The 55,223-nt window shown below is 69.9% G+C and carries 59 protein-coding genes and 1 pseudogene (2 of these 60 running past the window's edge); 23 read left to right on the top strand and 37 right to left on the bottom strand.

The window, feature by feature from the left end; genetic code table 11:
• The 8 genes and pseudogenes from FHR82_RS17170 to FHR82_RS17140 all read left to right on the top strand — a co-directional run.
• On the top strand, positions 1-295 hold the 3' portion of the coding sequence (locus FHR82_RS17170) for a helix-turn-helix domain-containing protein (protein WP_184811363.1). It extends 218 nt beyond the left edge of the window; only the last 295 of its 513 coding nucleotides appear in the window; the start codon falls outside the window, past its left edge; the stop codon is at positions 293-295.
• Positions 296-683: 388 nt separating this feature from the next.
• Positions 684-1,535, top strand: a complete 852-nt coding sequence (locus tag FHR82_RS47460) for a P-loop NTPase family protein (protein WP_311771122.1) — start codon at positions 684-686, stop codon at positions 1,533-1,535.
• Positions 1,536-1,540: 5 nt separating this feature from the next.
• Entirely contained in the window at positions 1,541-2,104 is a 564-nt protein-coding gene (locus FHR82_RS47455) for a hypothetical protein (RefSeq protein WP_311771121.1), read from the top strand.
• Between the two features lie 124 nt (positions 2,105-2,228).
• Positions 2,229-2,510 (top strand): hypothetical protein, encoded by a 282-nt coding sequence (locus FHR82_RS17160; RefSeq protein ID WP_184811362.1) that lies wholly within the window; start codon positions 2,229-2,231, stop codon positions 2,508-2,510.
• Between the two features lie 29 nt (positions 2,511-2,539).
• Positions 2,540-4,096, top strand: a complete 1,557-nt coding sequence (locus FHR82_RS17155) for a replication initiator (protein WP_225944039.1) — start codon at positions 2,540-2,542, stop codon at positions 4,094-4,096.
• Between the two features lie 13 nt (positions 4,097-4,109).
• Positions 4,110-4,296, top strand: a pseudogene (locus FHR82_RS17150) (helix-turn-helix transcriptional regulator).
• A 48-nt stretch (positions 4,297-4,344) separates the two neighbouring features.
• Positions 4,345-5,517, top strand: a complete 1,173-nt coding sequence (locus FHR82_RS17145; RefSeq protein ID WP_311771120.1) for a tyrosine-type recombinase/integrase — start codon at positions 4,345-4,347, stop codon at positions 5,515-5,517.
• A 182-nt stretch (positions 5,518-5,699) separates the two neighbouring features.
• On the top strand, positions 5,700-6,476 hold the full coding sequence (locus FHR82_RS17140) for a hypothetical protein (RefSeq protein WP_184811358.1): 777 nt from the start codon (positions 5,700-5,702) through the stop codon (positions 6,474-6,476).
• 107 nt (positions 6,477-6,583) lie between these two features.
• On the opposite strand, the gene FHR82_RS17135 is transcribed toward FHR82_RS17140, so the two are convergent.
• Positions 6,584-6,754 carry a hypothetical protein gene (locus FHR82_RS17135; protein WP_184811357.1) on the bottom strand — a complete coding sequence of 57 codons (171 nt, stop codon included), beginning with the start codon at positions 6,752-6,754 and terminating at the stop codon, positions 6,584-6,586.
• 126 nt (positions 6,755-6,880) lie between these two features.
• On the opposite strand from FHR82_RS17135, the gene FHR82_RS17130 reads away from it, so the two are divergent.
• Positions 6,881-7,456 (top strand): dihydrofolate reductase family protein, encoded by a 576-nt coding sequence (locus FHR82_RS17130; RefSeq protein WP_184811356.1) that lies wholly within the window; start codon positions 6,881-6,883, stop codon positions 7,454-7,456.
• Here the strand turns inward: FHR82_RS17130 and FHR82_RS17125 are convergent, their stop codons facing one another.
• Entirely contained in the window at positions 7,457-8,266 is an 810-nt protein-coding gene (locus FHR82_RS17125) for an NAD(P)H-binding protein (RefSeq protein ID WP_184811355.1), read from the bottom strand.
• A gap of 59 nt (positions 8,267-8,325) precedes the next feature.
• Between FHR82_RS17125 and FHR82_RS17120 the strand changes: the two genes are divergently transcribed.
• Entirely contained in the window at positions 8,326-8,715 is a 390-nt protein-coding gene (locus tag FHR82_RS17120; protein ID WP_184811579.1) for a winged helix-turn-helix transcriptional regulator, read from the top strand.
• Here FHR82_RS17120 and FHR82_RS17115 read toward each other — a convergent pair.
• Together FHR82_RS17115 and FHR82_RS17110 are read right to left on the bottom strand one after the other, a co-directional pair.
• Positions 8,678-9,877 carry a DUF445 domain-containing protein gene (locus FHR82_RS17115; RefSeq protein ID WP_184811354.1) on the bottom strand — a complete coding sequence of 400 codons (1,200 nt, stop codon included), beginning with the start codon at positions 9,875-9,877 and terminating at the stop codon, positions 8,678-8,680. The genes FHR82_RS17120 and FHR82_RS17115 overlap by 38 nt on opposite strands.
• On the bottom strand, positions 9,878-10,318 hold the full coding sequence (locus FHR82_RS17110; RefSeq protein ID WP_184811353.1) for an MmyB family transcriptional regulator: 441 nt from the start codon (positions 10,316-10,318) through the stop codon (positions 9,878-9,880).
• Between the two features lie 79 nt (positions 10,319-10,397).
• Here FHR82_RS17110 and FHR82_RS17105 point away from each other — a divergent pair, with 79 nt between their 5' ends.
• Together FHR82_RS17105 and FHR82_RS17100 are read left to right on the top strand one after the other, a co-directional pair.
• Positions 10,398-11,219 (top strand): oxidoreductase, encoded by an 822-nt coding sequence (locus FHR82_RS17105; protein ID WP_225944038.1) that lies wholly within the window; start codon positions 10,398-10,400, stop codon positions 11,217-11,219.
• Between the two features lie 166 nt (positions 11,220-11,385).
• A complete protein-coding gene (locus FHR82_RS17100) occupies positions 11,386-12,459 on the top strand; it encodes a DUF6236 family protein (RefSeq protein ID WP_184811351.1) in 1,074 nt (357 codons plus the stop codon).
• Positions 12,460-12,547: 88 nt separating this feature from the next.
• Here the strand turns inward: FHR82_RS17100 and FHR82_RS17095 are convergent, their stop codons facing one another.
• From FHR82_RS17095 to FHR82_RS17085, 3 genes are read right to left on the bottom strand one after another with little or no spacing between them, the layout of a single operon-like run.
• Positions 12,548-13,423 (bottom strand): metal ABC transporter permease, encoded by an 876-nt coding sequence (locus tag FHR82_RS17095; RefSeq protein ID WP_184811350.1) that lies wholly within the window; start codon positions 13,421-13,423, stop codon positions 12,548-12,550.
• Positions 13,423-14,238: a metal ABC transporter ATP-binding protein gene (locus tag FHR82_RS17090; RefSeq protein WP_184811349.1), complete on the bottom strand. Its 816-nt coding sequence runs from the start codon at positions 14,236-14,238 to the stop codon at positions 13,423-13,425. The genes FHR82_RS17095 and FHR82_RS17090 overlap by 1 nt, the downstream gene beginning before the upstream one ends.
• A complete protein-coding gene (locus tag FHR82_RS17085) occupies positions 14,238-15,113 on the bottom strand; it encodes a metal ABC transporter solute-binding protein, Zn/Mn family (RefSeq protein ID WP_184811348.1) in 876 nt (291 codons plus the stop codon). Before FHR82_RS17085 ends, FHR82_RS17090 begins: the two co-directional genes overlap by 1 nt.
• A gap of 192 nt (positions 15,114-15,305) precedes the next feature.
• On the opposite strand from FHR82_RS17085, the gene FHR82_RS17080 reads away from it, so the two are divergent.
• Complete coding sequence (locus FHR82_RS17080) at positions 15,306-16,406, top strand: LacI family DNA-binding transcriptional regulator (protein WP_184811347.1); 1,101 nt, start codon at positions 15,306-15,308, stop codon at positions 16,404-16,406.
• A 94-nt stretch (positions 16,407-16,500) separates the two neighbouring features.
• Here the strand turns inward: FHR82_RS17080 and FHR82_RS17075 are convergent, their stop codons facing one another.
• The gene (locus tag FHR82_RS17075; protein ID WP_184811346.1) at positions 16,501-17,265 is read right to left on the bottom strand and encodes a hypothetical protein; all 765 of its coding nucleotides are present in this window, start codon (positions 17,263-17,265) and stop codon (positions 16,501-16,503) included.
• 203 nt (positions 17,266-17,468) lie between these two features.
• On the opposite strand from FHR82_RS17075, the gene FHR82_RS17070 reads away from it, so the two are divergent.
• The 4 genes from FHR82_RS17070 to FHR82_RS17055 all read left to right on the top strand — a co-directional run bounded on the left by FHR82_RS17070 (position 17,469) and on the right by FHR82_RS17055 (position 20,635).
• Complete coding sequence (locus tag FHR82_RS17070) at positions 17,469-17,960, top strand: beta-class carbonic anhydrase (protein WP_184811345.1); 492 nt, start codon at positions 17,469-17,471, stop codon at positions 17,958-17,960.
• Between the two features lie 64 nt (positions 17,961-18,024).
• On the top strand, positions 18,025-18,900 hold the full coding sequence (locus FHR82_RS17065; RefSeq protein WP_184811344.1) for an iron-sulfur binding domain-containing protein: 876 nt from the start codon (positions 18,025-18,027) through the stop codon (positions 18,898-18,900).
• A gap of 114 nt (positions 18,901-19,014) precedes the next feature.
• Positions 19,015-20,076 (top strand): peptidoglycan recognition protein family protein, encoded by a 1,062-nt coding sequence (locus FHR82_RS17060; protein WP_225944037.1) that lies wholly within the window; start codon positions 19,015-19,017, stop codon positions 20,074-20,076.
• Positions 20,077-20,095: 19 nt separating this feature from the next.
• On the top strand, positions 20,096-20,635 hold the full coding sequence (locus FHR82_RS17055) for a 2'-5' RNA ligase family protein (RefSeq protein ID WP_184811343.1): 540 nt from the start codon (positions 20,096-20,098) through the stop codon (positions 20,633-20,635).
• 174 nt (positions 20,636-20,809) lie between these two features.
• Here the strand turns inward: FHR82_RS17055 and FHR82_RS17050 are convergent, their stop codons facing one another.
• A complete protein-coding gene (locus tag FHR82_RS17050) occupies positions 20,810-21,562 on the bottom strand; it encodes an alpha/beta fold hydrolase (RefSeq protein ID WP_311771119.1) in 753 nt (250 codons plus the stop codon).
• A gap of 85 nt (positions 21,563-21,647) precedes the next feature.
• Here FHR82_RS17050 and FHR82_RS17045 point away from each other — a divergent pair, with 85 nt between their 5' ends.
• A complete protein-coding gene (locus FHR82_RS17045; protein WP_184811342.1) occupies positions 21,648-23,096 on the top strand; it encodes a M1 family metallopeptidase in 1,449 nt (482 codons plus the stop codon).
• Between the two features lie 260 nt (positions 23,097-23,356).
• Here FHR82_RS17045 and FHR82_RS47450 read toward each other — a convergent pair whose 3' ends face one another.
• The 3 genes from FHR82_RS47450 to FHR82_RS17030 all read right to left on the bottom strand — a co-directional run bounded on the left by FHR82_RS47450 (position 23,357) and on the right by FHR82_RS17030 (position 27,611).
• On the bottom strand, positions 23,357-24,373 hold the full coding sequence (locus tag FHR82_RS47450) for an endonuclease/exonuclease/phosphatase family protein (protein WP_184811341.1): 1,017 nt from the start codon (positions 24,371-24,373) through the stop codon (positions 23,357-23,359).
• Positions 24,366-24,575, bottom strand: a complete 210-nt coding sequence (locus tag FHR82_RS17035; RefSeq protein WP_184811340.1) for a hypothetical protein — start codon at positions 24,573-24,575, stop codon at positions 24,366-24,368. Before FHR82_RS17035 ends, FHR82_RS47450 begins: the two co-directional genes overlap by 8 nt.
• 480 nt (positions 24,576-25,055) lie before the next feature.
• A complete protein-coding gene (locus tag FHR82_RS17030) occupies positions 25,056-27,611 on the bottom strand; it encodes an ATP-dependent Clp protease ATP-binding subunit (protein WP_184811339.1) in 2,556 nt (851 codons plus the stop codon).
• Between the two features lie 539 nt (positions 27,612-28,150).
• Here FHR82_RS17030 and FHR82_RS17025 point away from each other — a divergent pair.
• The gene (locus FHR82_RS17025; protein ID WP_311771145.1) at positions 28,151-28,729 is read left to right on the top strand and encodes a (2Fe-2S)-binding protein; all 579 of its coding nucleotides are present in this window, start codon (positions 28,151-28,153) and stop codon (positions 28,727-28,729) included.
• 33 nt (positions 28,730-28,762) lie between these two features.
• On the top strand, positions 28,763-29,209 hold the full coding sequence (locus FHR82_RS17020; protein WP_184811337.1) for a hypothetical protein: 447 nt from the start codon (positions 28,763-28,765) through the stop codon (positions 29,207-29,209).
• Between the two features lie 165 nt (positions 29,210-29,374).
• On the opposite strand, the gene FHR82_RS17015 is transcribed toward FHR82_RS17020, so the two are convergent.
• Positions 29,375-30,355 carry an ArsR/SmtB family transcription factor gene (locus tag FHR82_RS17015; RefSeq protein WP_184811336.1) on the bottom strand — a complete coding sequence of 327 codons (981 nt, stop codon included), beginning with the start codon at positions 30,353-30,355 and terminating at the stop codon, positions 29,375-29,377.
• Between the two features lie 65 nt (positions 30,356-30,420).
• Here FHR82_RS17015 and FHR82_RS17010 point away from each other — a divergent pair, with 65 nt between their 5' ends.
• A complete protein-coding gene (locus FHR82_RS17010) occupies positions 30,421-31,635 on the top strand; it encodes an MFS transporter (RefSeq protein ID WP_184811335.1) in 1,215 nt (404 codons plus the stop codon).
• Positions 31,636-31,668: 33 nt separating this feature from the next.
• Here FHR82_RS17010 and FHR82_RS17005 read toward each other — a convergent pair whose 3' ends face one another.
• Together FHR82_RS17005 and lysS are read right to left on the bottom strand one after the other, a co-directional pair.
• Entirely contained in the window at positions 31,669-32,019 is a 351-nt protein-coding gene (locus tag FHR82_RS17005) for a histone-like nucleoid-structuring protein Lsr2 (protein WP_184811334.1), read from the bottom strand.
• A 127-nt stretch (positions 32,020-32,146) separates the two neighbouring features.
• Positions 32,147-33,649 carry a lysine--tRNA ligase gene (gene lysS, locus FHR82_RS17000; protein ID WP_184811333.1) on the bottom strand — a complete coding sequence of 501 codons (1,503 nt, stop codon included), beginning with the start codon at positions 33,647-33,649 and terminating at the stop codon, positions 32,147-32,149.
• 45 nt (positions 33,650-33,694) lie between these two features.
• Here lysS and FHR82_RS16995 point away from each other — a divergent pair, with 45 nt between their 5' ends.
• On the top strand, positions 33,695-34,420 hold the full coding sequence (locus FHR82_RS16995; protein ID WP_184811332.1) for a class I SAM-dependent methyltransferase: 726 nt from the start codon (positions 33,695-33,697) through the stop codon (positions 34,418-34,420).
• Positions 34,421-34,436: 16 nt separating this feature from the next.
• On the opposite strand, the gene FHR82_RS46135 is transcribed toward FHR82_RS16995, so the two are convergent.
• The 8 genes from FHR82_RS46135 to FHR82_RS16960 form a co-directional block, all read right to left on the bottom strand.
• Positions 34,437-34,925: a GNAT family N-acetyltransferase gene (locus tag FHR82_RS46135; RefSeq protein WP_311771118.1), complete on the bottom strand. Its 489-nt coding sequence runs from the start codon at positions 34,923-34,925 to the stop codon at positions 34,437-34,439.
• Positions 34,922-35,698 (bottom strand): type III pantothenate kinase, encoded by a 777-nt coding sequence (locus FHR82_RS46130; RefSeq protein WP_311771117.1) that lies wholly within the window; start codon positions 35,696-35,698, stop codon positions 34,922-34,924. The genes FHR82_RS46135 and FHR82_RS46130 overlap by 4 nt, the downstream gene beginning before the upstream one ends.
• A 4-nt stretch (positions 35,699-35,702) precedes the next feature.
• Positions 35,703-36,164: an aspartate 1-decarboxylase gene (gene panD, locus FHR82_RS16985; protein ID WP_184811330.1), complete on the bottom strand. Its 462-nt coding sequence runs from the start codon at positions 36,162-36,164 to the stop codon at positions 35,703-35,705.
• Between the two features lies 1 nt (position 36,165).
• Positions 36,166-37,041 carry a pantoate--beta-alanine ligase gene (panC, locus tag FHR82_RS16980; RefSeq protein WP_184811329.1) on the bottom strand — a complete coding sequence of 292 codons (876 nt, stop codon included), beginning with the start codon at positions 37,039-37,041 and terminating at the stop codon, positions 36,166-36,168.
• Positions 37,038-37,940, bottom strand: a complete 903-nt coding sequence (locus FHR82_RS16975; RefSeq protein ID WP_184811328.1) for a Rossmann-like and DUF2520 domain-containing protein — start codon at positions 37,938-37,940, stop codon at positions 37,038-37,040. The genes panC and FHR82_RS16975 overlap by 4 nt, the downstream gene beginning before the upstream one ends.
• Before the next feature lie 37 nt (positions 37,941-37,977).
• Complete coding sequence (locus FHR82_RS16970) at positions 37,978-39,132, bottom strand: PrsW family intramembrane metalloprotease (RefSeq protein ID WP_184811327.1); 1,155 nt, start codon at positions 39,130-39,132, stop codon at positions 37,978-37,980.
• Positions 39,133-39,506: 374 nt separating this feature from the next.
• Entirely contained in the window at positions 39,507-41,024 is a 1,518-nt protein-coding gene (locus FHR82_RS16965) for a DUF6779 domain-containing protein (protein ID WP_184811326.1), read from the bottom strand.
• Between the two features lie 57 nt (positions 41,025-41,081).
• Complete coding sequence (locus tag FHR82_RS16960) at positions 41,082-41,561, bottom strand: DUF3180 domain-containing protein (RefSeq protein WP_184811325.1); 480 nt, start codon at positions 41,559-41,561, stop codon at positions 41,082-41,084.
• Positions 41,562-41,612: 51 nt separating this feature from the next.
• Between FHR82_RS16960 and FHR82_RS16955 the strand changes: the two genes are divergently transcribed.
• On the top strand, positions 41,613-42,524 hold the full coding sequence (locus FHR82_RS16955) for a MerR family transcriptional regulator (RefSeq protein ID WP_184811324.1): 912 nt from the start codon (positions 41,613-41,615) through the stop codon (positions 42,522-42,524).
• Positions 42,525-42,616: 92 nt separating this feature from the next.
• Here FHR82_RS16955 and folK read toward each other — a convergent pair whose 3' ends face one another.
• The 14 genes from folK to dacB form a co-directional block, all read right to left on the bottom strand.
• Positions 42,617-43,114, bottom strand: a complete 498-nt coding sequence (folK, locus tag FHR82_RS16950; RefSeq protein ID WP_184811323.1) for a 2-amino-4-hydroxy-6-hydroxymethyldihydropteridine diphosphokinase — start codon at positions 43,112-43,114, stop codon at positions 42,617-42,619.
• Positions 43,111-43,485, bottom strand: coding sequence for a dihydroneopterin aldolase (gene folB, locus FHR82_RS16945; protein ID WP_184811322.1), 375 nt, complete (start codon positions 43,483-43,485; stop codon positions 43,111-43,113). Before folB ends, folK begins: the two co-directional genes overlap by 4 nt.
• Complete coding sequence (gene folP / locus FHR82_RS16940; RefSeq protein WP_184811576.1) at positions 43,478-44,302, bottom strand: dihydropteroate synthase; 825 nt, start codon at positions 44,300-44,302, stop codon at positions 43,478-43,480. Before folP ends, folB begins: the two co-directional genes overlap by 8 nt.
• On the bottom strand, positions 44,302-44,922 hold the full coding sequence (gene folE / locus FHR82_RS16935; RefSeq protein WP_184811321.1) for a GTP cyclohydrolase I FolE: 621 nt from the start codon (positions 44,920-44,922) through the stop codon (positions 44,302-44,304). Before folE ends, folP begins: the two co-directional genes overlap by 1 nt.
• Before the next feature lie 44 nt (positions 44,923-44,966).
• Positions 44,967-47,288: an ATP-dependent zinc metalloprotease FtsH gene (gene ftsH, locus FHR82_RS16930; protein WP_184811320.1), complete on the bottom strand. Its 2,322-nt coding sequence runs from the start codon at positions 47,286-47,288 to the stop codon at positions 44,967-44,969.
• Between the two features lie 184 nt (positions 47,289-47,472).
• The gene (locus FHR82_RS16925; protein ID WP_184811319.1) at positions 47,473-48,207 is read right to left on the bottom strand and encodes an ESX secretion-associated protein EspG; all 735 of its coding nucleotides are present in this window, start codon (positions 48,205-48,207) and stop codon (positions 47,473-47,475) included.
• Position 48,208: 1 nt separating this feature from the next.
• On the bottom strand, positions 48,209-49,570 hold the full coding sequence (locus tag FHR82_RS16920) for a hypothetical protein (protein ID WP_184811318.1): 1,362 nt from the start codon (positions 49,568-49,570) through the stop codon (positions 48,209-48,211).
• 13 nt (positions 49,571-49,583) lie between these two features.
• Positions 49,584-50,138: a DUF3558 domain-containing protein gene (locus FHR82_RS16915; RefSeq protein ID WP_184811317.1), complete on the bottom strand. Its 555-nt coding sequence runs from the start codon at positions 50,136-50,138 to the stop codon at positions 49,584-49,586.
• Between the two features lie 23 nt (positions 50,139-50,161).
• A complete protein-coding gene (locus FHR82_RS16910; protein WP_184811316.1) occupies positions 50,162-50,530 on the bottom strand; it encodes a hypothetical protein in 369 nt (122 codons plus the stop codon).
• A gap of 116 nt (positions 50,531-50,646) precedes the next feature.
• The gene (locus tag FHR82_RS16905; protein ID WP_184811315.1) at positions 50,647-51,393 is read right to left on the bottom strand and encodes an ESX secretion-associated protein EspG; all 747 of its coding nucleotides are present in this window, start codon (positions 51,391-51,393) and stop codon (positions 50,647-50,649) included.
• Positions 51,390-51,944, bottom strand: a complete 555-nt coding sequence (hpt, locus tag FHR82_RS16900) for a hypoxanthine phosphoribosyltransferase (protein ID WP_184811314.1) — start codon at positions 51,942-51,944, stop codon at positions 51,390-51,392. Before hpt ends, FHR82_RS16905 begins: the two co-directional genes overlap by 4 nt.
• Complete coding sequence (tilS, locus tag FHR82_RS16895) at positions 51,914-52,912, bottom strand: tRNA lysidine(34) synthetase TilS (protein ID WP_184811313.1); 999 nt, start codon at positions 52,910-52,912, stop codon at positions 51,914-51,916. Before tilS ends, hpt begins: the two co-directional genes overlap by 31 nt.
• Positions 52,909-53,985, bottom strand: coding sequence for an Rv3626c family coenzyme F420 biosynthesis-associated protein (locus tag FHR82_RS16890; RefSeq protein ID WP_184811312.1), 1,077 nt, complete (start codon positions 53,983-53,985; stop codon positions 52,909-52,911). Before FHR82_RS16890 ends, tilS begins: the two co-directional genes overlap by 4 nt.
• A 47-nt stretch (positions 53,986-54,032) precedes the next feature.
• Positions 54,033-55,223 carry the final stretch of a D-alanyl-D-alanine carboxypeptidase/D-alanyl-D-alanine endopeptidase gene (gene dacB, locus FHR82_RS47445; protein ID WP_184811311.1) on the bottom strand. It continues 1,305 nt past the right edge of the window, so the window shows 1,191 of its 2,496 coding nt (coding positions 1,306-2,496); its start codon lies off the right edge, out of view; the stop codon is at positions 54,033-54,035.

Here is a 55,223-nt window from a genome sequence, read left to right as displayed (position 1 = left end):
GTCGGTGATCGTGGCCCAGGCGTTGCAACGCGCCCGGCTGTATCTGCAGAACATCACCATGCGGGTGGACCTGCGGCAGGTGTTGCAGAACACCAATGTCCACTACCGGCCCTTGGTGCCGTGGGCGCGGAACCGGCTCCACGACAGTGCTGACGGCGTGATCGAGGTGTCGCCGGACGGAGTGCGGGAGCTGGCCGCGGTCATGGGCCGGACAAATCGGGAGATGTCGGCCTACCTCGCCAAGTTCACCCCGGACCACACGGTCACCGAGGAGGTGGACGCCGTACCCGTATAGACACTCTGCTGTCACTAATCGGAACGCACCGTGCACGCACGTTGTGCGGCGGTGAAGTGCGCTCTTGTTGCGCTGCAACGGATCCGTAAGACGCAGAAGCGGAACACCTGGCTACCAACCTGTTTCCGCTCCTGCGCTGCTCACCCGGAAGGTAAGCAATGACAAGGCTAGAACCAACCCATACCTCGGCACCAGTAGGGGTCACCCGAACGCGCTGCAGCAAGTGCCGCCGGTTCGCTCGGCTGCTACCCGGCGAGATCCTGTGCGGCCGGTGCGCCGGAACCTTGCCGCTGGACTTCGGGCGGGGTGGTCGGTGATGGTGCGCGAATCCCGCTGGGTTGACCCCGCACCGTTGGAAGTGTCGCGGCCTCGGTTGCCGTGGTGGACGATGCTGCCCGGCTGGGTCAAGCTCGTCCTCTCGCCCGTTGCGGCCCTGATCCTGTTGTGCTGGCTTGTGTTCCAGCTCGGCCGGATCGTCTACCGCTACCCGCTCTCGCTGGCCCTGTTGATCGCCGCGTGGTGGTCATACTCCGATCTGGGGCCGTGGTGGTTCGCCGCGTTCCTGGCTGTGCTGCTCGGGCTGCTGGCGTTGTGGTGGTGGCGTGCCCGGCCCTCGTTCGAGCGGTTCGTCGTACCACGTGTCCGGACCGAGTGCCGCCGCTTGTTCGTCTACGCCTGGGAGTGGCGGTCGGTCATGCGACTCTCGGAGCTGACCAAAGACAAGCGTGGCCGTGAGTACAGGCCAACGCTCGGCCGGGTTCGCGCTGAGGGCTGGCGGGACCTGGTGCGGGTTCGGATGGTCAAGGGGCAGGCTCCCGAGCAGTGGGAGCTGCACGCCTCGGGGCTGGCGCACGCGTTCAACGCCGAGTCCTGCCGCGTGCGGGTTCGCAAGCCTGGCCGTCTGGAGTTGGACTTCATCCACTCCGACCCGCTTGCTCGTTCCATTCCCGTTCCTGAGCTGGTCGACGAGTCCGCAGTGGACTTGCGGCGCGTGGTGATCGGCCGGACCGAGACCGGGAAGCCGTTGCGGCTTCAGCTCCTCGGCACCCACGTCCTGACCGTCGGCGTCTCCGGTGCAGGTAAGGGCTCGCTGCTGTGGTCCGTTGCCTGGGCGCTGGCTCCCGCGATCAAGGCCGGGCGGGTGAAGCTCTACGGGATCGATCCCAAGGGCGGGATGGACTGGGGCAGGCACCGGAGGTGTTCGAACGGGTCGTCTACGACAACGGGTCGCACGCCGTGACGTTGTTGGAGTGGCTGGCGCAGGAAGTGAAGCGCCGCGCGGAATCCTACCGGGGTCGTCGTCGCATGTGGACCGCTGAGTCTGGTGATCCGTTCATCCTGCTCGTGGTTGATGAGCTGGCGGACGTGATCGCCTACCAGACCGACAAGAACCTTCGCGATCGCGCCACCCGGGCGGTGCAGGCCATCACCTCGCAGGGGCGCGCGCCTGGTGTGTGCGTGCTGGGGCTGTTGCAGGACCCGCGTAAGGAGATCATCGCCTTCCGGCACCTGTTCTCCACCCGCATCGCCATGCGCCTCGACGAACCCGCCCAAGTCGACATGGTCCTCGGCGACGGCGTCCGCAAACGGGGCGCGGCCGCGCACGAGATCTCCGAGAGCACACCAGGCGTGGCCTGGGTGAAGGAGGACGGCAAGCGGGAACCGGTGCGAGCACGGACCTTCCACGTCACCGACGACCACCTCACCCAACTCGTCGGCTACCTCACCGGCCGTCCTGCTCTGCCCACGTCGGCGGAGGTAGTCGACTTCCCCGCCGGCCGCGACATGACGCGGGGAGGTGCGGCATGACTGACGCCAACACCATCGTGCGGCTGCTCGGGTCGGTCCGCGAGCACCTGACCGCGCACGACCTGAACACTCCGCTTGCGTCGGTGACGGTGCGCTGCGACCTGATCGAGGGCGAACACGTCATGTGCACCTGCACCCCTCACTGCTGTCTGAACTGGCATCCGGGTTGCTGGCGTGGGTCGACACGCTCACCAGGATCACCGTGTCCGCGTGGCGGCCACCGCACGGCGAGACCGTGCACCTGACGGTCACCGGCGAACGGCACGACACCACCCGCGTCGTCGTGTACGGCGGCGTCGACTTCACCGAGGATGTGTTCGCGGACCTCCAGCCCGGCGGACGGCAGAGCGTCGCGCTCTCGGTCCTGCGCTTCTGGGCTTCCGGGTCGGCGGGGGTGGCGGCATGACTCACCAGACCCGCGCTGAGCGAGTGGCTATGCCGCTTGCCATCGACGTTGTCACCGCGACCGCTGAGCAGCACGGCGTGTGCGTCCGGCCGTTCACGATGGAGGTCGGCGACCTCGACACCGGCGAACTCCGGCACGTCGCCGTGCCCTGCGGCTCGACGGTCGAGTCCGTCTGTGGGCCGTGTGCTCGGAAGGCTCGCGCGCTGCGGGTCGTCCAGTGCCGAGAGGGCTGGCACCTGACCGAAGAACCGGACTTCACCCCGGAGCCTCCGAGTGAGGATCACAAGGCGCTGTTGACGCTGCGGGCCGACCTCGTCGCCGCCTACCGAACCGCCGAGGGTGCCGACGCCGACGACTTGCGGGACGAGATCCGCTCTGTCGACGAGGAACTACGTGGCCTCGGCATGCGCGGACGTCTCCCCTCTCCGGAACTGGAGACCCAGAAGACCGCGCCGAAGCGGTCCACCAAGCGGCGGCAGGACGCGCCGAACCTGCCTCGGCGGCGCGTGGAGAAGCGAACCCTCGGGCGGGAGTTCGCTGGGCGGTTCCGGCCGTCCATGTTCGTCACCCTGACCTGCGACAGCTACGGCCGCGTGCGCGACGATGGAACACCGGTCGACGAGTCGACATATGACTACCGGCGCGCTGCCCGTGATGCTGTCCACTTCGCGTCGCTTGTGGACCGGTGGTGGCAGAACCTGCGCCGCTGCGTGGGCTGGGACGTGCAGTATTTCGCGACCGTGGAGCCGCAGAAGCGGGTGGCTCCGCACCTGCATGCCGCGATCCGCGGTTCCATCCCGCACGAGGTGGTGCGGCAGGTGACCGTGGCTACCTACCTCCAGGTCTGGTGGCCCCGGCACGACGAACTCGTCTACGACGGCGACCACCTGCCCGTGTGGGACGGGGAACGGTTCGTCGACCCCGACACGCGAAGGGCCTTGACTACCTGGGCTGATGCGCTTGAGGACGTCGACGAGCCTGCGCACGTCGCCACGTTCGGGCGGCAGGTGCACTCCAAGGGCATCCTCGGCGGCTCGGAGGAAGCCGGGCGGCACATCGGCTACCTGACCAAGTACCTGACGAAGTCGCTCGGGGAGGTCGTCGAGGCCAACTCCGACCGCCAGCGACGGCACCATGACCGGCTGCACGACGAGCTGGCCGTCACGCCCTGCTCGCCACGGTGCGCGGTGTGGCTGCTCTACGGCGTCGAGCCGCTCGGGGCGAACTCCCGGACCACGCCGGGGCACTGCAAGGGGCGCGCTCACCGGCGAACCACGCTCGGCCTACCGGGTCGGCGGGTGCTCGTGTCGCGAAAGTGGTCAGGCAAAAGCCTCGCTGACCACAGGGCGGACCGGCGAGCGTTCGTGCTCCAAGCCCTCGCAGACATCGGGATCGAGAAGCCAGAGGAAGAACCTCGGCGGCTCGTCTGGCACAAAGTCCAGCCCGGCGACCCCCACGTCCCGCCCCGCGCGCACCTGCTCATGCACGCCATCGCGGAGCGGATCAGATGGCGGGCCGAGTACGACAGAGCGCTCCTCGCCGCGTCACCGCCCGATCTTTCAGCAACTTCCACGCAGGCAGCCTGACCAGGGGGAACAGATGGACATGGGGATCCCGATCGACCGCCTGTGGACCGTGGAGGACGTCTCCACCTACCTCGGCGTGCCGGTCAAGACGCTCTACCAGTGGAAGTGGCGCGGAGAAGGGCCGCCGGTCCGCAAGATCGGCCGCCACCTGCGCTACGACCCGCGCGGTCCAGGCGTGGGCGACGTCAGAGGCGGCCTGAGCGATGGGACATGTTCAAGATCGCTGGTACAAGCGCGTCGTCGACCCAGTGTCTAAGAAGGTCACGCGAGAGAAGACGGGCGTCTACGGCGTCGGCGACCGGTACAAGGTGCGGTACGTCGACCACTCGGGACGTGAACGGTCGAAGACCTTCCCTGACCGGCAGAAGAAGCAGGCTGACGACTACCTGCGGGAGGTCGAGGGCGAGCTACGGCGCGGGACCTATATCGATCCCTCGGCCGGGAAGATCACCTTCGAGGAGTACGCCACGCGCTGGCTGCGGTCCCAATCGTTCGACGAGTCCACTCGGGAGAGCACCGGACTACGGCTGAGGCTGCATGTCTTCCCTGCCATCGGGCCGCGGAACCTCGACGCGATCCGGCCATCCGACGTTCGGGAGCTGCTCCGCGCGCTGCAGGAGAAGGGGCTCGCCGCGAGCTACCGGCAGGTGATCTTCATCCATATGCAGACGATCTTCAACGCGGCCATCGATGACGAGCGGATCAGGAAGAACCCGTGCAACGCCTCGTCGGTGCAGAAGCCGCAGATTCCGGCGAGGAAGGTCGTGCTGTGGCCTGCTGAGCGGGTGCACGCGGTTCGGGAGGCGATGAACCCTCGGTACCGGCTTACCGTCGTGCTCGGGGCTGGGCTTGGGCTTCGCCAGGGCGAGGCGTTCGGCCTGGCCGTGGACGACGTCGACTTCGACGACGAGACCGTGCACGTCGTCCGCCAAGTGAAGCTCGTGGGCGGGAAGCCGTGCTTCGGCCCGCCGAAGGGTGGCAAGACTCGCGACGTGCCGCTGCCCCAGTCGGTGGCCGCTGCGATCCGGGCGCATATAGAGACGTACCCGCCGGTGGCGATCACGCTGCCGTGGCAGAAGCCAGGCGGGGAGCCGACGACGGTCCGGCTGATCGTGACCAGTCGTGAGCACTCGGCGGCCTGGCGGCCGGTCTACAACCAGTGGACCTGGATTCCCGCGCTGAAGAAGGCAGGCGTCGAGCGGCAGGCCCGTGTGGACGGGTTCCACGCCCTGCGGCATTTCTACGCCTCCACGCTGCTCGATGCCGGGGAGACGATCACGGCGCTGTCGAGCTACCTCGGCCACTCCGATCCAGGCTTCACGCTCAAGGTCTACACACACCTCATGCCGTCGAGTAAGCAGCGCACGCGCACTGCGGTCGACGGGGTGTTCGGCGACGGCCCGGACTCGCTGACGGCCTGATCACGGCCTGGCGGCCGCGTTGGTCTACATCATCGCTGGTAGTGACGGTGCGCATGCGCTGTACTACCAGTTCTGACGTGGCCTAGCCAGGTCGCGACCGCGCCCTCGTTGTAGCGGTCGGGCCCACCTTGGCGATACGGAGGTGACGAGTTACGCATGACGGACCAGATAGGACTTCAGTCTTGGGTGAGATCAGAAGGCTGGAATCACCGCCCGCTGGGAAGTGGATCGGAGCCGGTGTTGCCCTTGCGCTGGCCACGGCCCTTGTCAGCGGGATGATCTATTTCGCGCAGAAGACCAACGAAGACCCCAGCCTAATCAATTGGTTCGGAATTGCCACAGCTCTGGGCGGCGCGATGGCTTTCGAGTTCATGAAATTCGCCGCAACAACAAGAAGTCGCCACCTGCACGACCTCACGACGCGCATCACGCTCACGCCAGCAAAGCTCGAAGAATTAACGCGGATCGTCACAGAGGTAGAGAAAAACCGACAGATGTACTCAGGCTTGAACTCGGCCATTGAACTACGGTCCCGCGAGCTGACCCTGGAGTACGAGAAGGACCAACTGAGGACAAGAGCGACAGAGACACTGGACGCACTTGACGACCTCGCAGATCGCCAACGTCGCCTCGCGCTTGACATGGAATCCGCCCAAACCCGTGAGTTTGCCAAGGAAATGAGCGCCGTCCTGGCAAAATTGGGAGGATCACGAGCAAACAGGACTCTTGATGAATTCTCAAGATCATCGGGCTACTTCGGCCTGGCCGGGTTCATCGGATACATCGCCGCCGAGGCCGCGAAACTAATTCATGCTGAAACAGAACGCATTGCCGCGAAGCGGCGTAAAACGCGCCTTGAGCGGCTGGGCATTGAACACTCAGCCAACGAAGAGTCGATGTCAACCCCGCATGATGACGCGGAACAACCGCGATCACCCAGCGACTCGAACCACAAGTAGAGACTCGGCCAACACGTCGAACATCCGGTCCCGATAGCCAGGACCGCGCCTTTCTCCTCGCGAGCCGTGGGGCTCCCTCGCACATCACGGCCGACGTGATCACCGCGCTACCGGTGGCGGACTGCCAGATCGACGACGCTGACCACGATGACCGCCACCCCCACGAAGACCAGGGCCACCGTCCCCGCCTCGACAGCCACGCCCGTGACCAGCGCGAACAAGAAGAAGGTCACCGCAGGACGGCAACCCCAGCGCATGCCGAGCGCGATCTTTCGCATGATGCGGACGCTGAGCCCAACCCACCGGACGGGTCCCTCAAAACTTCTGTCGACGGATGTCGATCCACCCGACCACCGTCCGACGTACAGGCGAAGATGGAGATCAACCACCACGAGGAGAACCCCATGCGCACCCTGATCACCACCGCCTTCGTCTCGCTCGACGGCGTTGTCGAGGCGCCCGGCGGCGAGGCGGGCCACCGCAGCTCCGGCTGGACGTTCAAGGACATCGACTTCGTGCCCGATGCCTACGAGCTCAAGGGCCGGGAGCAGGACGAGGCCGCCGCGATGATGATGGGACGGGTCAGCTACCAGGTGTTCAGCCCGGTCTGGCCGACGATGACCGAGGACTTCGCCGGGTACAACGCGATGCCCAAGTACGTCGTGTCCTCGACGCTCGCCGACGGCGACCTCGTCGACAACTGGGGTGACACCACCATCCTGCGGTCGCTGGCCGACGTCGCCGCCCTGAAGGAGACCGACGGCGGACCGATCATCGTCCACGGCAGTGCCACCCTGAACCGCAACCTGTCCGACGCCGGCCTCATCGACCGCTACCACCTGCTCGTCTTCCCGGTCCTGCTCGGCGCGGGCAAGCGGCTGTTCAGCGACTCCGACGTCGACAAGCGCATGCTGAAGGTCGTCGAGAGCGAGACCTACTCGAACGGCATCCAGAAGCTCGTCTACGACGTCGTCCGGTGACTACTTGAACACCCCCGCATGCTCGGCAACCCACGACTCGTACGTGCGGCCCGCGCGGCCCAGTAGGTCCTGGACCGCCGGGCTGACCTGCCGCAACGCCGGTGACGACAGGATGTCCAGCGTGCTCTCCGCCACCGGTTCCGGCATGAACCGCAGCATCGCCGCCTTCGCCTCCGCGCGGGTCTGTGCCACGAACCGCACCGGTTCGCCCACCGCGGCGGCGATCGCGGCCACCTGGTCGCGCGGGGAGACCGGGGCCGGGCCGGTCAGCTCGTAGGTCTGGCCCTCGTGCGCCGCCGGGTCGCGCAGCACCGTCGCCGCGACCGCGGCGATGTCCACCGGGTCGATGGTCGGCAGTGCCGTGTCTCCGAACGGCGCCGCCACCTCCCGGTGGGCACGCACGGATTCCGCCCACCGCAACGTGTTCGAGTGGAAGCCGCCCGGTCGCAGGATCGTCCACCGCAGACCCGACGCCCGCACCGCGTCCTCCAGCGCGGGCGGGTGGTGGCCCGAGCCGACGCCCTGCGACGACAGCAGCACCACCCGGCCGACCCCGCTCGACCGCACCTCCGACAGCACGGGCGCGAGGTCCGCGCCCAGGAGGTCGCCCGCGGTCAGCAGGAACACCACCTCCGCGCCGGTCAGCGCCGGCCGCAACGACGCCGGGTTCGCCAGGTCCGCCTGGACCACCTTGGCGCCCGGCACCTCCACCGCCCGGCGGGACACCGCCGTCACCTCTTCGCCTGCCGCCACCAGTGCCGCCACCAGCGGCTGTCCGACATTGCCTGTCGCTCCTGTCACCACAATCATGTGGAGGACGCTAGTATCTTGTTGATAGTAGGTACCTAGAGGAAAGTAATGGGAACGTGATCGAGGACACCACACCCGAGCTGGCCTGCCCGGTCGCGCCCGTGGTCGACGTCGTGTTCAGCCGGTGGACCACGCCGATCCTGTGGGCGCTCAACGAGTACGGGCGGCAGCGGTTCGTCGAGCTGTCCCGCCGCATCACCACGATCACGCCCAAGGTGCTCACGCAGCGGCTGCGGCAGCTGGAACGCGACGGACTCGTCGTGCGCACGTACCACGCGGAGGTGCCACCGCGCGTCGAGTACGAGATCAGCGACCTCGGGCGCAGCCTCGGCCCGCTGTTCGCCGCGCTGTCCGAGTGGTCGTCCAACCTCGAGCGAGTCGAGTCCGCGCGCGCCGAGTACGACCGCAAAGCTAGTGCAGGAACAAGAAAACCTGCAGCTCACCGATGAGCGCGCCGATCACCGCGCCGACCGCGATCAGCTTCCACTCGTCCTGCCGGAACGCCGGGCGCAGCAGCGCCTCGTACTCGATCCGCGTCAGCCTGCGCATCTTCTGCGCGATCGTGTCGCGGATGTCCAGTGCCTCGGTCGTGTAGCGGTCCGCGGTCAGCATCGTCGTTGGCAGATAACGGATCGCGCGGTCCGCGGCCGCCTTCTTCAGCTCGGTGAACCGGTCCGCGCCGACGAGCGTGCGCACCAGGCCCGCCTGCTCGTCGATCGCCTCCTCGACGGTTTCCCGCACCATCGCACGGAGACGGTCGGCGCGTGGTCCGTTCAGCACGGCGGTCACGAGGTTCGGCATGGTCATCACGTCGCGGGCCACGATCGCCGCGTACTGCTTCGCGACCTCGTCACGCCTGCGCTGGAACACGCCCTGCAGCGGCAGCACGCCGAGGATTCGCCTGCGCTCACGCGGGAAGAACACGAGCTTGATCGCGAGCCAGTCGGTGCACCAGCCGATCGCGGCACCGAACAGCGGCATCACGATCGGGTCCTTCGTCAGCGCCCAGACGACCGTCTGCACCAGCCCGAGCACCAGTCCGAAGTAGACGCCGCAGCGCGCGATGAACGCCATCTCCGGGCGGGAGATGTCGCGGATCAGCTTGAGCAGCAGGCGTTTGTCGCGGTGCAGGGCGTCGACCGCGACCTGTTTGATGTCGAGGAACTCGTCGATGTCCGCGCTGAGCGTGGCCATGATCCGCGCGACGAGGCCGGGGATCCCGGCCTGCACGCGCTTGATCGCCACCTCCTGCGCGAGCGGCGGCAGCTTCTGCCACAGGCCGTGCCGGGCCATGACGTCGCGGGTGATCTCGTCGGCCGCCAGCATCAGCGGCAGTTCCAGCTCCTTGGCGAGCTTCGCCGGGTCGAGGCGGCCGAAGATCTCCTTGGGGTGGACGAGTTTCGCGGTCAGCAGGTCGGCGGCGACCGCGATCATGCGCTCGGAGTTGCGCGGCACGACACCCTGCCAGCCGAGGTAGGGCGGGATGCCGACGAACTCGAGCGGCCGGAACATCATCTCGATGGCCGCGCGCTTGGTGAGGTAGCCGATGACGGCCGCGATCACGGGCATGGACAGGTAGACCTGCCAGTGCGCGAGGAAGTCGTCGACCATTCAGCCGGTCACCTGCGACTCCACCACGGCACGCCGGAGCTCGGTGACCAGCTCGACGAGCCGGGGGTCGGACAGGTCAGGCCCGACGTTGGCGCGGAGCACGGCGACCGCCTCGTCGGTGAGGTCGAGCCAGTCGCGGCGCAGCGCGTGCTCGGCGGGGTCGAGGAACACGGCGCGCATCATGTTGACGCCGACGCGGTAGTTCGGGGACAGCGCGGTGCAGAGCTCGTTGACGGCGAGGATGTCGGTGAACTTGTTGCGGTCGCGGCCCTGTTCCAGTCGCAGGTAGTAGTCGGCGCTGATGCCCGCGAGGAGCGCGACCTCTTCGCGGCGCAGGCCGGGCACGCGCCGCAGCCCACCCGGCACGATGCCGACGTCGGCGGGTCGTACCTGCTCGCGACGGGCGCGGAGGTACTCGCCGAGCGCGTTGGAGCTGTCCACGCGGTTCACGGTAGCCCTGTCATCCCCAGGAACAGCGGGACATGCCCAGGCCTGGCGGTGTGCGCGGAGAATGGGTGGCATGACAGAGTTCATTTTCCCCCGGATGGGTTACGGCGCGATGCAGCTGGCGGGTCCGAACGTGTTCGGCCCGCCCAAGGACCGCGACGAGGCTCTCGCCGTGCTGCGGGAAGTGGTCGAGCTGGGCATCACGCACATCGACACGAGCGACTTCTACGGGCCGTACGTCGTGAACGAGCTGATCAGGGAGGCCCTGCACCCGTACCCGGCCGGTTTGCGGCTGGTGACGAAGGTCGGTGCCCGGCGCGGTTCGGACGGCGCGTGGATCCCGGCGTTCGAACCGGCCGAACTGCGCGCGCAGGTGCACGAGAACCTCGCGCGCCTGGGTGTCGAGGTGCTCGATGTGGTGAACCTGCGGGTGCCGGAGGTGCCGGGTACGTCAGTGACGGCGCAGTTCGCGGAGCTGGCCGCGCTGCGGGAGTCGGGTGTGATCCGGCACCTGGGCGTGAGTGCGGTGAGTTCGGACCAGCTCACGGAGGCGCAGCGGATCGCGCCGGTGGTGACGGTGCAGAACCTGTACAACGTGGCGCAGCGCGGCGATGACCCACTGGTGGACCGTTGCGAGGCGGAGGGGATCTCGTACGTGCCGTTCTTCCCGCTGGGTGGTTTCACGCCGCTGCAGTCGTCGACGTTGACGTCGGTCGCGGCGCGGTTGGGGGCGACGGCGCACCAGGTGGCGTTGGCGTGGCTGTTGCGGCGGTCCCCGGCGATCGCGTTGATTCCTGGCACGTCGTCGGTGGCGCACCTGCGGGAAAACGTGGCGGCGGCGGATCTCGTGCTGCCGGAGGACGCGGTCGCGGAACTGAACACGATCGGCGGGTGATGGCCTCCGGCCCCCGGTTTCCAGCGTATGGCAAGGGACCGACAGTTCCGGCCGCGTCAACGTTCCCCTGTGGACAACCGCCGGAGCTGTGGACAACTCGCGCTGACTGTCGGTGCCTTGCCGTAGCGTGGTTCGAGGGGGCCGGCGGCCACGCTATGTTCGAGCCATGGAGGCGACCCCGGCCGGACTGCGTCCCATCCCGCTGTACTTCCCGTACATCTTCGTCCGGCGTGCCGACTGGTTGCGGGCGTGCGCTCTGTACTGGCCCAGGCTGGCGATCCTGCGCCCGGAGGGATTTCTCCCCGGCGACTACCGGGAAGGGCCGGTCGGGCGCGCGTTGCGGGACGAGCTGGGTTTCTTCGTCGATGTCGATCCGGCTCCTCATGTGCCGGGCGCTTCCGCCGAACTGCTGAGTCTGATCAATGGGCACGAGGACGCACTCCGCGCCCGTTATGGCGGGCCGTTCGACGGGAACAGCTTCGTCATGGACAGTCAGATGTCCGGCGATCTGCGCACAGCTCTGCTGGAAAGCGGCCTGGCCGGCGATCCCGGGGACGTCGCCGGTCCTTCCTGGCTGGACCTGCACCCGCGCGTCACCAGCGCCTACACGAGTCTCCTCATGCACCGGGTCGCCGACGCCAATGAGCTGTCGCTCGTCACCGACCAGGTGGCGGCACACGCGGCGGTCACCAACGCGGCCGACCTCGTCCTGGACCTCCTCGACGACGGTCATCCCGCGGTCCGGACCACCGGCGATGTGGCGTCGGCGTACTCCGTGACGGCGATCGAGACCGTCGTGCCCGCGGATCTCGCGCAGGTGCCGGTCGACAAGATCATCAAGGCGCGCCGTGAACTGGCCGTGCAGTTCGACGCGTTTCGCGCGCACCTCGGCACACTTTCGCGGGAATTCACGGAGATCGCCGCGATCGACAACGGGGAGGTCATGCGGGCGCGGGTCGAAATGCTGGTGCACGACCAACTCGACCAGGCGGTCAAGGATTTACGCCGGGAACTGCGGACTCTGGGTCTGCAACCGGCCCAGGCACTGCTCAGCCTCAAGACGCTGACGCCGCCGGCACTGGTGGCGGCCGCGAGTGGCATCGCCGGACTTCCGTCGGTCATCGCGGGAGCCGGTACCGCCGCGGCCTACTTCGTCGGCACCGCGCACGCGGCGCGGCGGGAGGCGAGGGTCAGGAAACGCAGCCCGGCGGGCTATCTCCTCGGCTCGACCGGGCGTTGACACCCCGGAAACTGACCGACCGACTCCGCGCGACGATCTCCCGCGAGAAGTGAGGCGGTATCTCCGGTATCTCAGGCCCCTGGCCTCGTCACCGCGCGGGCATCGGCACCGCGACCACCGACGCCCCGCGCGTCGACCGGCCCCGCGCGCGGCTGATCGTCCAGCACACCAGGTAGATCAGGAACGAGATCGCGGTCACGAAAGCGCTCACCGGCGCACCCGGCGCCAGCGACAGGATGAACCCGCCCAGCGCCGCCGCCTCCGCGAACACCACCGCCAGCACCGTCGCGCGCAGCGGGCTCGCCGTCACCTTGGCGGCCGCCGCGGCGGGGGTGATCATCAGCGCCAGCACCAGCAGCGCACCGACCGTCTGCACCCCCAGCGCCGTCGCGACACCGACGAGCACCGCGAACACCACGGACAGCCCGCCGACCGGAACGCCGCGGGCTTTCGCCACATCGGGGTCCACCGACGCGAACAGCAGCGGCCGGTAGATCACCAGCAGCACCAGCATGACAGCGATGCCGCACGCCGACAGCAGCGCGATCGACGCGAAGTTGACGCCGACGACCTGGCCGACCAGCAGGCCGAACTTGTTGTTCGCGCGGCCGGGGTAGAGCCACAGCAGCAGCACCCCGAGGCCGAGGCCGAACGACAGCACCGCGCCGATCACCGAGTCGTGGTCGGAGCTGCGCCGCGACAGCAGGCCCAGCACCAGCGCCGCGATCACCGCCCCCGCGAGCGCGCCGTGACCGACCTGGATGCCCAGCAGCAGCGCCGCGGCACCGCCCGTGAACGACAGCTCGCTGGTCCCGTGCACCGCGAACGCCATGTTCCTGCTCACGATCAGCGGGCCCAGCACTCCCGCCAGCAACCCCAGGATGGCGGCCGCCACCAGCGCGGCCTGCACGTAGGGCAGCCCCAGCAACCTGCCCAGCAGCTCGAGGTCGAACAGCTTGTCCATCAGGCGCGTTCCTCGTGCAGGTGGTGTGTCTGGTCCTCGCACAGCCCGCTCTGCGCGCCGACCACGTGGATCTGGCCCCGCACCCGCACCACGTCGATCTTCGTGCGGTACAGCTCGGACAGCGTCTCGGAGTTCATCACCTCGTCCGGCCTGCCGATCCGGAAGCGACCGTCCACGAGGTACAGCACGCGGTCGACCAGCGACAGCACCGGGTTGATCTCGTGGGTCACGAACAGCACGGCGGTGTTCGCGACGCGGCGGCGCTGGTCGATCAGCGAGCTGACCACCTGCTGGTTCGCGAGGTCGAGGGACAGCAGCGGCTCGTCGCACAGCAGCACGTCCGGGTCGCTCACCAGTGCCTGCGCCACCCGCAGGCGCTGCTGTTCACCGCCGGACAGCAGCGCCACCGGCGCCTTCGCGAACGCCTCCGCACCCACCTCGGCGATGGCCTGGTCGACCCGCTGCCGCCGCTCGCGGATCCGGGAAACGCCGGTGCCCCAGCGGTGTCCGTCCAGGCCGAGGCCGACCAGGTCGCGGCCGCGGACGGGGGCGTCGATGGCCCGCTGCTGCGGGACGTACCCGATCCGCTTGTTGCCGCGCCCCGGCGACTCGCCCGCGATCCGCGCGGTGCCCGACGACAGCGCCTGCAACCCGAGCAGCACGCGGAGCAGGCTCGTCTTGCCGGACCCGTTCGGGCCCAGCACCGTGACGAACTCCCCCGGCTCGATGTCGAGGTTCAGGCCGGACCACAGGATCCGGTCGCCGTAGCCGAGCGTCGCGTCCCGGAGCGAGATCGCGGGTACGTGTCCGTCCATCAAGCCACCGCGCCCGCCAGCGCGTCCACCTGCTTGGTCATCCACTCAACGTAGTCGGTCACGCCCGGTGGCAACGTCTCACTCACGTTCACGATCGGTACCCCGGCGCTCTTCGCCGCGCCGTTGAGCTGGTCGGTCACGTTCGTCTCGGTCTGGTCGTTGTTGACCAGCGCGACGATCTGCTTGCCGGTCACCAGGTCCATGGTGTCGGCGACCGTCGCGACCGGCGGGTCGGTCTCCTCCTCGATGGCCTCGGAGAAGTCCGGCGGCGTCACGTCGGTCAGGCCGGCGGCGTCGAGCAGGTACTTGGCGACGGGCTCGGTCGCGACGACGTCGCCGTCCGGGATGGCGCCGGCCTTCGTGGTCAGCTCGTCGATCTTGCCGTCGAACGCCTTCGCGTTGTCCGCGTAGGTGTCCTTGTTGTCCGGGTCGATGGCGCCCAGCTCCTCGGCGACCTTGCCCGCCACCTTCTTGACGGTCGCGAAGTCGTACCAGACGTGCTCGTTCTCACCCTCGGCGAGACCGGCGACGTCGTACGCGACGACCTGCTTCGCGTCCGCGCCTGCCGCGTCCACCAGCTTGGTGAAGAAGTCGTCGTAGCCGCCGCCGTTGTAGACGACGAGCTTCGCCTCGGTGAGCAGGGTCGCGTCCTCGGGCTTGTCCGCGTAGGAATGCGGGTCGCCCTTCGAGTCGTTGATCAGGGAGCGAACGCTCACATCGTCACCGCCGACCGCCTGGACGACGCTGCCCCACACGTTCGTGGACGCGACGACCGCGACCTTCCCGTCCGCCGCCGCGTCAGTCGTGCCACCGCCGCAGCCGGCGGCGCCGAGGACGGCGACCGCGGCGACCGCGAGTGGAAGGGCGCTTCTCATGGCGTTCCTCCGAAGTATTCATGCGTGTCACGCTATAGGTAATGGAAACCGTTTTCGACTACTGCAAGTCGACTATACGACTGGAAATTCCGGGCGCGTCAGCCGACCAGGTGAGAAGTGCCACCAGATGTGGTGAAGGTGACGTGCGTGGCCAGGCTTCTGATTGTGCTTCTGAACCGTTACGGTCAGCACATGGCGAGGCCTATGCATGTTCGGCGGCCGGCGACACTGGCGTCGCTGGCGGCGGAGCTCGGCGTTTCGCGAACCACCGTGTCCAACGCCTACAACCGGCCTGACCAGCTCTCGCCGGAGCTGCGCAGACGCGTGTTGGAGACGGCGCGACGTCTGGGCTATCCCGGCCCGGACCCGGTGGCGCGATCGTTGCGCACGCGCAAAGCGGGCGCGGTCGGGCTCCTGTTGACCGAGAACCTTTCGTACGCGTTCCGTGACCCGGCGGCGCTCGGCTTCCTGGAGGGGCTGGCGCTGGCCTGTGAAGGCGCCGGCCAGGGCCTCCACCTGGTGCCGGTGAACCCGGAGCGCGACGACGTCACCGCCGTCCACAGTGCTGGTGTGGACGGTTTCGTCGTCTACTCCGTACCGGACGACGACCCCCACCTGGCCGCGGTGCTGTCGCGCCCGGTGCCGACCGTGGTGTGCGACCAGCCGCGGGTGGAGGGCGTCGACCTGGTCGGCATCGACGACCACGCGGCGATCGCGCAGCTGGCGGGGCGGCTGATCAGCATCGGGCACCGGAACATCGGGGTGCTGTGCATGCGGCTGGCACGCGACCGCAACGACGGCTTCGCGGCGATCGCGCGGCAGCGGACCGCGCACTTCCACGTGCAGCGGGCCCGGCTCACCGCGCTGGCCGAGTCGTTCGAGACGGCGGGCGTGGACTGGGCACGGGTGCCGGTCGTGGAGCGCTTCGACCACTCCATCGGGAGCGGCGAGTCGGCGGCCGCGCAGCTCCTGGACGCGAGCCCCGAGGTCACGGCCCTCATCTGCACGTCGGACATCCTGGCGCTCGGCGCGCTGAACGAGGCGAAGCGGCGTGGGCTGCGGGTGCCGCAGGACCTGACGGTGACCGGTTTCGACGGGATCGTCGAGGCGGAGCGGGTCGGCCTGACGACGATCCGGCAGCCGGTGCTGGAGAAGGGCCGCGCGGCCGGGAAGCTGCTGCTCGCCTCGGCGGAGCACAGCAAGCCCCGGCACATCACGCTGGACACCGAACTGGTCGTCGGCACCACGAGCGCACCGCCGAGGACCACGGAGGAACGCTGGTTCGGCCCGTGACCGGGCGCCACGGCTGATCTCTCGAAAGACGCTTTCGGGGCACTCAACGCCCCGAAGGCGTCTTTCAGGACATCGCGGCGGCACGAAGGCTCGGCTACGTCAGCACCAGCTGCGTCGGTGCGCCTGCCAGCGCGCCCAGCTTGCCGACCACCTGGTACGTACCGGCAGGCACGGTCCTGCGGTCCAGCGGGCAACCGGGCTCGGACGTCCGCCCGGCCCAGTTGACCGAGAACTCCACCGGCTGGTTCGGCGCCAGCACGCGCACGTCGGCCTCCGGCGGCCCGTAGCAGTCGTTGCTCGACCACAGCCGCGCGCCGTCGGCGCCCATCACGAGGATCTCCCGCAGCCCGCGGTTCACGTCGCGCGTGCACGGGACCGGGCCCGCGTTGACGATCCGCAGCCGCAGCAACGGCCGTGTGCCGACCGCGTACGACGGCACGTCCGGCGCGGCCGCGACCTTCATCACCGCGTCGGGGCACGCCTTGGGCGGGCCGGGCGGCGGCGCCGGGGTGGTCGTCGTGGTCGTGACGACCGGGGCGGGCGGCGCGGGCTTGCTCGCACCGGACGTCGGCCCGGTGCGGCTGGGGCCGGCGGTGACCGAACCTTGTGGGTCGTCCGGGCCCGGGCTCGACGGGGGCGCGGACGCCCGGTCCGACGTGGCCCGCACGGAGCCGGCCGCCGCGGGTCCACCGAGGTCCGCCGTGTTCGCCGTGCCCTGCACCGGGTGCTGGTCGTCCGCCTCGACGAGACCGCCGATGAGCCACGCCAGCAGCACCACGGCCAGCACCGAAACACCGGCCGCGAACGCGCGACGGCGCCGGTACACGGACCGGGGCAACGGGCCGTTCGGTTCGATCATGCGCCTGACGGTAACCCCGCACTATCGCGTGCGCTTGGATCTTCCCTGGCCTCGAAAGGGGGATATTTGTGCAGGTAGTGACCACGGAGAGTTGTTGTCGACGACACGTTGCCCTCGGGCCGCCACCTTGCTCCAATTGGTGATCGAGCAGGTTTCCAGTGCTTGACCGCAATGTGGGCACGGCGAAACACGGGAGCTGACAGATGACCGCTATCGACGATCTCCTGCACCGGCACGTGACCGGCGTGGACCTCGGCGCGCCCGAGGTCCCCACACCCGTGCCATCACTCCACCTGGCCGTCGTGACCTGCATGGACGCGCGCATCAAGGTGTTCGACGTGTTCGGCCTGCGGCACGGCGAGGTGCACATCCTGCGCAACGCGGGCGGTGTGGTGACCGACGACGTGATCCGGTCGCTCGCGATCAGCCAGCGCAAACTCGAGACCCGCGAGGTCATCGTCATGCAGCACACGTCGTGCGGCCTGTCGCTGATCACCGAGGACGAGTTCAAGGACGAGCTGGAAAAGGAGACCAAGCTGCGGCCGCCGTGGGCGATCGAGGCGTTTCGCGAGGTCAAGGACAGCGTCCGCCAGTCGGTGGAGCGGGTGCGGCGCAGCCCGTTCGTGCCCCACCGCGACAACGTGCGCGGGTTCGTCTACGACGTGCACAACGCGGAGCTGACCGAGGTCATCTGACCGGCTCCCCCGGCGCCGCGCCCTCCGCGCGCGGGCCGCCGTGCCGGGCTAGCATCGGTCGGCGATGACCATCGACGCGTACGTGCTGACCGACTGGTTCGCCGAGAAGGCACGGGACCTGCCATGGCGCAGGCCCGACTGCTCGGCGTGGGGCGTGCTGGTCAGCGAGATCATGCTGCAGCAGACCCCGGTCGCCCGCGTCGAACCGTCGTGGCACGAGTGGCTGGCGCGCTGGCCGGTCCCGTCCGCGCTCGCCGCCGCCACCCCGGCCGACGTGCTCCGGATGTGGGGCAAGCTCGGCTACCCGCGCCGCGCGCTGCGGCTGCGGGACGCCGCGACGGTGATCGCGGAGCAGCACGACGACGTCGTCCCGTCCGATGTGGACACCCTGCTGGCGCTGCCGGGCATCGGTGCCTACACCGCGCGTGCGGTCGCCGCGTTCGCGTACCGCAAGCGCTGCCCGGTCGTGGACACCAACGTGCGGCGGGTCATCGCCCGCGCGGTGCACGGCGCGGGCGATGCGGGGCCCGCCTCGAACACGCGCGACATGGCCGACGCGGAGAAGCTGCTGCCCGCCGACGACGAGCAGGCCGCGCGGATGTCGGCCGCGTTGATGGAGCTGGGCGCGATCGTGTGCACGGCACGGAACCCGCGCTGCGCCGACTGCCCGGTGTACGACTCGTGCGCGTGGCAGCTCGCCGGGAAACCGGCCTACGCCGGCCCCGCGAAGCCCGTGCAGAAGTTCGCGGGCACGGACCGCCAGGTGCGCGGTCTGCTGCTGGACGTCCTGCGGGACACCTCGACCCCGGTCCCCAAGACACGACTGGACGTCGTCTGGTCCGACGCCGGGCAGCGGGACAGATGTCTCGACTCGCTGCTGGTGGACGGGCTGGTCGAACAGACCACCGACGGCTTGTTCGCGTTACCCGGAGAGCACTGAACCACTTCCGGGAATCGGCAACCAAATTCTCTGGCAATTGGGGAACTCTTGTCTTCGAGTAACCGCGCCACTACCGTCGGAAATGCCAGTCACCGATCTGGGTCTGATGGCCCCATGTCGAGGGAGATCGAGATGGCCGTATCCCGCCGTGCCCTTCTACGGGGCGGATTCACCGTCACCGCCATGGGCGTGCTCGGCACGTCCACCGCACCGCTCGCGTTCGGGGAGGTCGGCGCGAGAGCCGTCGACCGGCCGCGCATCCACACCTGCAGCGAGTGGGGCGCGCGCCCGCCGAACGGCACCATCACCGTCGAGAACCACAAACCGACCTACATCGTCGTGCACCACACCGCGGGCGGGAACTCGTCCGACACGTCACTGGCGCACGCGTACCAGATCTCGCGCGGCATCCAGAACTTCCACATGGACGGCCGCGGCTGGATCGACAGCGGCCAGCAGTTGACCAACAGCCGCGGCGGGCACATCACCGAAGGCCGCCACCGCAGCGTCGAGATCCTCGACGGCGGCACGCGGCACGTGCAGGGCGCGAACGTGGGCAACCACAACAGCGAGGTCATCGGCATCGAGAACGAGGGCCTCTACTCCACTGTGGACGTCCCGGTCGCGCTGTGGAACTCGCTGGTGCAGCTGGTCGCCTACATCGCGCAGTCGTACGGGATCTCGCCGGACATGATCCGAGGACACCGCGACTTCAACGCCACCGAATGTCCCGGGCAGGTGCTGTACGAGCGCCTGCCGGAGCTGATCGCGGCGGTCCGCGCCGCGCTCGGCACCTCGCCTGCCTCACCCGCCGCTCCCCTGCGTTCCTGGCCCCTGCTGAAGCCGGGTGAGCAGAGCGACAAGGTCCTTGCCGCGCAACACCTCCTGCGAGCGCGCGGCGTGGCGGTCAAGGCGGACGGCGTGTTCGGCGACGCGACGTTCGCCGCGGTGGCGCGGCTCGCGGCCGAGAACGGGGTGGCGTACGAACCCTGCTACGCCAGCCGGTCCGCGGACGAGAGCGGCTTCGTCGGCGTCACCACGTGGCCGCTGCTGGTCCGCACCGTGCGGGCGGGCGACACCGGTGAGGCCGCGCAGGCCGCGCGGGTGCTGATGTCCGCGCGCGGGGAGCGGTTCGCCACCGTCGACACCCCGACCTGGCAGCGGCTCCTGGCCTGACACCTGGCACCCTGCGTGCATGGCGCAGGCGCTGGAGTTCCACTTCGACGGCGACGCGGACGCCGCCGTCCGAGGACTGTGGCGGCGGCTGGCGGACAACCACATCTCGAGCAACGGCATCTCGAGCGGTGTCCCCAGCCCCGCCACGTCACCGCACGTCACCTTCGCGGCCGCGGGCACGATCCCCGCGGCCACCCGCGCGGCGCTGCGGGACGACCTTCGGCTGCTGTCGATCCCGTCGCTGTGGCTGTCGATCCTGACCGCCGCCGACGGCGAGCTGGCGCTGACCGCCGTCGTCGACACCGAGCTGCTCGCCGTCCACTCCGCGGTACACGACGTGCTGGCGAAACGGGTGAAACAGCCGGTCGCGCGCTATCTGCCCGGTTCGTGGATGCCGCGCTGCGTGCTCGCGCGCGATCTCGAACCGGCAGAGATGACGGCGGGCTTCGCCGCGCTGTACCCGGTAGCGTCGATCAAGGCGAAGATCACCGAGATCGTGGTCGTCGACACCCACACGGGTGAGACTGACGTCCTACGCGATCTGGAGGACGGGTCATGAGTGAAGAGCTGCGCCGGGTGCGCCTCCTCCGGAGCCCGCCCGTCCGGCACCGGTCGAGGAGGAAGACGACTTCGGCGGCTCCTTCATGGTGCGGCCCACCTCGTCGCAGTCGAACATCCTCGGCTACCGCGACACACCCGCCGAACTGCCGCGCTCGCTGCGGGACCGCCGCCGCTAGCGGTTCAGCACACCCGACAGGAACGCCTCGACCGCGCCCCGGTAGACGGCGGGCTGGTCGTGGTGGACGACGTGGCCCGCGCCTGCCACGACCAGGTGGCGCACCTCGCCGCCCGCGCGTTTCGGCAGCTCGGCCATCTGCCCGGGCGGCATCGCGCTGTGCTCGGCCTCGATCGCCAGCATCGGGCAGCGGACCCGCTCGACGAACGGCCAGTAGTCGCGGCGGCCCCACTCGTTCGCGATCTCGTACAGGTCCTCGAGGTCGGCGATCAGGTGGTAGCCGTCCGCGCGTTCCTCCACGCACTCGGTGAACCAGTCGCCGAGGTCCCCGAAGAACTCCCGCACGTGCGCCAGCGACCGGAACGGCACCGGCCACGACTCGAAGTACGCCTTCCACGGGTCGACGGTCTTGCCGCGCTGGTCGGGCGCGATGTCCTCGACGACGACCGCGCGGACCAGGTCCGGGTGGGTGGCGGCGAGGCACCACGCGTGCAGCCCGCCCATCGAGTGCCCGACGACGGTGCTGGGTCCGAGGTCGCGCAGGACCTCGGCGGCGTCGTCGACGAAGTCCTCGGTGCGCCAGCCGCCGCCGCGGTGCGGGCTGCGGCCGTGCCCGCGCGCGTCGAGGCCGACGACCCGGCCGTAGTGGCTCATCCACTTCGCCGCTTCCCACCAGGTGGTCGCGCGGCCCATCAGGCCGTGGAGGAGCAGGATCCCGGGGCCGTCACCGCCGAACTCGACAATGTGCACGTCCGATGGTTGCACCGAACCAACCCACGCATCACATCCGGTCGGTCATGATGTCCGGGTCACCGACGATCGGGAGCTGTTCACCATGCACCACCGCACGGCCGTGCGCGTTCTCTGCCTCACGCTGGCCGCGACGGGTCTGGCCGCCTGCACGGTCTCGCGGACGAACGAGGGGTCGCCCGCACCGGACGAGGCGCCACCGGCGGCGCAGGCCCCCGGCGGTGACGGTGCTGGCGATCCGTACTACCCGGAGGACGGCAACCCGGGCTACGACGTCACCGCGTACCACGTGCAGATCACCTACGACCCCGGCACGAAGGCGTTGCAGGGCGACACCCTGGTGACGGCGAAGGCGAGCGCGGAGCTGCCGGAGTTCAACCTGGACCTGCAGGGCCTGGAAGTGTCGGCGGTGACCGTCGGCGACGCGGAGGCGGAGTTCGCCCGTGAGGGCGACCACGAACTCGTCATCACCCCGTCGAGCCCGGTCGCGGAGGGCGACACGTTCACGACCCGGGTGCGGTACGACGGCGTCCCGGAAGCCGCGCGGCAGGGCTCGCTGGGCGAGAACGGCTGGCAGCTGTCGTCGTCCGGCGGCGCGTTCGCGGCGGGCGAGCCCCACTCGGCGACGTCCTGGTACCCGGCGAACGACACCCCGAAGGACAAGGCGACGTTCAAGCTCGACGCGCGGGTACCGAACGGGTGGAGCGTGGTCTCGAACGGTGTCGAGTCCCCCGCCACGCCCGGTGGCGACGGCTGGACCACGTACCACTGGAACGAGCCCACCCGCATAGCGACGTACCTGACGACGGTCGGCATCGACAAGTGGACCTTCGAACGGTCGACGCTCCCCAGCGGCACACCGGTCGTCAGCGCGTACGCGCCGGGCGCCGAGGACAAGAAGTCGGTCGAGTCGAAGCTCCCCGAGATCATCGCGTTCCTGGAGACGAAGTTCGGTCCGTACCCGCAGTCGGCGGCAGGCGGGATCTACATCAACGAGAACATCGGCTTCTCGCTGGAGACCCAGGGCAGGCCCATCTACGCGGCGTGGGCGGAAGAGCCCGTGGTGGTGCACGAGAACGCACACATGTGGTGGGGCAACTCGGTGACGGTGTCCGAGTGGAAGGACATCTGCCTGAACGAGTGCTTCGCGAGCTACGCCCAGTGGCTGTGGGACGAAGCGAAATACGGCGCGAACCTGGACGAGCAGTACCGCGTGGAGGTCGCCAGGAGCACCGACGACCTGTGGTCGGGCAAGCTGTACGACATGGGCGCGGGCAACGAGTTCGGCGCCGTGTACGAGAAGGGCCCACTCGCACTGCACGCCCTGCGCCGCGAGATCGGCGAGGACGCGTTCAACAAGGTCCTGAAGGACTGGCCGACCAAGCACCGCGACGCCAACGCGTCGTGGCCGCAGTTCGAGAAGTTCGTGTCCGAGATCGCGGGCCGCGACCTGACCGACTTCTTCGAAGCCTGGTTCCGCGACGACACGCAGCCGGCGGACGAGTACCTGTACCCGGGGCCGCTGCGCAAGTAGTGCTGTGTCCCCATCTCTGGGATGGCAGGCAGCCTCGGGAGTGGTGTGGGGCTCACGCCCCGCGCGCGCCTTTTGCGGCTCTGGCGGTGTCCGAAGGACCGGCAAACGTTGGTGGACACAGCAGCGGCCGTGCTGGTTGTCCACAGCGACCTGAGTTGTCCACAGCGACCGCGGAACGCGCGGAAACTGTCGCCCCTCCCCGCTACGCTGGATTTCGGGGGGCCGACGGCCGCCGTTGATCATGGTCGGGGTGGTCGTCCCTACGGGAGGATGACCTCGGCCATGACCGCGCGGTGGTCGCTGTGCGGCAGGTCGTACACGGCGTAGCTGCTGATCGCGCAGCGGACGTCCGTCACGATGTGGTCGATCGTCAGTGGTGGACCCGTCGGCCAGGACGACCAGGTGGTCTGCATGCCTTCGCCGGTCTCCTCGCCCGCGTCGGCGTAGCCGTGGTCGACCAGGTCGCGGAAGGCGGCGTGGTCGAGTGTGGCGTTGAAGTCGCCCGCCAGGATTCGTGGTCGCTTGTCCGTTGTGGACTTCGGGAGCTCGTCGAGTTCTTGCCGCCACGTGCGGGCGTCGGGGCCCGTCAGTGGCGGCTGGACGTGCACCGCGGTCACTTCGATGTCCTCGCGGCCCGGCAGGTCCACCACCGCCGACGGTTGCGACAGGGTGCTGTCGTCGACGAGAACTATCTGGCGCAGCGGCAGGTTCGACGCGATGCCGGAGCCGTCACCACCTGGGCGTTCGTCGAAAACGTGGTGGGGCAACAACTTCGACAGGCCTGCTCTGTCCAAAGCGGACACCGCGGCCGGGGTCAGCTCCGGCATGGTCAGCACGTCGATCTCGTGCCTGCGGACCAGGTCGACGAGCGTGCGCGCGTCGGCCAGGCCCGCACGGAGGTTGGCTGTCATGATCCGCAGGTGCTGCCCGTTCGCGGCCGGTTGTTCCTCCGCCAGGAACCTCGGGCCGAGCAGCGACGACAGCGACAGCGTGACGACGAGGACCGCCAGCCCCAGGAACCACCGCCGCAGCAGCAGGGTGACGAACGTGAGCATGACGGCGCCCGCGACCACGTACGGCGTGAGTGCCATGGCGCCGATGAGGAACGCGTTGTTCTCGAGGCTGAGCACGCGGACGACCCCGTACGCGAGGACCACCAGCGTGAGAACGGCCAGGAGGAACGTGACCTTGCCGCTCCGGCGGCGCCGACCGGGTTCGGCGACGTCGTCGACGGGTGCGTAGTCGACCTCGTCGGTTGCCTGGCTCCGCCTACCCACGGCGTTCGTTGCCGCGTTTGTAGTTGCCGGTGGCGCGGGCGAGGAGGTGCTGGGTCTCGTCGTCACCGGCGCGTTCGAGGCGGCCGAGGAGCTTGTCGGCGGCGGTACCGCGGATCGTGGTGACGACCCGGCCGCCGCGGGAGACGAGCAGCTGCCCGTCCTTGGTGACCCGCCAGTCGAACGGGTCGTCCTCAAGCCCCATGGGTACAGCTTGCCCGAGGTTGGGTGGGTGGCGCCGCTGGCTTGCCGGTCGTGTCGCGGCCTCCGGCCCCCGGAATCCAGCGTAACGGCGGTGGGCGACACTCCGGAGTTGTCCCCAGGGCGCCTGTGGACAACCGTGTCGGCTGTGGATAACCCGGGTTACGGAACGTTGGCGCGGCCGGTTGTGTCGGTGCCATCGCGTAGCGTGGTTCGAGGGGGCCGGAGGCCAGCCGCCGCACCGCCGCAGCGCCGGAACCCCTTGCGTTGCTTGGGTTTTCGAGGTTCTCGTGCCTCTGTCAGGGGGCGGCCTCCGGCCCCCGGGAATCCAGCTTACGGGGCGGCACCGACAGTCACGGTGGGCTGTGGGCAGACCTGTGGATAACCGGCTCGGCTGTGGACAACTCGCGGCGCGGCCGGTGGGTCGCAACAGAAAGGCCGCGCCCCCTCGAAGGGAGCGCGGCCTTTCCTCAGAACTTTCGGATCAGGCGGACTCGGCGTCGTCGGTGCCGCTGTCCGCGCCGCTCGACGCGGCCATGTCGACCGGCGGCGCGTCCGGGACGTTGGCGGGCTTGGTCTCACCCCGGAAGGTGAACACCGCCTTGTCCGTGGACGTGTTCTCGTCGCCGTCCCAGCCTTCGACGTCGACGATGATGATCTGGCCGGCCTGGATCTCGCCGAACAGGATCTTCTCCGACAGCTGGTCCTCGATCTCGCGCTGGATGGTCCTGCGCAGCGGCCGGGCACCAAGCACCTTGTCGAAGCCGCGGGTCGCCAGGAGCTTCTTGGCGGACGGCGTCAGCTCGATGGCCATGTCCTTGTTCTTCAGCTGCGTCTCGACGCGGGTGATCATCAGGTCCACCATCTTGACGATCTGCTCTTCGGTGAGCTGGTGGAACACGATGATGTCGTCGATGCGGTTGAGGAACTCCGGCCGGAAGTGCTTCTTCAGCTCGTCGTCGACGCGCTGCTTCATCCGGTCGTAGGTCTGGCCTTCGCCACCGCTCGAGAAGCCCAGGTTCACGGCCTTCGAGATGTCCTGCGTACCCAGGTTCGACGTGAAGATGATGACGGTGTTCTTGAAGTCGACCGTGCGGCCCTGGCCGTCGGTCAGGCGACCGTCCTCCAGCACCTGCAGGAGCGTGTTGTAGATCTCCTGGTGCGCCTTCTCGATCTCGTCGAACAGGACCACCGAGAACGGCTTGCGGCGGACCTTCTCCGTCAGCTGGCCGCCCTCCTCGTAGCCCACGTACCCGGGAGGGGCACCGAAGAGCCGCGAGGCGGTGTACCGGTCGTGGAACTCGCCCATGTCGATCTGGATGAGCGCGTCGTCCTCGCCGAACAGGAAGTTCGCCAGCGCCTTGGACAGCTCGGTCTTACCGACACCGGACGGGCCGGCGAAGATGAACGAGCCGGACGGGCGCCTCGGGTCCTTCAGGCCGGCACGGGTGCGGCGGATCGCCTGGGACACGGCCTTGACCGCGTCCTCCTGGCCGATGATCCGCTTGTGCAGCTCGTCCTCCATGCGGAGCAGACGCGTGGTCTCCTCCTCGGTGAGCTTGAACACCGGGATGCCGGTCCAGTTGGCGAGGACCTCGGCGATCTGCTCGTCGTCGACCTCCGCGACGACGTCCAGGTCACCGTCCTTCCACTGCTTCTCCCGCTCCGCCTTCTGGCCGAGCAGCGTCTTCTCCGAGTCCCGCAGCTTGGCGGCCCGCTCGAAGTCCTGCGCGTCTATCGCGCTCTCCTTCTCACGGCGCACGTCGGCGATCTTCTCGTCGAACTCGCGCAGGTCCGGCGGCGCGGTCATGCGGCGGATGCGCATCCGGGCGCCGGCCTCGTCGATCAGGTCGATCGCCTTGTCCGGCAGGAACCGGTCGTTGATGTACCGGTCGGCGAGGGTCGCCGCGGCCACCAGCGCCGGGTCGGTGATCGTGACGCGGTGGTGCGCCTCGTACCGGTCCCGCAGGCCCTTGAGGATCTCGATCGTGTGCTCGAGCGTCGGCTCGCCGACCTGGATCGGCTGGAAGCGGCGCTCCAGCGCGGGGTCCTTCTCGACGTACTTGCGGTACTCGTCGAGCGTGGTCGCGCCGATCGTCTGCAGCTCACCGCGGGCGAGCATCGGCTTCAGGATCGAGGCCGCGTCGATCGCGCCCTCGGCGGCACCCGCACCGACGAGCGTGTGGATCTCGTCGATGAACAGGATGATGTCGCCGCGCGTGCGGATCTCCTTGAGCACCTTCTTCAGGCGCTCCTCGAAGTCACCGCGGTAGCGCGAACCGGCGACCAGGGAGCCGAGGTCAAGCGTGTACAGCTGCTTGTCCTTCAGCGTCTCCGGCACCTCGCCCTTGACGACCATCTGCGCGAGGCCCTCGACGACGGCCGTCTTGCCGACGCCGGGCTCGCCGATGAGCACGGGGTTGTTCTTGGTGCGGCGGGACAGCACCTGCATGACCCGCTCGATCTCCTTGGCCCGCCCGATGACCGGGTCGAGCTTGCCCTCCCGCGCGGACGCGGTCAGGTTGCGACCGAACTGGTCGAGCACCAGCGAGGAGGAGGGCGTGCCCTCGCCGCGGCCGCCGGTCTCCGCGGGCTCCTTGCCCTGGTAGCCCGACAGCAGCTGCAACACCTGCTGGCGTACGCGGTTGAGGTCGGCGCCGAGCTTGACGAGCACCTGGGCGGCGACGCCCTCGCCCTCCCGGATCAGGCCGAGGAGGATGTGCTCGGTACCGATGTAGTTGTGTCCGAGCTGCAACGCTTCCCGCAGCGAGAGCTCGAGGACCTTCTTGGCCCGTGGGGTGAAGGGGATGTGCCCGCTCGGCGCGTGCTGGCCCTGGCCGATGATCTCCTCGACCTGCTGCCGCACGCCCTCGAGGGCGATTCCCAGCGACTCGAGCGCCTTGGCGGCGACACCTTCACCCTCGTGGATCAAACCCAGGAGGATGTGCTCGGTGCCGATGTAGTTGTGGTTGAGCATCCTGGCCTCTTCTTGGGCCAGGACAACCACCCGCCTCGCGCGGTCGGTGAACCTCTCAAACATCTGCACTCCTGACTGCTGCGCCGGCGGCCCTTACTTCACCGCATCTTTCTCTTGTGCGGTGGGTCAGCACCGTGAAGACCACTGTAGTCGTCCAGCCTGTCGCTCTCAGTACCACTTGCGGCTATCCGCGGCCTTCGTGAGGAACAACGTGCGACGACGTGGACGGATTCCGCCAGAGGTGGTTGTCCGCTGAACGCGAACACGCCCGGCACCGGGGTCGCGATGATCTTGTTGGTGAGTTAGAGTTAGGTCAGGCTCACCTAACCACGCCCCGGGAGATACCCATGCGGACCAGTCCAAGCCTACGGCTTGTGACTGAAACGCGCGCCCCTTCGCTTGTCGAATCCGTCACACGGGCCGCGTCCCGCCAGGTCAGGACCGAGGTCCGCGTCGGGCTACCCGACGATTCCACCGGCTGGGTGAACTGTGCGGAACTACTCTCCGCGCCCGACCGGTTCACTCTTTGGCGACAGGAACTCGCAGGTTGGCTGCATGATCGCTACAGCGAGGCCCCAGAACGGACCACCGCCGGTTACGTGATGTCGTGGTACCTCGGCGTCCCCGGGTACCTCGCGGCACTGCTCTTCCACCACGAGCGGCGGGTGCCGTCGCTGCGTCCGGAGCACCTCGCCTTCCACAAAGCTCGACCGAGACCCCACCCGGATTCCATCGCGGTTCTGGACGAGAGCTTCGTCTGCCTGCCGGACGACCCGGCCGCCGGCACGGCCAACGCGACGGTCGTGCCCACCGAGAAAGCCCTCGCCGCGGTGTTGCGCGGCCGCTTCACCGCGCACGCGGCCCGGTTCGTGTCGGCGTTCAGCGGGACCGTGCGGTTCGGCAGGCACACGCTGTGGGCGGCCGCGACCGACGCGATCGACCACTCGATGTGGCTCGTCGGCCGGTACGCGGGCGACGAGACGGCAGGGGTGCTGGACGCCAACCTGCTGCTGCCGGACCGGTTCGCACCGCTGACCTCGGCGTCCACGCTGCGCCCTGTGATCGAGGACGACGGCAGGACGGGGTGGACGCGGCGGCGCGAGGCGTGTTGCTTCCACTACCTGATGGAGGCCGGTCAGGGCGTCTGCGACACGTGCCCGAGGGTCTGCGCGAAGAGTTAGCCCGATGTTAGGCCCGCTTGGCACGCTGGACCGGTGTTGACGAACCTGCTCGTCGGCCTCGTGATCGCGGCCGTGGTCCTCGTGTTCCTGTACACGCCCGGGCCGGGGCAACGGCTGCGCCACCGAGCCATGTACCGGGTGACCAGGAGTGAGTGGCAGGCCGGGCGGGCCGTGGTGGTGCTGCGGGTGGTCGACGGGTCGCACGCGGGGCTGGGGCCGAGGTGGCGCTCCGGCACGGCGGTCGCGACGCCCGGCAGGTTGGAGTTCACCCGGTTCGTGGGTGGCATGTCGTTCCTGAAACGACCGGTGACGCCGGTGCAGGTGGTGGCCGCGGGCTCGCCGGGCCCGATCCGCGGGCTCAGCCGGTTGTGGCTGGATCCGGACTGCCGGGTGACCCGGCTGACCACGCCGACCGCGGTACTCGAGATCGCGGTGCAGCCGCCGATTCCCGCCGAACAGGTGCTGGGCCGGATGCGGTGAGGCGTGGCCTCCGGCCCCCTCGAACCACGCTACGGCACGGCACCGACAGTGCGGCGCGGCTGCGCGGCGGTTGTCCACAGCTCTCCAGGTTGTCCACAGCGCCCGGTCCGGTGAGCCGGGCCCGTCGGTGCTCGCCGGTAGCGTGGAATCCGGGGGCCGGAGGCGTCACGGCGTCCCGCCCGCCAGCGCGTCGCCCAGTGGCGTCCTCCTGTACAGCACGGAGCGGCCAGAGCGGGCCCTCGTGACCAGGCCCGCGTTGCGCAGCACCGCCAGGTGGTCGCCCACCGCGCCCGTGGCCATGCCCAGCGACGTCGCGAGCTGGGTCGTGCTCGCCGCGTCCGAGAGGGACACCAGCAGTCGCGCCCGGGAGCGGCCCAGCAGTGACGCCAGCGCGTCCGGCGGCGTCGCCGGGCCTGGGTCCCACAGCGCCGCCGTGCCGCGCGCCGGGTAGACCAGCGCCTTCGGCCAGGGCGGGTCGGTGTACGCGCCGATGTTCGGCCACACGAAGACCGCGGGCACCAGCAGGAGCCCCGCGCCATCCAGCTCGTACGTCGCGTCCACGAACCTGCTCAGCTCCAGCCCGCCGTCGCGCCACGCGAGCCTCTTGTGCAGGCCCGCGAACGCCGCCTGCCAGCCGCCCGTGCTGAGCAGTCCACCGCGATGGACCACGTCGCGCTCCAGCACCGCCCGCAGCGTCGGCCAGTCCGGGGCGACCAGCTCGTGCCAGGCCGCCTCCATCGCGTCCGCCATGATCGTGGCCACGTGCCGGTCTTCCAGGACCGCCAGCACCTTCGGGTCGGTCGCCGGACGGCGCGCGAGGCAGTCGGCGATCTCCTTGCGGGCCTGCGCCAGCGGCGTCGACCGCAGCGCGGCCAGGTCGTCGTCGATGGTCTGCGCCATGCTCGCCGGCGGCTGCACCACGAACGCGGCGCCGTACCGCTCGCTCTGCAGTGCGAGCACCGCGTCCAGGGCCGTCTCCGCGCGCAGACGCTGGAAGGCCGGCGTCAGGCGTGCCGACCACGCCGGTGGCAGCGCCGCCCGTTTGCGGCCGGACAGCTTGCGCAGCAGGTTCTCCAGCTCGGTCACCGGCGACAGCGCGAAACGGCTGTTCAACAGGTCGTCCCGGCCCGCCACGAACCTCAGCACACCGCGACCTTACGCCGATGCACGAAAGAGTGGGACGCGGTCACCAGAAGGCAGAGGCTGGGGCCGTGAGTGAACGAGCCACCTTCCGCCAGGTCCTGGCCGTGCCGGTCTACCGCACGGTCTTCCTCACCAGGGCCCTCGCGATCGGCGCCGACACCCTGCGCACGGTCGCCCTGTCCGTGCTGGTCTTCACGGCCACCGGGTCGGCGCTGCTCGGCGCGGTGACGTTCGGTGCCTCGTTCCTCCCCCAGGTCGTCGGCGGGCTCGTCATCGGCGCGCTGCCCGACCTGGTCCGGCCGCGGCTGCTGATCGTCACCGGCTACACGCTGGAGGCAGGCGCGGCCGCCGTGCTGGCGGTCGGTGGCATGCCCGTGTGGGCGAGCCTGCTGCTGGTCGCCGGCATCGGCTGCCTCGCGCCGGTGTTCAACGGCACCGCGGGGCGGCTCACCGCCGACGTGCTGACCGGGGACGCGTTCGTCGTCGGACGTGGCCTGTTCCAGCTCGCGTCGTCGGCGGCGCAGGTCATCGGGATGGCGGGCGGCGGGCTCGCGGTCGCGTTCGTCGGGTCGGAGACGGCCCTGTTGGTGACCGCTTCCTGCCACGCCGTCGCCGCCCTGTGGGCCTGGCTCGCGCTGCCCGACCTGCCCGCGCCTGGCCGGCAGAGCGAGCGGTCGCTGGTGCGGCAGAGCTTCCACGGCGCGCGTGAGCTGCTCGTCGACCCCGTGGTCCGGCGGCTGCTGTTCGCGAACTGGCTGCCGCCCGCGCTGGTGATCGGCGGGGAGAGCCTGCTGATCCCCTACGCGGCCCTCGCGGGCTTCCCCACCGGCGCGGCCGGTGTCGTGCTCGCGTGCATCCCGGCCGGGATGTTCGTCGGCAACCTGGTGGTGACCAGGGTGTTCACGCCGCACCTGCGGGAGCGGGCGGTGCCGGTGCTGGTGGCGGTGCTCGGGTTGCCGCTGGTCGCTTTCGTGTTCGACCTGAACGCGGTGACCGCGGGTGTGCTCATGGTGTTCCTGGGCGCCGGGTTCGCGTTCGGCGTCGGGCTGCAGGGCCGGTTCCGGGACGCGCTGCCGGACGACTCGACCGGGCAGGCGTTCGGGTTGCTGTCGACCGGCCTGATGACGTTCCAGGGTGTCGGGCCACTCGTGTTCGGCGGGCTGACCGAGGTGGTACCGGTGGGGGTCGCGATGGCACTCGCGGGCGCGGCGACACTCGGCAGTGCCGTGTGGATCGCCCTCGCGGTGCGCCCGGCCGAAGCGAAATCGCCGGTTCCCGCCTAATGCGGGAACCGGCGCCGCACGATTGTGTGAATCTCAGGCCTGAGCGTTGTACGCCTCAGCGACTTCCTTCGGGATTCGGCCGCGATCGGAGATGTTCATGCCCTGCTTACGGGCCCACTCACGCATTGCCTGGTTCTGTTCCCGATCCGCCGACGCGGTGCGTGGGGCACGTCCCGCGACGGCCACTCGGCCACCGCTGCGCTTACGGCCACCGGACCGGCGCGCGTGCTCGACGTATTCGGCGAGCGCGTCCCGCAACCGCTCCGCATTGTCCTCGGAGAGGTCGATCTCGTAGAACGCGCCGTCCAAACCGAACTCGACAGTCTCCTCCGCCTCTGAACCATCGAGGTCGTCGACCAGGCTAACCGTGACCTTCTGCGCCATGTGCGCCCTCCTCAGGTTTGCGACACGGGGGACCAAGCGAACGTGCGTGAGCACATAACAAATACTCCCACTAACCAGCCTAACGCAAATCCGTGATTAGGTTAGTGGTTCCCGAGCCGCAAGTTGCTCATTCTGGGCGCACCAGCGGAAACAGGATCGTCTCCCGTATGCCGAGACCGGTGAGAGCCATCAGCAACCGGTCGATACCCATTCCGACGCCGCCGCTGGGGGGCATTCCGTACTCCAGCGCACGCAGGAAGTCCTCGTCGAGACGCATCGCCTCGTCGTCTCCACCCGCCCGCAGACCGGCCTGTTCGGTCAAGCGCTCGCGTTCCACCACGGGGTCGACGAGCTCGGAGTATCCGGTGGCGAGCTCGAATCCCCGGACGTAGAGATCCCATTTTTCGGCGACACCGTCGATACTGCGGTGCTGCCGGGTGAGCGGGGAGGTCTCGACCGGGAAATCCCGCACGAACGTTGGCGCGTACAGCTGGTCGCCGACCAGGTGCTCCCACAGCTCCTCGACCATCTTGCCGTGGCCGAGTTTCGGGTCGACCTCCAGCTCGAGGCGCTCCGCGTGCTTGTGCAGCAGCTCGGCGGGCGTTTCCGGGGTGACCTCCGAGCCCAGCGCGTCGGACAGCGACGGGTACATCGACAGGCTGGTCCATTCGCCGGACAGGTCGTACTCCTCGCCGCTCGCGAGCGTGACGACCTGCGTACCGAGCGCTGCCTGCGCGGACTCCTGGATGAGCTCGCGGGTCAGCACGGCCATCGAGTCGTAGGTCTCGTAGGCCGCGTAGAACTCGAGCATCGCGAACTCGGGGGAATGCGTCGAATCGCTGCCCTCGTTGCGGAAGTTGCGGTTGATCTCGAAGACCCGGTCGATACCGCCGACCACGCAGCGCTTCAGGAACAGCTCCGGCGCGATGCGCAGGTACAGGTCCATGCTCATCGCGTTCGAGCGGGTGACGAATGGCCGTGCGGTGGCACCGCCGTGCTGCGTCTGGAGCATCGGCGTCTCGACCTCGATGAATCCGCGCCCGTGGAAACTGTCGCGCAATGCGCGGACCACCCCCGCGCGGGTGCGTACCGTTTCGCGGGCCTGCGGGCGCAGGATCAGATCGACATACCGCTGCCGAATCCGGGTTTCCTCGTTCAGGTCCTTGTGCGCCACCGGCAGGGGCCGCAGCGACTTGGCGGCCATTCGCCACTCGTCGGCGAGAACGGACAGCTCGCCCCGGCGGGAGGTGATTACCTCGCCGCGGACGAAAACGTGATCACCGATGTCGGCGGTGCTCTTCCAGTCGGAAAGTGCGTCCGCACCGACCTTGTTCAGGCTCAGCATCGCCTGCAGTTCGGTGCCGTCACCCGCTTGCAGTGTCGCGAAACACAGCTTGCCCGTATTGCGCAGAAAGATGACCCGGCCAGTGACGCCCACCACATCTCCGGTCGCGGTGTCGGGCGCGAGGTCCGAATATGTCTCACGAATCTGTCGCAGGTCGTGGGTGCGCGGCAGCTCGACTGGATATGGATCCACGCCGTCGGCAAGCAGCCGGGCCCGCTTCTCCCGACGGACCCGAAGCTGCTCAGGAAGGTCGTCGGACTGCGGTACCTGCGTTTCGTCGGTCACGGTAGAACAGAGTAATGCGTGTGTTAACCGGTTAGTTTGGGTGCCATGGCGGACCGGGCGCGTTCCTTCGGATCACTCGCGGGCGACTACGCCGAGCACCGGCCGGACTACCCGGCGGACGGCATCCGCTGGGCACTCGGCGGCGTGACCGGTCCGGTGCTGGACCTCGCGGCGGGTACCGGGAAGCTCACGTCAGGGCTATTGGCGTTGGGCCTGTCCGTGACCGCGGTGGAGCCGGACGACGCGATGCGCGCCGAGCTGTCGCGCCGGTTTCCGCAGGTGGCGGCGCTTCCTGGCGCGGCGGAGGAGATCCCGCTGGCCTCGGGTTCCGTCGACGCGGTGCTCGTCGGGCAGGCGTTCCACTGGTTCGACCAGGCCGCGGCGCTGGACGAGATCGGGCGGGTGCTGCGGCCGGGCGGAGCGGTCGGGCTGCTGTGGAACGCGGAGGACACGAGCGTCGAGTGGATGGCCGGGCTGATGGCGTTGGCGGGGACGACGGCGGGGATCTCCGCGCCGGAGCGGACCTCGATGCCGACGCACGCGTTGTTCAGCGAGCCCGAGGTGGCGATGTTCCCGCACGTGCAGCGGCGGACGAGCGACTCGCTGGCGGAGACGCTGAGCACGCACTCGCGGATGATCGTGATCCCGGTTGCCGAGCGGGACGCGGTGCTGGGGCGGATCCGGGCGTACCTGTCATCGCGGCCCGAGACGGCGAGTGGTGAGTTCGACGCACCGCTGGTGACGAAGGTGGTACGCGCGAGGCGGGTCTGAGGCTCGGCCGCCGGGGTCAGAGGTATCGCGCCATGAGCACGTCGTCGACGAGCTTCCCGTCCATCACGAACTCGCCGCGCAGCACGCCCTCGACGACGAACCCGCAGCGCTCGTACAGCCGCCGCGCGCCCGGGTTCTCGCCCAGCACCCGCAGCGCCACCTTCGACGCGCCACGCCGGGCCGCCTCCGCCACCGCCGCCTCGACCAGCGCCCGGCCGACCCCTCGGCCCTGCGCGGACGGGTCGACCGCCAGCCCGTTGATGCCGAGCACGTGCTGGTGTGACGGCAGCGGGATGTTCTGGTGCACCAGCACGTACCCCAGGACCCGGCCGTCGGCCTCGGCGACCAGGTAGTTCTCGCGGTCGGTGCGGTCGTCGAAGAACGACGTGCGGTCCTCCCTGGTCGGCGCCGGTGCCGGGGACACGGCCTGCGTCCACGTCGCGAAGTCGATCTCCAGCAGCACTGCGTCGTCGGCGTCGCCGGCCGGACGGATGTCCACGGTCACCTCGTGTTCCGTTCGAAGACCAGGCGCAGCCCGAGCAGCGTCAGGTCGGGGCGGTGGTCGGTGATCGTCTCGGACTCGTCGACCACCAGCGGAGCGAGGCCACCGGTCGCCATGACCGTGACCTCGCCGGGGTGGGCGGTGCGGTGGAGCTCGTCGACGATGCGGCGCACCAGGCCGTCGACCTGGGCGGTGAAGCCGTACATGATGCCGGACTGCAGGCATTCCACGGTGTTCTTGCCGATCACCGACTTCGGGCGGACCAGCTCCACCTTGCGCAGCGCGGCGGCCCTGGACGCGAGCGCGTCCACGGAGATCTCGATGCCGGGCGCGAACACGCCGCCGAGGAACTCGCCGCGCGCGGAGATCACGTCGATGTTGGTGGACGTGCCGAAGTCGACGACCACGCACGTCGTCTCGTGCAGGTGGTGGGCGGCGAGGGTGTTGATCACGCGGTCGGCGCCGACCTCCTTCGGGTTGTCGACGAGCAGCGGCACGCCGGTCTTCACGCCCGGTTCGACGATCACGCGCGGCACCGCGCGGTAGTAGCGGCCGAGCATGACCCGCAGCTCACGCAGCACGGCGGGCACGGTCGACAGCGCCGAGACGCCGGTGACCCCTGACGCGTGCTCGCCGAGCAGGCCGTGCATGATCAACGCCAGCTCGTCGGCGGTCATCTGCGGGTCGGTGCGCATCCGCCAGTCGCGGACCAGTTCCGTGCCCGCGTACAGGCCCAGCGCGATGTTGGTGTTGCCGACGTCGATCGCGAGCAGCACCGGGTCAGCTCTCCGACTGGAGCAGCGCGTCGAGCATCGCCGCCTCGGCCGTCTCCGCCGGCACGGCACCGCTGACCAGGCCGTGCCCGTCCGGCACGTGCCCTGGCACCGATCCCTTGTCGACGATCGCGTTGGTCTCGTCGACGAACACCACGCGCGGGCGGTGGGCGGCGGCCTCCGCGTTGTCCATCAGGCCGTAGGCGATCAGGATCACGACGTCGCCGGGGTGCACGAGGTGCGCGGCCGCGCCGTTGATGCCGATGACACCGCTGCCCCGCTCGCCGGTGATCACGTACGTCTCGAGGCGGGCGCCGTTGGTGACGTCGACGATCGTCACCTGCTCGCCGGCCAGCAGGTCGGCGGCTTCCATGAGGTCCTGGTCGACGGTCACCGAGCCCACGTAGTGCAGGTCGGCCTGCGTCACGGTCGCCCGGTGAATCTTGGACTTCAGCATCGTGCGGAACATGTCAGTCCTCCCCCTGACCAAGGAACACCTGGCTGTTGTCGATGAGCCGCGTCGAGCCGACCCGCGCCGCCACCAGCAGCCGGGCCTCCCCGTGCTCCGGCGCCGGACCGAGGTCGGCGCCACGCAGCTCCAGGTAGTCGACCGCCACGGACGGCTCCTTGTCGAGCACCGCGCGCGCGGACTCCAGCACGACCGCCGCGCCGCCCGCGCTGACCCGGGCACCCGCGACGAGCGCGGCCGACAGCGTGATCGCGGCCGTGCGCTGCTCGTCGGACAGGTAGGCGTTGCGGGAGGAGCGGGCGAGCCCGTCGGGGTCCCGCACGATCGGCACGCCGATGACCTTCACGTCGAGGTTGAGGTCGCGGACCAGCTTCCTGACGAGCGTCAGCTGCTGGTAGTCCTTCTCCCCGAACACCGCGTAGTGCGGCTGGATGATCGTGAACAGCTTGGTCACCACAGTCAGCACACCGGCGAAGTGACCTGGCCGGGACGCGCCCTCCAGCTCACCGCCGAGCGGACCGGGGTCGACCATGATCTCCGGGCCGCCCGGGTACATCTGCTCGCGGGACGGCGTGAACGCCAGCTCGACGCGTTCTTCCCCGCAGATCTTCAGGTCGGCCTCGAGTGGGCGGGGGTAGCGGTCGTAGTCCTCGTCGGGCCCGAACTGCAGCGGGTTGACGAAGATCGACGCGGCGAGCACGGTGCCCGGCAGCCTGCGCGCGGTGCGCATGAGCTGCCGGTGCCCGTCGTGCAGCGCGCCCATGGTCGGCACCAGCGCGATCTTGCGGCCGACGGCACGCAACGCGCGCGCGGTCGCCACCATGTCGTCGAGTCCACTGTGGACGTGGAGCTGGCCGGGGGTGAACCTCGGCGTCATCGGCGATCCTCTCCAGTGCCGGGCCGGAGCGCGGCGAAGACGTCGGGGGCCAGGTCCGGGCGCAGGAGCCCGCTCTGCTCTGCGCGTTCCGCGGTCCGCTCGGCGAGCGCGCGGTACGCGGGCAGCATGTCGGGGGCGTTCTCGGCCAGGACCCGCAGGTGGGCTCGGACGGTGCCCGCGTCACCGCGGGCGACGGGACCGGTGAGCGCGCGGTCGCCGTGGCGCAGCGCGTTGTCGAGCGCGGCGGACAGCAGCGGGCCGAGCATCCGGTCTGGGTTGTCGACGCCGGTGCCGCGCAGCAGGTCGGCGGCCTCCGCGACCAGCGTGACCAGGTGGTTCGCGCCGTGGGCCAGTGCGGTGTGGTACAGCGGGCGGTCCGAGTCGGAGATGCGGACCGGCTCGGCGCCCATCTCCATCACGAGTGCCTCGCCGACGCTCCACGCCGCCTCGTCGGAGTCGACGGCGGTGACTCCGAAACAGCAGGTCGCGAGGCGTTCGAGGTCCTCGGCGCGGCCGGTGAACGTCATCACCGGGTGCAACGCGAGCGGCAGTGCGCCGTGTTCCTGCGCGGGGGCGAGGACGTCGACGCCGTGCGCGCCGCAGGTGTGGACGACGATCTGGCCCGGCCGCAGCGCGTCGGCGGCGGCGAGCCCGCGGACCATGCCGGGCAGCGCGTCGTCGGGCAGGGCGAGGAGCACCAGGTCAGCGGCGCGGACGACGTCGTCGGGGGCGAGCAGCGGGACGCCGGGCAGCAGGTCCTCTGCGCGCTGGACGGATTCGCGGGAGACCCCGGAGGCGGCGACGACCGAGTGACCGGCGCGTGCGAGGGCCGCACCGAGCACCGCCCCGACGCGTCCGGTGGAGACCACCCCGACGGCAAGGCGCGCGGGCCGGTTCATACCGCCTCCCTGAACATCTCCCGACGGAAGCGTAACTTCACCGCGACGGGGTTCTGGCGGGCAGGTCGGCCTTGGCGGCGTGCAGCACCGTGACGAGGCGCGCCTCACGCTCTGGGGCGTCGTGGCCCGCGAGCCCGAGGTGGACGGCGTGCCACAGGAACGCCAGCTCGGTGACCGCGGCCTGGTAGGCGCCGACCGCGCGGGAGGCGGTTCTGCCCTGCTTGCGCCCGGCCCGGACCCGCCAGTTGCGGCGGGCGGTGAGCGTGACGAGCCGCTTCACGTTGGCCGGGTCGACCCAGCCGCGGTCCACCATCGCGGGCAGCGCCCTGGCGACGATCCGCTGCTCGCGGCGGCGGTGCCAGCTGACGAGGAAGACGCCCGAGATGAAGATCGGCACCATGACGAGGAAGTACACGTTGAGGAAGGTCTGCGGGGTGCCGAGCGTGGCGGCGGCGTTCCAGAGCGCGTGCAGCAGGACCGCGACGAGGTAACCGGCCAGCGGCGCCACGACGCGCAGCCAGCGGCTCGAGGTGCGCACGGCGATGCCGATGCCGATCCCGATCATGGCGGTGAAGAGCGGGTGGGTGAACGGCGACAGGACCCCGCGCAGGATGAACGCGGTGACGACGCCGCCGGTGCCGGGGTCGCCGAACCCGTGGTCGGCGAAGGCGCGGCCGAAGTAGTAGATGTTCTCGGTGAAGGCGAACCCGGCGGCGACGAAGCCCGCGTAGACGACGCCGTCGATGACCCCGTCGAACTCGTCGCGCAGGAAGTACATGATCCCGAGGACGAAGACGCCTTTGAGGCCTTCCTCGAAGAGCGGCGCGGAGACGATGGCGCTGACCTTGTCGCCGCTGCCGTGCCCGAGAAGCGCGTCCCCGACCGCGGCGGCGGTGTTGTTGACGAGCAGTGCCGTGATCGCGGCGACGCTGGCGCCCCACCCGAACGCGAGCCAGAGCATGCGCGCGGGTTCGGGCTCCCAGCGGTCGATCCAGAGCAGGGCGGCCACGATCGACCCGACGGGCACGAGCGCGGCGACGATCCCGACCAGTTCCGCGACGAGGCCGACGCGGGCCGTGGATAGCGCGAGGAGCGTGAGCCCGCAGGCGGCGAGCACGACCAGCCCGGTGACCGGCAGAAGGACGGTTCGCCGACGCGGTGTGTGCCGATGCGGCGGCCGGGCAGGGTGCACGGGGTCACCCTAAAGCCTGACCACTTCGTGCAGGTTGTCCACAGCCCACCCGGTTATCCACAGGCAAGATCAACATCACCCTCCCCGTCGGTACCTACCGGTAAGCTGGCAAGGCGGGACGCCCCCGGGAACGGGTGGGGGTTGGGTACCGGGCGCGCGCGAGGAGTTTTCGCTGGTCAGCGTGGGGTGCTCGCGCTTCGGGTTCGCCCGGGCCAGGGGCGTTTCCGGCGGCACGTTCCGTTGTTCCGTCATCGGTTGGGGACCTGCCTCGCGAGGAGGCGCGCTCGCTCTCCGCTGGCGCCGGGTGCTCGGCGAACCCGCGCGGCACGCGCAGGCGCCACGGGCGTCGGCGGGTGGGAGCGGTCGGCCAGTGGTCAGTCCTCGCGGCGGCGTCTGCGGCGGGGGCTCGAGTCGAGGCCGTGGTTGGCGAGCAGCTCGCTCACCGAGCGGCCCGCGGCGTGCGAACCGGTCGGTTCCTCCTGCTGGCCCACGGTCTCCTGCCACGACGGCTGCCCCTCGGCCCGGCGCCTGCGCCCACCGCCCGACTCCTCGGCCCGGTGCCGCCGACCCGCCGGCGGCTCCTCCGACCGGTACTCGGCACTGCGCCTGCTCGGCCGGTCGGTCAGCACCTGCTCCGGCGTGCTCTCCGACGGCTCCGGCCGCACCGGCGGGACGTACGCGCGGCTCGAGTACGTCGGCTCGCCCGGCGACTGCGGCTGGTTGTACTGCGCGAGCCAACTGGTCTGCTCGGCCGTCATGCCGAACGGCGCGCCGTTCGGTGACTCCTCACGGCGCGTCTCCCACGACGGGCCCCACTCCGGCTCACCGTCGTCCCAGCCGGGAGTGGCCCGGCGCGGCGGTGGGTCGGCCGGACGCTTCGGCTCGGGCCTGCGCGGCTGCTCGGCACGGCGCTGCTGTTCCTGGCGGCGCGCCGAGGGCGCCGCGGTCGGCATGGCGCCGGAATCGGCGAGGCCTTCCGGGATGAACCAGCGGTCGGACACCTCGGCCGGGTGCTCCACGTACCGCGTCGGCTGCTCCTGTTGCCGTGCCGCGGCCGCGGGCTGCGCCGGCTCGGGTCGCTTCGCGGGCGGCGCGGGCTCGGCGCGCTTCGCCGGTTTCACGGGCTCGGCGCGCTTCGCGGGCTGCACCGGTTCCGGCGTCGGCCGATCGGGCCGGGCCGGGCGCTCGGGGCGGCGGGCCCCCGACGATGGGCGGGACTCGGCGACCTTCGGTTCCGGGCGGTGCGGCGGCTGCTCGCGGTGGGGCTCGCGGCGCGGCTTCTGGTGCACCTCGCGGATCCGCTCGATCATCTCGGTCTCGGCCTCGCGCACGACCGGCGGGACGACGATGTCGGGCTGCTCGGACCGGGCCGCGGTCAGGCGCTTGATGTCGCCGGGCACCGCGATCGCGCGGTCGTCACCGAGGGAGCGCATGCGGGTCGACTCGGCGCGCAGCGCGTACCGCTCGACCAGGAACTCACCGCCCAGCAGGCTTTCCAGCGTCTGCCGCATCTTCTGCAGCTCGTCGCGCAGCACCGCGATGTCGTCGCGGGCCTCCTCCTCCGCCTGGCGCTTCGCCTCGGCGGCGACCTCCAGCTCGTACTCGCGGCGGGCCGCGACCTCACGCTCGAGCTCGAGCTCGTAGATCTTCTGCCGCTCTGCCGCGGCCTCGCGCTGGTCGGCCACCTGCTTGCGGTACCTCGCGGCGACGAACGCACCGCCGAGCGCGGCCCACAGCGCGGCGACAATGCCGAGGCGGAGCCATTTCTCCTCGTCGGTCAGCACCAGCAGGCCGGTGGCCGCGAGCGCGAAGAGCACGGCGCCCGCGAGTAGCACACGCCCGCCGGACGAGCCGGCCTCAGGCTCATCGGAGGAGTCTCGGCGGGCGTTCATGGCACACACCGTACCGGTCCGTTATAAGGACGAGACCATTACGATTCGCAAAGGATGTCAGCCGGCCGACCCGGAATGCCGTTCAGGCGGCTGATTGTCCTGGTCACGCGGTGTGCGGCAGCACCATTCGAGCCACAAAGCGGCGGCGGTCAGGAGTGCGGAACAGATCACACCGACCACCGCGCTGGGCAGATCGTCGGCCGCGGCCGTGATCTCCGCACGCCTCGGCAACACGTAACCGAGCACACCGAGCCACGCCCCGGCCATGATCGCGCCGAGCAGTGACGAGGCCTTCGCCAGCGCGACGGCCCGCGCCGCGGTGAGCGCGTGCACCGGCCGCCCCTGCCGAGGGTTGCGGATGCGGGAGCGGAGGGAGAACGCGAGCACGGTCTCCACGATGGCGAGCACGAGCAGCGTCACACCGGCGAACGTCGGCAGCGGCGGCAGCTGTCCATAGAGGACACGCACCAGCAGGTAGACCACCGCGGCGGCGACGAGCCCGGCTGTGACGAGATCGCGGGCCCGGGTGAAGTGCATGACGCCACGGTACCGGCGAGGATTGACTCTCCAGTTACTGGAAGGTTCAGCATGTCTCGCATGGGGTTCTTGACGATCGGCGAGCTGGCCAGGCGTACCGGCCTGACCACGCGCACGATCCGCTTCTACTCGGACGAAGGGCTGCTGCCGCCCGCGGACCGCACGCACGCCGGCTACCGGCTGTACGACGGTGAGTCGCTGGCCAGGCTCGAGCTGCTGCGCACGCTGCGCGAGCTGGGGCTGGGTCTGCCGGACGCGTCGGCGGCGCTGGCGGGCAAGTCGTCCGTGGCCGATCTGGCCCGCAGGCACGTGGCGCTGCTCGACGAGCAGATCCGGGTGCTGCGGCTGCGGCGGGCCGTGCTGCGCGCGATCGCGAGAACCGAAGCCGAGCTGGACGAGGTGCGACTGATGAAGAACCTGGCGACGATGACCGACGCGGAGCGGGCGGCGCTGATCGACGACTTCTGGAACGAGGTGAACGCGGGGCTGGACATCAACCCCGACTTCGACGCGGGCATGCGCTCCGCGAAGCCGGTGCTGCCGGACGACCCCACCCCCGAGCAGCTGGAGGCGTGGATCGAGCTGGCGGAACTGGTGCAGGACAAGGACTTCCGCGCCCGGATCCGCGCGATGAGCGAGGGCCACGCGGAAGCACGCGAGGCGGGCGAGTCGATGGACATGCCATCGCCGGAGACACAGGAACAGTGGAAGGGCTGGACCGCACGGGCCGCGGTGGCACGCGAGGCGGGCGAGGAACCGGGCTCGGCGACGGGTCAGGAGCTGGCGGCGGAGATCGTCGCGGCGTTCGGTGCGTCGCGGGAGGAGGTGGCCGAGCGGATGGCGCTGAGCACGGACGGCCGCGCCGAGCGCTACTGGCAACTGATGGCGACGATCAACGGCTGGCCCCAGTGGCCGGAGCAGGTGCCGAACGCGGAGTGGCTGGTGGCGGCGCTGAGGAGCTGACCGACGCGCGAGCCGTGATCGCGGGCCACACAGGACGGTTGCGCCCGGACTCCCGACGCGACCGGGCAGGTAGGACGTCCGGTGCGGACGGCTCACGGGATCAGGTGCAGGTCCTCGCGTTCGTGGACCGCTTCCCGGTCCGCGGGCGGGAGGGCGGCCAGCAGGTCCGCCACCCGGCCGTGGCCCGGGAGTTCCGCCTCCGCGTCCACCGCCAGCCACGGGATCAGCACCGTCGCCCGGCTGGGCGTGCCCGGGTGGGGCAACAGGAGGTCGGGGTGCTCGCTGGTCACCCCGGCCACCGTCACCACGTCCACGTCCAGTGTCCTCGGGCCCCAGCGTTGCTCGCGGACGCGACCCGCCGCCTTCTCCAGCGCCTGGCCGCGCCGCAGCCAACCCCACTCGTCGAGCTCCGGCGACGACACGACCAGCACCGCGTTCAGGAAGTCCGGCTGGTCCGTCACACCCCACGGCGCCGTCTCGTACACCGGGGACGCCTTTTCCAGCACGTCCGCGAAGCCCTGCACCGCCAGGCGCAGGAAAGCCAGGCGGTCGCCCATGTTCGAGCCCAGCGACAGGACCGCCCGCGTCATCCCATGCGCTTTCGCGAGCGGCGGACCGTCACCGCGACGTCGGCGAAGGTCAGCGGGATCGGGGCATCCGGTTTGTGGATGGTGACCTCCGCCGCGTGGAGGCGGGGGTCCCAGTTCATGATGTCTTCCGCGGTTTCCGTCGCCACCGTTTCGATCAGGTCCCGGGACGGGCCGCCCACGATCTCCGCCACTCTCGTGGCCAGTGCGCCGTAGTCCAGGGTGTGCTTCAGGTCGTCGGTCGCCGCGGCCTCCGCCAGCTCCAGCCACACGGTCACGTCGACCACGAAGTCCTGGCCGTCGCGTTTCTCGTAGTCGAAGACGCCGTGGTAGCCCCGTACCCGCAGGCCCGTCAGCGTGATGCGGTCAGCCAAGTGCCTCCACCACCTTCACCGCGTCGAGGGACCGGCGTACGTCGTGCACCCGCACGCCCCACGCACCTGCTCTCGCGACCAGCGCTGAGATCGCCGCCGTCGCGTCCTCGCGGCCGTCGGGTGGGCGCGGGGCGCCTTCCTTGTCCGCCAGCAGTGTGCCGAGGAAACGTTTGCGGGACGCGCCCACCAGGACCGGGAAACCCAGGTCCAGCAGGGCGTCCAGGCGGCGTAGCAGTGCCCAGTTGTGATCGCCCTTCTTGGCGAAGCCCAGGCCGGGGTCCAGCACCAGCGCCGTCTCCGGCACCCCCGCCTTCAGTGCGGCGTCGACCCGTGCCGACAGTTCGTCCCGGACGTCCTTCACCACGTCGTCGTACGTGGCCAGGGAGTCCATGTTTCTCGAGTAGCCGCGCCAGTGCATCAGGATCCACGGCACACCGGCTTCGGCGACCACGTGGGCCATGTCCGGGTCGGCCAGGCCACCGGACACGTCGTTCACGATCGTCGCGCCCGCCGCCACCGCCGCCGCGGCCACGCGGGCCCGGGTCGTGTCCACCGACACCGCCACGCCCGCGGCGGACAGGCCGCGGATCACCGGGAGGATGCGGGCGATCTCGACGTCGGGGGCGACGCGGTCCGCGCCCGGCCTTGTCGACTCGCCGCCGACGTCCACCAGGTCGGCGCCGTCGGTCCACATCTCGACACCGTGGACCAGGGCGTCGTCCAGGTGGAGGTAGCGGCCGCCGTCGGAGAACGAGTCCGGGGTGACGTTCAGTACGCCCACCACGGCACAGCGGCCGGGGCTGGGCAGCGTAGGGATCACCGGCTGCGTCCGTTGATCAGCGCAAGCGCCTCGGCGCGGGACGTCGACGAGCTGCGGAACAGGCCGCGCACCGCGGACGTCGTGGTGCGGGCGCCCGGTTTGCGGATGCCGCGCATCGCCATGCACAGGTGCTCGGCCTCGACGACCACGATCACGCCGCGCGGGTCGAGCTTGTCCTCGATCGCGTCCGCGACCTGCGTGGTGAGGCGCTCCTGCACCTGCGGGCGCTTCGCGTACAGGTCGACGAGCCGCGCGAGCTTCGACAGGCCGGTGACCTTGCCCTGTTCGTTCGGGATGTAGCCGACGTGCGCGACGCCGTGGAACGGCACCAGGTGGTGCTCACAGGTCGAGTACATGGGGATGTCCGTGACCAGCACCAGCTCGTCGTGGCACTCGTCGAACGTCTTGCTGAGCACTTCGTCCGGATCCGTGTACAGACCGGCGAACATCTCCAGGTACGCCCTGGCCACCCGCGCGGGGGTGTCCTGGAGGCCGTCGCGGTCCGGGTTCTCGCCACATGCGAGCAGCAGTTCCCGGACCGCCTTCTCGGCGCGCTCCTGGTCGAAGACAGACCCGCCGGTGTACAGCGGGCCCCTCCGGGACCCGTTAGCCGTCACAGCCTTCGCCTCCGGTCGCCGTTCAGGTCCTCGTAGGACCCTCGTCAGCGACCACTATCCCATTCGGGACCGTCACGGCGGTCCGAACCGTCCTGTCGTTCCTGGTCGGACGGGCCGGGCTGTGGCTGATCCCACGAAGGACGCCACGGCTGGTTGTTGCCGGGAGGCTGCGTCGCCGGGGTCCACCCGGGGGGCGCGCCGTAGTTCGGCGGACCCGAGTGGCCACCGGGACCACCGGCCGGCGGGTAGCCACCGGAAGGCGGGTACGGCTGGCCGTAGCCACCCGGCCGCGGCGGCAGGCCGTTCGGGCCCGCGCCGTTGCTGCCCGGGGGCTCCGGGTTCGGCCGAGGCGGACCACCAGGAAGCTCACCGCCACCGGGTGCGGTACGCACCGGCGTCGGAGCCTCCTCCTGGACCGGCGGCCACGGCTCGCCACGCTCCTTCGCCAGCTCACCGGGGGTCTTGATCGGCGGCTTGTCCGACGGCGTACGACCACCGAACTCGTTGAACGCCGTGATCCTCGGCCGCTTCTCGACGCCGGCGAAGATCCGCTCCAGGTCCTTGCGCTGCAGCGTCTCCTTCTCCAGCAGCTCGATCACGAGGCTGTCGAGGATGTCGCGGTAGGTGTTGAGCACGTCCCACGCCTCGGTGTGCGCGGCCTCGATGAGCTTGCGCACCTCCTCGTCGATCTCGTGCGCGACCTCGAGCGAGTAGTCCGGCGCGTGGCCCATCGACCGGCCGAGGAACGGGTCGCCCTCGTCCTTGCCGTACTTGACCGCGCCGAGCCTGGCGGACATGCCGTACTCGGTGACCATCGCCTTGGCGATCTTGGTGGCCTGCTCGATGTCCGACGACGCGCCGGTCGTCGGCTCGTGGAACACCAGCTCCTCGGCCGAACGGCCGCCGAGCGCGAACACCAGGCGCGCGATCATCTCGGAGCGGGTCATGAGCTGCTTGTCGTCCTCGGGGACGACGAGCGCGTGCCCACCCGTCCTGCCACGCGGCAGGATCGTCAGCTTGTACACCGGCTCCAGGTCCGGCATCGCCCACGCGGCGAGCGCGTGCCCGCCCTCGTGGTAGGCCGTGATCTTCTTCTCCTTCTCGGAGATGATCCGGCTCTTGCGTGCCGGGCCGCCGATCACGCGGTCGACCGACTCCTCCAGCGCGACACTGTTGATCATCGTGCCGTTGGTGCGGGCGGTGAGCAGCGCGGCCTCGTTGATGACGTTCGCGAGGTCGGCGCCGGACATGCCGACGGTGCGCTTCGCGAGCCCGTCGAGGTCGGCGTCCGGGTCGAACGGCTTGCCCTTCGAGTGCACCTGCAGGATCTTCTTGCGGCCGGTCAGGTCCGGCGCGGACACCGGGATCTGCCGGTCGAACCGGCCAGGGCGCAGCAGCGCCGGGTCGAGGATGTCGGGCCGGTTCGTGGCGGCAATGAGAATGATGCCGCCGCGCGCGTCGAAGCCGTCCATCTCGACGAGCAGCTGGTTCAGGGTCTGTTCGCGCTCGTCGTGCCCACCGCCGAGGCCGGCGCCGCGCTGGCGGCCGACCGCGTCGATCTCGTCGACGAAGATGATGCAGGGCGCGTTCTGCTTGGCCTGCTCGAACAGGTCGCGCACCCGACTCGCACCGACACCGACGAACATCTCGACGAAGTCCGAGCCGGAGATCGAGTAGAACGGCACGGCCGCTTCACCGGCGACCGCGCGGGCCAGCAGCGTCTTGCCCGTTCCCGGCGGGCCGTACAGCAGCACGCCCTTCGGGATCTTCGCGCCCAGGGCCTGGTAGCGGCCGGGGTTCTGCAGGAAGTCCTTGATCTCGTACAGCTCTTCGACGGCCTCGTCGGCGCCCGCGACGTCCGAGAACGTCGTCTTCGGCATGTCCTTCGGCAGTTGCTTGGCGCGCGACTTGCCGAAGTTCATCACCCGGTTCCCGCCGCCCTGGACGTTGTTCATCATCCACATCAGGAGGATGAGCAACAGGCCGAGCGGGATCAGGAAGATCAGGATCTGGGTGAGGAAGTTCTCCTGCGTGACCGTCGTGTTGAACTCGGTCTTGTTGTCGACCTGGTCCTCTAGTTGCCGGTAGATGTCGCCCGTGGCGGCGGCGGGGAACTGCGTGATGATCTGGGTGACCTTCTGACCGTCCTGGTCGATCGGGTCACGCAGGGTCAGCTTGAGTCGCTGTTCCTTGTCCTCGAGCTCCGCCTTCTCGACGTTGCCGCCGGTGATCTGCGACGTGGCTTTCGACGTTGGCACCTCGGTATAACCGCGGGTGTCGTCGAACAGCATGCTGATCAAGAAGTAGAGCAGCAACACCACCAGGATCCACACCAGTGGGTTGCGAAGCAGGCGCTTGCGGTCCATCAACTTACGGCCGCGGAGCGGCCCGACCCTCCCTGACAGCACGTGATACCTGGCCGGACGAGGCACTCCGGTCCACCCAGGGTACCGCCCATGGCTGGGCACCCACTGCGCGAAGTACGCGAGCGGTGCCCACCTAGGTCCAACGGCGGAGGGGTCGAATCGGTTCCCGAGATGAAAGCGCTGGTCAGGACGTGACGGACGCGACCATCTCCCCGATGCGGTGCCGCAGGGTCGCCGCGTCGGCCGGTGCGATGGTCACCCAGTCGTTCTTCGTCTGGGTCAGGTAGCGGCCCGACTCGTTGTCGAACCAGGACAGCACCTGGCTGCGGCGGCGGCCCCGCATGTCGGTGCGGCTGTTCGCCGCGATCTGCCCGCCGCGCTGGTTCGGCATGGCGGTCAGCTTCGCGAGCGCCTTGCGGGTCTCCTGGTCGCTGCTCCGGCCACCTGCTCGCGCCCCGGCCGTCGCCAGCTCGTTCGACGGCAGCGAGATGGAGGTCTCCGAGCCGCGCCTGGCGGGCGGCAGCATGCTCACGATCGCGGACACCAGCCCGTCACGCGGGATGGACCGCAGCCGCAGACCGTCCTTCTGCTGGACCGCCAGGACCGCGGAACCCCGGCCGCTCGCGGCCAGCGCGGAGACCGCGGGCGCGCCGGTGTCCGGCAGGAAGACCGAGTCGATGCTCAGGTCCGGGTTCGCGAGCGCCAGCAGCCAGTCCTCCAGCCGCGGCTCGAGGCGGCCGGAGTTGTCGAGGAGCTGGTTCGCGACCAGCTCCTCCCGGATCCGCCGCCGCAGCATGGCCCGGCTGTCCATCGTCGCGCCGTGCGACTGGACCTCCAGCGGGTAGGGCGGTTCGCCCGCGTCGAGCGCTTCCCAGAGGAAGTCCAGTGCGATCGGGCTGATCAGCCGTTCCTGCTGCACGTCACTCGTCGTCCCCGCCGATGACCGCCGGGGCGGTCAGCTGGTCGTTGCCGAAGGCGCTCTCCGGGTCACCCTCGACGAGGTACGCGGGACGCTCGTGCTCCTGGTCCTCCTCGCCGTCACCCTTGCCGCGCGGAGCGCCACCCATGCCGCCGCCCGCGCCACCGCGGCCGCCCGGCGCCATGCCGGCGGGCGTCATGCCCTTGGGGCCGGTCGCGCCGGGGTTGCCCGAGCCCGCGCCTGCCCCGGCGCCACCCGCGCCACCTGCGCCGCCCGGACCACCGAAGCTGCCGAAGCCACCGCCGAAGCCACCGGCACCCGCGCCCGGCACGGAGGTCGACGGCACGCCGCCGGGACCGCCGCCAGGGCCGAAGGTGGGCGACGGGTTCGTCGGGCCGGGGTTGTAGCCGGAGGTGCCGGTGCCGAGGCCGCTGGGGAGCGGGGCGTAGCCGCTCTGGTCGGTCTGGTTGGGGTCGCCGAGGTAGCCATGGCCGGACGCGGCGTCCCCGGGACCGGCGACGCCGGTGTACTTCCCGGTCGGGGCGCCGGTGGTCGTGCCCCCGTTGTACACCTGCTGGTTGCCGGTGCCCGGGATGACCACCGAGCCGCCGGGGAGGCTGCCGCCGCCTACGCCGCCACCACCGATCCGCTCCTTGGGCGGGACGAACGACGGGGTCTGCGCGTCCACCGCGCTCATGGTCTTCGTGTAGGCGTTCAGGTAGGAGATCTGCTCGCGCTTGACCGCGTCCGCGGCGTCCTTCTGGGCCTTGATGTCCGCCTGCATGGCCGCGGGGCCACCGGCGATCATCGCGTTCAGGGACTGCTGGTTGTCGTGCTTCTGCGCGGGCGGCAGCTTGCGCACTTCCGTGGCGGCCAGCGACTGCTGCGACATCTGGACGCCCATCATCTGGGCGGTCTGGCCCGCACCACCCGCGGCCTGGGCGAGCGGCGACAGCGCGGTCTTCGCCGAGTCAGCCGCGACACCCGTCCAGGCACCGTCCAGGGCGTGCACTGCTTCGTAGAGCGCGTTGGCCGCCTCGGCCAGGCTGTTGCCACCCTCGTTGAACGCCCGGCCGAGGTTGTCGGCGGTCGAGGGGGCGTTGTTCTGGGTGGCGAAGTTGTACAGCTGCTCGCTGTCGAACGCGTCCCAGTTCGGGGTGTCCCCGATGGCGCGGTCCTCCCCCATCCGCACCTCGGGCGCCAGCTCGGCGGACTGGCTCGCGTTGATCGACTCCCGGATCTCCTGGGTCGTCGACCGGTCTTCGTCCGGCATGTGGTTCATGACCCGGCGCGTGTCCGCTGCCTGGTCGCCCGCGTACCGGTGGGTGTCGTAGTGCGGCTGCTGCTCGTTGTTCGGTGCCATTCGAAGCTCCCCCTTACTGGTCCTTCACCCTGGGAATGATCAGGTTCGCCATCTGGTTCGCGACCTCGCACGGGTCGTACTTGCCCTCGCCCGCGGACAGAACCCCGGCTGTCGCGTGAACCAGCCGCCCGCTCGGCAAGTCGACCAATACGTCACACGACACCACGGTGTCGGTGTTCAACGACTGCACGGCGGGCAGGCCGTCGATCTCGGTCGGTGTGTTCGTGATGGACGGTCCGGTGTCCACGTTCGCTGTCGTGACACCCTCCTGGAACCCGACCATGAGAGACGTCTCGTTCTCCCAGGTGCAGATCGCGTGGCCGTCCCTGAGGCTGTTGCCCTTCTCGCCCTCGGCGGAGCCCCCGAGTTCCTCGGCCTCGTCGGACGAGAGCAGTTCACACAACCGCGCCAGGGAGTACTCCGGCTCCTCGGACTCGGACGTCGTCGGCTCGGAGGACGTCTCCGACGACTGCGAACCGGTTTCCGTCGGTTTGGGCTGTCCTTCAGTCGCACTGTCACAGGCGACGAGGGCGCCGAGCGTGGCAACGCCGAGGACGGCCGCCGTCACACTTCGCCTCAACACAGAAAGCACTACTGCTGCGTCCGGTTGTAGGTGGCCTGGTGCAGCTCGTCCTCGTCCACGTAGTTCGCGATGCACTGCTTCAACGCGGTCTCGGCCTTTGCCGTCTGATCCGCGAGCAGAGTGAGGGCGGCCATGAAGGAGTCATCGCCGTCATAGCGGCCCATGGACTTCACAGCCATGGCCTGCCCGATGGGGTTCGCGCCCAACTGCACGTCGGAAGCACCGCCACGGGCGTTCCGGACCAGCACAGAAATCTGGTCCTTGACCTTGCCGAGCTTCTTCAGCGCGTCGGCGGCGGCTTCTGCTTCGATGGAGACCTGGCCGCTCATCGCGGCATTGCTGAAGGCGGCTACTGCGCCTCCGATTGCCTCGTACACCCTGCGCTCCCCTGGTTACTCGGCGCGCACACCCCTCTTGTGCGGCGCGTGACCGCTGTTGAGATTAACGCACGCGGATCACACACGGGGACGCAATCAGCACAAAGGGCCACCCGTCACCTGCGATGAGGACCCTCAGCGGCCGGGGTGGCCTTGGTCAGCAGTTCGCCCAGGTGGTGGCGGAGGGTTGCCGCGTCGGCCGGGGCGATGGTGATCCAGTCCGTGCCGTCGACGCCCTTCCTCGTGTAGGTCAGGTAGCGGCCCGTCTCCGTGTCGAACCACGACACGACCGGGGAGCGTGTGCGGCCGCCCATGGGGTTGCGGGTGTTGACCGCCAGTTGGCCTGCCCGCAGTTTGGGCTGTTCGGACAGTGCTTTCAGGACCTGGCGATCCGTGGTGGTCCGGCCGGCGGGTCTGCCCTTGGCCATGGCGGTCAGGTCCGCGGCCGGGATGGTGATCGACTGTTCCGAGCCGCGGCGGCTCGGGGGCAGCAGTGCCACCACCGACGACACCACGGCGCTCGGGTCTATGGCTCGCAGGCTCAGGCCTTGGCCGGTCTGTGTCGCCAGCAGTGCTCTGTGGCCGTCGCCTGTGGACAGGGCCGACACTCCCTCGAAGACGGCGTCCACGCTGTGCGTGCCCCGTGCCAGCAGGGTCAGCCAGTCCTCGACGTGCGGGGCCAGGCGGCCCTGGGGGTCCATCAACCGCTGGGCGCGCAGGTCCTCGAAGACGCGGTGGCGCAGCAGGCCGCGCTGGTCCATCGTCTCGCCGTGCGACTTGGCTTCCAGCGGGTACGGCAGTTCGCCTGCGGCCACGGACTCCCACAGGAAGTCCAGGGCCACCGGCGTGAGGAACTGCGTCACGACGAATAGACCTTCGGGTCCAGCGTGCCGATGTGCGGGAGGTCCCGGTACCGCTCCGCGTAGTCCAGGCCGTAGCCGACCACGAACTCGTTCGGGATCTCGAAGCCCACGTACTTGACCGGGACCTCGACCTTCACGGCGTCCGGCTTGCGGAGCAGCGTGCAGACCTCCAGCGACGCCGGGTTGCGGGACGCCAGGTTCTTCAGCAGCCAGCTCAGCGTCAGGCCAGAGTCGATGATGTCCTCGACGATCACCACGTGCCGGTTCGCGATGTCGCGGTCGAGATCCTTCAGGATGCGGACCACGCCGGAGGACGAGGTCGACGACCCGTAGGAGCTGACCGCCATGAACTCCATCTGCACCGGCACCGGCAGCGCCCTGGCGAAGTCGGTCATGAACATGACCGCCCCCTTGAGCACGCCGACCAGCAGCAGGTCACCGCGGTCGCCACGCTCCGGGTAGTCGTCGGCCACCTGCTTCGCGAGTTCTTTGATCTTGTCCTGGATCTGCTGCTCGGTGATCAAGACGGAGGCGATGTCGTCGCCGTACACCCGGTCCCCTCTCCTGGCTCCCACGCGGTTACCCGAAGCCTGCCACGGGCCCGGCTCACCGCAAAGTTGCCGGGTAACCAGACAGCGCCCTGACCCCGCCACTCACCGATCAGCGCGTCCGCCGAGCGCAGGTGCGCGTCGGTCAGTTCAGGCACGCCGGCATCGAGGAGCCACCTGCGCAGCGCCCTGCGCCGCAGCGCCGCCGGTTCCGCCGCCAGCACCGGCACCGCCAGCTCCCCCTCGGCGCGCGCCGACTCCAGGAGCCGGGCCGCGAGTGTGTCCAAGGCCTCAGTGTCGTCACGCAGCTGCGCCGCGGTCCGCGCCAACGCGGGCGCCACCCCGCCCTGCAGCACGTCCTCCAGCAGCGGCAGCACCTCCCTCCTCAGCCGCACCCTCGTGTAGGCCGGATCGACGTTGTGGGGGTCGTCCCACACGGTCAGACCCAGCTCCGCGCACGCTGCGACAGTGGTAGCACGGGGCACCGACAAAAACGGGCGTCCCCAAGGGAAGTCCAGGTCGCGCATGCCCGCGACCGAGCGCGGGCCGGAACCGCGGCCGAGGCCGAGCAGCACCGTCTCGGCCTGGTCGTCCTGCGTGTGTCCCAGCAGTACCAACGGAAAACCCGCGGAACGCAGCGCCTGGTACCTCGCCGACCTGGCCGCCGCCTCCGGGCCGCCGCGGCCGGTCACCGACACCGTCAGCACGCGGACGTCCTCGAAGCCGAGGCCGTGCAGCTGTTTCGCCGCGGCCGCCGCGACCTCCGCGGAGCCCTCCTGCAGCTGGTGGTCGACGATCAGCCCGTGGACCACGAGGTCACGCCGGGCGGCGACGTACGCGCTGGCCGCGGCCAGCGCCAGCGAGTCCGCACCACCCGACACCGCGACGCCCACATCGGACACCGGGCCTGCCTTGTCGAGCAGCTGCCGCACCGCCTGCCGGGTGCGGGCGACCGGCGCGAACCGGGTCACCGGCCGTGGACGCGCCGCACCCACGTCGCCGGGTCGGAGATCTCCGCCCGCAGCGGCACCGTCTCGGGCGACTCCCACACGCGGTTGAAGCCGGTCATGCCGACCTCGTCCACGACGTACCTGGTGAACGCGGCACCGGCCGCGTACTGCTTGACCTTCGCGTCCACCCCGAGCAGCGACCGCAGGAGCCGGTCGAGCACCCCGCCGCCGCGGCGGCGCTGCGTGAACCGGGCACGGATCGTCGACACGCTCGGCACGACGGACGGGCCGACCGCGTCCATCACGTGGTCCGCGTGCCCCTCCAGCAGCGTCGACAGCGCGATCAGGCGGTCGAACACCTCGCGCTGCCGCGGCGACTGCAGCACCTCCATCAGCCCGATGGGGCCGGGGCTGGCGTCGGAGTCGTCGGCGCGGTTGCGGATCTGCTTGAGGATCTCCGGCAGCCGCGTGAGCGCGCCGGTCGCCGTCTCGTCCAGTCCGGACAGGAACGACGCGACCTCGCCTGCGAAGTAGTCGCGCAGCCACGGCACCGCCGTGAACTGCAGCCGGTGCGTGCACTCGTGCAGGCACACCCACATCTGGAAGTCCTCGTCGGGCACGTCGAGCGCGCGCTGGGCGGCCATGATGTTCGGCGCCACCAGCAACAGCCTGCCGCCCTGCGGGTCGCCGCCGAACGGGTCGTATTGGCCGAGCACGCGGCCGCCGAGGAACGCCAGCACCATGCCGGCCTGGACGCCGGCGCTGCCCGCGAGCACGCCACCCATCGGGCGGTTCTGGCCGGAAGGCAGGGCGCCGTCGGTCAGCGCGGCGAGGCCCTCCGCCGCGGCCTCGACCCACCGGCGCCGGTCGACGACCTCGCCGGGGTGCAGCGGCAGGTCCAGCCCGAGGCCGGTCAGCTCGCGCACGTGGTTCTCGGCGACGTCGGTCGCGTCGCGCAGTTGCGCGACGGCCTGCTCCGCCTCTTCCATCGGCACTGCCGGGCCCGGTTTGATCAGCTTGTGTGCGGTGGCCACAGCGATGCCCCAGTCCACCGGGGACCTGGTCTCGTTCTCCTGGTCAGCCGCCGCGCTCATGACATCGACGCTACCCGACCGGACGTGAAACGTCCGTGTCGATGGCACTACTGACAGCCACAACCCCGCAACGCCGCGGTCACGTTGTCCAGTGCGGGCCGCGCGGACGTCGACACCGTGCCGCTCGTCAGGAACGCGAACACCAGCGGCCGGTTGTCCTTGTCCAGCACGATCCCCGCGAGCGAGTTGATGCCGGTCAGCGAACCGGTCTTGGCACGCACCCAGCCCTTGCCCGCGGCCGACTCGCCCTCGGTGTACCGGTCGGCGAGGGTGCCGCTGCCGCCCGCGACGGGCAGGCCGCCGAGCAGCGGGCGCAGCTTCGCGGTGCGCGGGTCCTTGCCGTCCGGGCTGGCCGCGACCGCGAGGACCTCGGCGAGCAGGCGCGCGGTCATCTTGTTCTCCTCGGACATGCCGCTGCCGTCGCGCAACGTCACACCGTCGACGACGAAACCGTTCTCGCGCAGGATGTCCAGCATCGCCTTGCTCGCGCCGTCGAAGTTCGGCTCCTCGCCCGCCTTGACCGCGACCTCGCGGGCGAGGACGTCGGCGAGGGTGTTCTCCGAGCGGTTCAGCATGTTGTCGACGAGCTGCGTGACCGGCGCGGACCTGATCTCGCCGAGCACCTTCGCGTCCGCGGCGGCCTTCTTCTCGATCGAACCGGCCGGGGACGCGCCGATGCGGTCGGCGAACTCGTCGACCAGCGTGGCGCCGGGGTCGGTCGTGCGGGCCACGTAGTTCTCCGTCGGGTCGCCCTGCCGGTCGCCGTCGAGCATGGCGGGCACGATCGGCGCGATGTAGCCCGCGCCGATGTCGGCGGGCAGCCAGCTCGGCGCGAGTCCCGGCGCGGCGTAGCGGCTCTGGTCGATGTAGACGGTCTGGACCTGCGCGCCACTGGCCTTGACCTGGTCGACCAGCTCGGAGAGGTGCGCCGCACCCGGGTAGATCGACTCCTCGCCGACCGGCAGCGAGGAGATCGTCGGGTCGCCGCCGCCGACGATGATCACCTCGCCGGGCTGGTCGCCCTCGACGACCATGGTGGCCAGCTGTTCCGTCGGGTCCAGGCTGAGCAGCGCCGCCGCGGCGGTGAGGATCTTGCCGGTGGAGGCGGGGGTGGTCGCGCCGTCCGCGTTCTTCTCGTACAGCGTCTCGCCGGTGGCCGGGTCGATGACGATGCCGTTGACGTTGCCGAGAGCCGAGCTGGCCATGGGGCCGGACAGTGCCTGCTCGACGCCCTGCCG

Source organism: Actinophytocola algeriensis, assembly GCF_014203735.1.
Taxonomy (GTDB): Bacteria; Actinomycetota; Actinomycetes; order Mycobacteriales; family Pseudonocardiaceae; genus Actinophytocola; species Actinophytocola algeriensis.
The sequence above is the reverse complement of the archived record's forward strand: the minus strand, read 5'-3'. Positions and strand labels throughout refer to the sequence as shown.

Bases quoted from the DNA above. Each gene is read 5' to 3' on its own strand.
- FHR82_RS16995 (WP_184811332.1), top strand. From the start codon at position 33,695: ATGGCGGACCGGGCGCGTTCCTTCGGATCACTCGCGGGCGACTACGCC.
- FHR82_RS47460 (WP_311771122.1), top strand. From the start codon at position 684: ATGCTGCCCGGCTGGGTCAAGCTCGTCCTCTCGCCCGTTGCGGCCCTG.
- FHR82_RS17080 (WP_184811347.1), top strand. From the start codon at position 15,306: ATGGCGAGGCCTATGCATGTTCGGCGGCCGGCGACACTGGCGTCGCTG.
- FHR82_RS17005 (WP_184811334.1), bottom strand. From the start codon at position 32,019: ATGGCGCAGAAGGTCACGGTTAGCCTGGTCGACGACCTCGATGGTTCA.
- FHR82_RS17025 (WP_311771145.1), top strand. From the start codon at position 28,151: ATGTCGTGGTACCTCGGCGTCCCCGGGTACCTCGCGGCACTGCTCTTC.
- folK (WP_184811323.1), bottom strand. From the start codon at position 43,114: ATGACGCGGGCGGTCCTGTCGCTGGGCTCGAACATGGGCGACCGCCTG.
- FHR82_RS17090 (WP_184811349.1), bottom strand. From the start codon at position 14,238: ATGGACGGACACGTACCCGCGATCTCGCTCCGGGACGCGACGCTCGGC.
- FHR82_RS17115 (WP_184811354.1), bottom strand. From the start codon at position 9,877: ATGGTCGACGACTTCCTCGCGCACTGGCAGGTCTACCTGTCCATGCCC.
- FHR82_RS16920 (WP_184811318.1), bottom strand. From the start codon at position 49,570: ATGGCACCGAACAACGAGCAGCAGCCGCACTACGACACCCACCGGTAC.
- FHR82_RS16960 (WP_184811325.1), bottom strand. From the start codon at position 41,561: ATGCACTTCACCCGGGCCCGCGATCTCGTCACAGCCGGGCTCGTCGCC.
- FHR82_RS17125 (WP_184811355.1), bottom strand. From the start codon at position 8,266: ATGATTGTGGTGACAGGAGCGACAGGCAATGTCGGACAGCCGCTGGTG.
- FHR82_RS17045 (WP_184811342.1), top strand. From the start codon at position 21,648: ATGCACCACCGCACGGCCGTGCGCGTTCTCTGCCTCACGCTGGCCGCG.
- FHR82_RS17070 (WP_184811345.1), top strand. From the start codon at position 17,469: ATGACCGCTATCGACGATCTCCTGCACCGGCACGTGACCGGCGTGGAC.
- ftsH (WP_184811320.1), bottom strand. From the start codon at position 47,288: ATGGACCGCAAGCGCCTGCTTCGCAACCCACTGGTGTGGATCCTGGTG.
- FHR82_RS17130 (WP_184811356.1), top strand. From the start codon at position 6,881: ATGCGCACCCTGATCACCACCGCCTTCGTCTCGCTCGACGGCGTTGTC.
- FHR82_RS16965 (WP_184811326.1), bottom strand. From the start codon at position 41,024: ATGAACGCCCGCCGAGACTCCTCCGATGAGCCTGAGGCCGGCTCGTCC.
- FHR82_RS17135 (WP_184811357.1), bottom strand. From the start codon at position 6,754: ATGCGAAAGATCGCGCTCGGCATGCGCTGGGGTTGCCGTCCTGCGGTG.
- FHR82_RS16975 (WP_184811328.1), bottom strand. From the start codon at position 37,940: ATGAACCGGCCCGCGCGCCTTGCCGTCGGGGTGGTCTCCACCGGACGC.
- FHR82_RS17035 (WP_184811340.1), bottom strand. From the start codon at position 24,575: ATGGGGCTTGAGGACGACCCGTTCGACTGGCGGGTCACCAAGGACGGG.
- FHR82_RS16955 (WP_184811324.1), top strand. From the start codon at position 41,613: ATGTCTCGCATGGGGTTCTTGACGATCGGCGAGCTGGCCAGGCGTACC.
- FHR82_RS16890 (WP_184811312.1), bottom strand. From the start codon at position 53,985: ATGAGCGCGGCGGCTGACCAGGAGAACGAGACCAGGTCCCCGGTGGAC.
- FHR82_RS17105 (WP_225944038.1), top strand. From the start codon at position 10,398: ATGACAGAGTTCATTTTCCCCCGGATGGGTTACGGCGCGATGCAGCTG.
- FHR82_RS17065 (WP_184811344.1), top strand. From the start codon at position 18,025: ATGACCATCGACGCGTACGTGCTGACCGACTGGTTCGCCGAGAAGGCA.
- FHR82_RS17095 (WP_184811350.1), bottom strand. From the start codon at position 13,423: ATGGACAAGCTGTTCGACCTCGAGCTGCTGGGCAGGTTGCTGGGGCTG.
- panC (WP_184811329.1), bottom strand. From the start codon at position 37,041: ATGACGCCGAGGTTCACCCCCGGCCAGCTCCACGTCCACAGTGGACTC.
- FHR82_RS17055 (WP_184811343.1), top strand. From the start codon at position 20,096: ATGGCGCAGGCGCTGGAGTTCCACTTCGACGGCGACGCGGACGCCGCC.
- FHR82_RS17060 (WP_225944037.1), top strand. From the start codon at position 19,015: ATGTCGAGGGAGATCGAGATGGCCGTATCCCGCCGTGCCCTTCTACGG.
- FHR82_RS17100 (WP_184811351.1), top strand. From the start codon at position 11,386: ATGGAGGCGACCCCGGCCGGACTGCGTCCCATCCCGCTGTACTTCCCG.
- FHR82_RS17155 (WP_225944039.1), top strand. From the start codon at position 2,540: ATGCCGCTTGCCATCGACGTTGTCACCGCGACCGCTGAGCAGCACGGC.
- FHR82_RS17085 (WP_184811348.1), bottom strand. From the start codon at position 15,113: ATGAGAAGCGCCCTTCCACTCGCGGTCGCCGCGGTCGCCGTCCTCGGC.
- FHR82_RS17030 (WP_184811339.1), bottom strand. From the start codon at position 27,611: ATGTTTGAGAGGTTCACCGACCGCGCGAGGCGGGTGGTTGTCCTGGCC.
- FHR82_RS17075 (WP_184811346.1), bottom strand. From the start codon at position 17,265: ATGATCGAACCGAACGGCCCGTTGCCCCGGTCCGTGTACCGGCGCCGT.
- panD (WP_184811330.1), bottom strand. From the start codon at position 36,164: ATGTTCCGCACGATGCTGAAGTCCAAGATTCACCGGGCGACCGTGACG.